The 55,448-nt window shown below is 67.8% G+C and carries 53 protein-coding genes, 1 tRNA gene and 1 pseudogene (1 of these 55 running past the window's edge); 25 read left to right on the plus strand and 30 right to left on the minus strand.

What is annotated here, in order from left to right; all coding sequences use genetic code 11:
- The 8 genes and pseudogenes from FVQ98_RS19730 to FVQ98_RS15520 form a co-directional block, all read left to right on the plus strand.
- Positions 1–235, plus strand: a pseudogene (locus FVQ98_RS19730) (DUF1566 domain-containing protein); the annotation flags it as partial.
- A 31-nt stretch (positions 236–266) separates the two neighbouring features.
- Positions 267–722 carry an Lcl C-terminal domain-containing protein gene (locus tag FVQ98_RS15495; protein WP_147914362.1) on the plus strand — a complete coding sequence of 152 codons (456 nt, stop codon included), beginning with the start codon at positions 267–269 and terminating at the stop codon, positions 720–722.
- A 30-nt stretch (positions 723–752) separates the two neighbouring features.
- Positions 753–1,115, plus strand: a complete 363-nt coding sequence (locus FVQ98_RS15500) for a four helix bundle protein (protein WP_147914363.1) — start codon at positions 753–755, stop codon at positions 1,113–1,115.
- A gap of 242 nt (positions 1,116–1,357) precedes the next feature.
- Positions 1,358–2,473, plus strand: coding sequence for an RNA-directed DNA polymerase (locus FVQ98_RS15505; RefSeq protein WP_255507809.1), 1,116 nt, complete (start codon positions 1,358–1,360; stop codon positions 2,471–2,473).
- On the plus strand, positions 2,470–2,772 hold the full coding sequence (locus FVQ98_RS19735; protein WP_187265758.1) for a hypothetical protein: 303 nt from the start codon (positions 2,470–2,472) through the stop codon (positions 2,770–2,772). The genes FVQ98_RS15505 and FVQ98_RS19735 overlap by 4 nt, the downstream gene beginning before the upstream one ends.
- Complete coding sequence (locus FVQ98_RS15510) at positions 2,769–4,874, plus strand: ParB/RepB/Spo0J family partition protein (RefSeq protein WP_187265759.1); 2,106 nt, start codon at positions 2,769–2,771, stop codon at positions 4,872–4,874. The genes FVQ98_RS19735 and FVQ98_RS15510 overlap by 4 nt, the downstream gene beginning before the upstream one ends.
- Positions 4,874–5,107 (plus strand): hypothetical protein, encoded by a 234-nt coding sequence (locus tag FVQ98_RS15515; RefSeq protein WP_147914365.1) that lies wholly within the window; start codon positions 4,874–4,876, stop codon positions 5,105–5,107. The genes FVQ98_RS15510 and FVQ98_RS15515 overlap by 1 nt, the downstream gene beginning before the upstream one ends.
- An 11-nt stretch (positions 5,108–5,118) precedes the next feature.
- Positions 5,119–5,679, plus strand: a complete 561-nt coding sequence (locus tag FVQ98_RS15520) for a DUF4406 domain-containing protein (RefSeq protein WP_147914366.1) — start codon at positions 5,119–5,121, stop codon at positions 5,677–5,679.
- 8 nt (positions 5,680–5,687) lie between these two features.
- Here FVQ98_RS15520 and FVQ98_RS15525 read toward each other — a convergent pair whose 3' ends face one another.
- The gene (locus tag FVQ98_RS15525) at positions 5,688–5,927 is read right to left on the minus strand and encodes a hypothetical protein (protein WP_147914367.1); all 240 of its coding nucleotides are present in this window, start codon (positions 5,925–5,927) and stop codon (positions 5,688–5,690) included.
- A 29-nt stretch (positions 5,928–5,956) separates the two neighbouring features.
- Between FVQ98_RS15525 and FVQ98_RS15530 the strand changes: the two genes are divergently transcribed.
- Positions 5,957–6,247, plus strand: coding sequence for a helix-turn-helix domain-containing protein (locus tag FVQ98_RS15530; RefSeq protein ID WP_147914368.1), 291 nt, complete (start codon positions 5,957–5,959; stop codon positions 6,245–6,247).
- Here FVQ98_RS15530 and FVQ98_RS15535 read toward each other — a convergent pair.
- The 6 genes from FVQ98_RS15535 to uvrC form a co-directional block, all read right to left on the minus strand.
- Positions 6,186–7,271: a site-specific integrase gene (locus FVQ98_RS15535; protein ID WP_255507810.1), complete on the minus strand. Its 1,086-nt coding sequence runs from the start codon at positions 7,269–7,271 to the stop codon at positions 6,186–6,188. The two genes, FVQ98_RS15530 and FVQ98_RS15535, sit on opposite strands and share 62 nt — an antisense overlap.
- Before the next feature lie 212 nt (positions 7,272–7,483).
- A tRNA-Val gene (locus FVQ98_RS15540) sits at positions 7,484–7,559 on the minus strand.
- A 20-nt stretch (positions 7,560–7,579) separates the two neighbouring features.
- On the minus strand, positions 7,580–7,852 hold the full coding sequence (locus tag FVQ98_RS15545; RefSeq protein ID WP_124862790.1) for an HU family DNA-binding protein: 273 nt from the start codon (positions 7,850–7,852) through the stop codon (positions 7,580–7,582).
- A 324-nt stretch (positions 7,853–8,176) separates the two neighbouring features.
- Entirely contained in the window at positions 8,177–9,046 is an 870-nt protein-coding gene (locus tag FVQ98_RS15550; protein ID WP_147914433.1) for a DMT family transporter, read from the minus strand.
- A 92-nt stretch (positions 9,047–9,138) separates the two neighbouring features.
- Positions 9,139–9,702 carry a CDP-diacylglycerol--glycerol-3-phosphate 3-phosphatidyltransferase gene (gene pgsA, locus FVQ98_RS15555; RefSeq protein WP_147914370.1) on the minus strand — a complete coding sequence of 188 codons (564 nt, stop codon included), beginning with the start codon at positions 9,700–9,702 and terminating at the stop codon, positions 9,139–9,141.
- A 170-nt stretch (positions 9,703–9,872) separates the two neighbouring features.
- Positions 9,873–11,810 carry an excinuclease ABC subunit UvrC gene (gene uvrC, locus FVQ98_RS15560; RefSeq protein WP_147914371.1) on the minus strand — a complete coding sequence of 646 codons (1,938 nt, stop codon included), beginning with the start codon at positions 11,808–11,810 and terminating at the stop codon, positions 9,873–9,875.
- A 61-nt stretch (positions 11,811–11,871) separates the two neighbouring features.
- Here uvrC and FVQ98_RS15565 point away from each other — a divergent pair, with 61 nt between their 5' ends.
- The 5 genes from FVQ98_RS15565 to FVQ98_RS15585 all read left to right on the plus strand — a co-directional run bounded on the left by FVQ98_RS15565 (position 11,872) and on the right by FVQ98_RS15585 (position 16,366).
- Entirely contained in the window at positions 11,872–12,699 is an 828-nt protein-coding gene (locus tag FVQ98_RS15565) for a hypothetical protein (protein WP_147914372.1), read from the plus strand.
- The gene (gene earP / locus FVQ98_RS15570) at positions 12,696–13,856 is read left to right on the plus strand and encodes an elongation factor P maturation arginine rhamnosyltransferase EarP (protein WP_255507811.1); all 1,161 of its coding nucleotides are present in this window, start codon (positions 12,696–12,698) and stop codon (positions 13,854–13,856) included. The genes FVQ98_RS15565 and earP overlap by 4 nt, the downstream gene beginning before the upstream one ends.
- Positions 13,857–13,992: 136 nt before the next feature.
- Entirely contained in the window at positions 13,993–14,547 is a 555-nt protein-coding gene (gene efp, locus FVQ98_RS15575; protein WP_147914374.1) for an elongation factor P, read from the plus strand.
- Positions 14,548–14,664: 117 nt separating this feature from the next.
- Positions 14,665–15,537, plus strand: coding sequence for an LOG family protein (locus FVQ98_RS15580; protein WP_147914375.1), 873 nt, complete (start codon positions 14,665–14,667; stop codon positions 15,535–15,537).
- The gene (locus FVQ98_RS15585) at positions 15,527–16,366 is read left to right on the plus strand and encodes a 2-keto-4-pentenoate hydratase (RefSeq protein ID WP_255507812.1); all 840 of its coding nucleotides are present in this window, start codon (positions 15,527–15,529) and stop codon (positions 16,364–16,366) included. Before FVQ98_RS15580 ends, FVQ98_RS15585 begins: the two co-directional genes overlap by 11 nt.
- 152 nt (positions 16,367–16,518) lie before the next feature.
- On the opposite strand, the gene FVQ98_RS15590 is transcribed toward FVQ98_RS15585, so the two are convergent.
- From FVQ98_RS15590 to FVQ98_RS15620, 5 genes are all read right to left on the minus strand, one after another.
- The gene (locus FVQ98_RS15590) at positions 16,519–18,081 is read right to left on the minus strand and encodes a serine hydrolase (RefSeq protein ID WP_147914376.1); all 1,563 of its coding nucleotides are present in this window, start codon (positions 18,079–18,081) and stop codon (positions 16,519–16,521) included.
- The gene (locus FVQ98_RS15595; protein ID WP_147914377.1) at positions 18,078–19,019 is read right to left on the minus strand and encodes a sterol desaturase family protein; all 942 of its coding nucleotides are present in this window, start codon (positions 19,017–19,019) and stop codon (positions 18,078–18,080) included. The genes FVQ98_RS15590 and FVQ98_RS15595 overlap by 4 nt, the downstream gene beginning before the upstream one ends.
- Before the next feature lie 53 nt (positions 19,020–19,072).
- The gene (locus FVQ98_RS15600) at positions 19,073–19,687 is read right to left on the minus strand and encodes a malonic semialdehyde reductase (protein ID WP_255507813.1); all 615 of its coding nucleotides are present in this window, start codon (positions 19,685–19,687) and stop codon (positions 19,073–19,075) included.
- Between the two features lie 80 nt (positions 19,688–19,767).
- Positions 19,768–21,351: an IPTL-CTERM sorting domain-containing protein gene (locus FVQ98_RS20240; protein ID WP_187265760.1), complete on the minus strand. Its 1,584-nt coding sequence runs from the start codon at positions 21,349–21,351 to the stop codon at positions 19,768–19,770.
- Positions 21,352–21,968: 617 nt separating this feature from the next.
- Positions 21,969–22,574: a putative pterin-binding protein gene (locus tag FVQ98_RS15620; protein ID WP_147914380.1), complete on the minus strand. Its 606-nt coding sequence runs from the start codon at positions 22,572–22,574 to the stop codon at positions 21,969–21,971.
- Between the two features lie 276 nt (positions 22,575–22,850).
- Between FVQ98_RS15620 and FVQ98_RS15625 the strand changes: the two genes are divergently transcribed.
- Both FVQ98_RS15625 and FVQ98_RS15630 read left to right on the plus strand, forming a co-directional pair.
- Positions 22,851–23,558 (plus strand): response regulator, encoded by a 708-nt coding sequence (locus FVQ98_RS15625; RefSeq protein WP_370512971.1) that lies wholly within the window; start codon positions 22,851–22,853, stop codon positions 23,556–23,558.
- Between the two features lie 10 nt (positions 23,559–23,568).
- Positions 23,569–25,539, plus strand: coding sequence for a sensor histidine kinase (locus tag FVQ98_RS15630; RefSeq protein WP_255507816.1), 1,971 nt, complete (start codon positions 23,569–23,571; stop codon positions 25,537–25,539).
- 84 nt (positions 25,540–25,623) lie between these two features.
- Here the strand turns inward: FVQ98_RS15630 and FVQ98_RS15635 are convergent, their stop codons facing one another.
- Positions 25,624–26,475: a TatD family hydrolase gene (locus FVQ98_RS15635; protein WP_147914382.1), complete on the minus strand. Its 852-nt coding sequence runs from the start codon at positions 26,473–26,475 to the stop codon at positions 25,624–25,626.
- Between the two features lie 104 nt (positions 26,476–26,579).
- On the opposite strand from FVQ98_RS15635, the gene FVQ98_RS15640 reads away from it, so the two are divergent.
- From FVQ98_RS15640 to FVQ98_RS15655, 4 genes are all read left to right on the plus strand, one after another.
- The gene (locus tag FVQ98_RS15640; RefSeq protein WP_147914383.1) at positions 26,580–27,539 is read left to right on the plus strand and encodes a S1C family serine protease; all 960 of its coding nucleotides are present in this window, start codon (positions 26,580–26,582) and stop codon (positions 27,537–27,539) included.
- A gap of 190 nt (positions 27,540–27,729) precedes the next feature.
- The gene (locus FVQ98_RS15645) at positions 27,730–28,749 is read left to right on the plus strand and encodes an AAA family ATPase (RefSeq protein ID WP_147914384.1); all 1,020 of its coding nucleotides are present in this window, start codon (positions 27,730–27,732) and stop codon (positions 28,747–28,749) included.
- A 160-nt stretch (positions 28,750–28,909) separates the two neighbouring features.
- Complete coding sequence (locus FVQ98_RS15650) at positions 28,910–29,956, plus strand: DUF58 domain-containing protein (RefSeq protein ID WP_147914385.1); 1,047 nt, start codon at positions 28,910–28,912, stop codon at positions 29,954–29,956.
- Between the two features lie 3 nt (positions 29,957–29,959).
- Positions 29,960–31,048 carry a VWA domain-containing protein gene (locus FVQ98_RS15655; RefSeq protein WP_147914386.1) on the plus strand — a complete coding sequence of 363 codons (1,089 nt, stop codon included), beginning with the start codon at positions 29,960–29,962 and terminating at the stop codon, positions 31,046–31,048.
- A 161-nt stretch (positions 31,049–31,209) separates the two neighbouring features.
- On the opposite strand, the gene FVQ98_RS19745 is transcribed toward FVQ98_RS15655, so the two are convergent.
- The 4 genes from FVQ98_RS19745 to FVQ98_RS15680 form a co-directional block, all read right to left on the minus strand.
- Positions 31,210–31,662, minus strand: coding sequence for a DUF6970 domain-containing protein (locus FVQ98_RS19745; RefSeq protein WP_187265761.1), 453 nt, complete (start codon positions 31,660–31,662; stop codon positions 31,210–31,212).
- Positions 31,663–31,691: 29 nt separating this feature from the next.
- Positions 31,692–31,946, minus strand: a complete 255-nt coding sequence (locus tag FVQ98_RS15670; RefSeq protein ID WP_147914389.1) for a DUF1272 domain-containing protein — start codon at positions 31,944–31,946, stop codon at positions 31,692–31,694.
- A 105-nt stretch (positions 31,947–32,051) separates the two neighbouring features.
- Positions 32,052–32,768 carry a lipoprotein-releasing ABC transporter ATP-binding protein LolD gene (lolD, locus tag FVQ98_RS15675; protein ID WP_147914390.1) on the minus strand — a complete coding sequence of 239 codons (717 nt, stop codon included), beginning with the start codon at positions 32,766–32,768 and terminating at the stop codon, positions 32,052–32,054.
- Between the two features lie 16 nt (positions 32,769–32,784).
- Positions 32,785–34,053, minus strand: coding sequence for a lipoprotein-releasing ABC transporter permease subunit (locus FVQ98_RS15680; RefSeq protein WP_147914391.1), 1,269 nt, complete (start codon positions 34,051–34,053; stop codon positions 32,785–32,787).
- 72 nt (positions 34,054–34,125) lie between these two features.
- Between FVQ98_RS15680 and FVQ98_RS15685 the strand changes: the two genes are divergently transcribed.
- The 3 genes from FVQ98_RS15685 to FVQ98_RS15695 all read left to right on the plus strand — a co-directional run bounded on the left by FVQ98_RS15685 (position 34,126) and on the right by FVQ98_RS15695 (position 37,725).
- Positions 34,126–35,109: a hypothetical protein gene (locus FVQ98_RS15685; protein WP_187265762.1), complete on the plus strand. Its 984-nt coding sequence runs from the start codon at positions 34,126–34,128 to the stop codon at positions 35,107–35,109.
- Positions 35,106–36,815 carry a single-stranded-DNA-specific exonuclease RecJ gene (gene recJ, locus FVQ98_RS15690; protein WP_147914393.1) on the plus strand — a complete coding sequence of 570 codons (1,710 nt, stop codon included), beginning with the start codon at positions 35,106–35,108 and terminating at the stop codon, positions 36,813–36,815. The genes FVQ98_RS15685 and recJ overlap by 4 nt, the downstream gene beginning before the upstream one ends.
- Before the next feature lie 136 nt (positions 36,816–36,951).
- The gene (locus FVQ98_RS15695; protein WP_147914394.1) at positions 36,952–37,725 is read left to right on the plus strand and encodes a ferredoxin--NADP reductase; all 774 of its coding nucleotides are present in this window, start codon (positions 36,952–36,954) and stop codon (positions 37,723–37,725) included.
- 94 nt (positions 37,726–37,819) lie between these two features.
- Here the strand turns inward: FVQ98_RS15695 and FVQ98_RS15700 are convergent, their stop codons facing one another.
- Genes FVQ98_RS15700 through FVQ98_RS15710 form a run of 3 tightly spaced genes read right to left on the minus strand, consistent with a single transcriptional unit; the run spans position 37,820 to position 40,414 of the window.
- Entirely contained in the window at positions 37,820–38,512 is a 693-nt protein-coding gene (locus FVQ98_RS15700; RefSeq protein ID WP_255507817.1) for a hypothetical protein, read from the minus strand.
- On the minus strand, positions 38,509–39,603 hold the full coding sequence (locus FVQ98_RS15705) for an MlaD family protein (RefSeq protein WP_147914395.1): 1,095 nt from the start codon (positions 39,601–39,603) through the stop codon (positions 38,509–38,511). The genes FVQ98_RS15700 and FVQ98_RS15705 overlap by 4 nt, the downstream gene beginning before the upstream one ends.
- A 7-nt stretch (positions 39,604–39,610) precedes the next feature.
- Positions 39,611–40,414: an MlaE family ABC transporter permease gene (locus tag FVQ98_RS15710; RefSeq protein ID WP_147914396.1), complete on the minus strand. Its 804-nt coding sequence runs from the start codon at positions 40,412–40,414 to the stop codon at positions 39,611–39,613.
- Between the two features lie 241 nt (positions 40,415–40,655).
- On the opposite strand from FVQ98_RS15710, the gene FVQ98_RS15715 reads away from it, so the two are divergent.
- Together FVQ98_RS15715 and rsxB are read left to right on the plus strand one after the other, a co-directional pair.
- Positions 40,656–42,296 carry a polyhydroxyalkanoate depolymerase gene (locus FVQ98_RS15715; RefSeq protein WP_147914397.1) on the plus strand — a complete coding sequence of 547 codons (1,641 nt, stop codon included), beginning with the start codon at positions 40,656–40,658 and terminating at the stop codon, positions 42,294–42,296.
- A 120-nt stretch (positions 42,297–42,416) separates the two neighbouring features.
- Positions 42,417–43,073: an electron transport complex subunit RsxB gene (rsxB, locus tag FVQ98_RS15720; protein ID WP_147914398.1), complete on the plus strand. Its 657-nt coding sequence runs from the start codon at positions 42,417–42,419 to the stop codon at positions 43,071–43,073.
- A gap of 19 nt (positions 43,074–43,092) precedes the next feature.
- Here the strand turns inward: rsxB and FVQ98_RS15725 are convergent, their stop codons facing one another.
- The 10 genes from FVQ98_RS15725 to FVQ98_RS15770 form a co-directional block, all read right to left on the minus strand.
- The gene (locus FVQ98_RS15725; protein ID WP_147914399.1) at positions 43,093–44,649 is read right to left on the minus strand and encodes a DHA2 family efflux MFS transporter permease subunit; all 1,557 of its coding nucleotides are present in this window, start codon (positions 44,647–44,649) and stop codon (positions 43,093–43,095) included.
- A gap of 77 nt (positions 44,650–44,726) precedes the next feature.
- Positions 44,727–46,121 carry an HlyD family secretion protein gene (locus tag FVQ98_RS15730; RefSeq protein ID WP_147914400.1) on the minus strand — a complete coding sequence of 465 codons (1,395 nt, stop codon included), beginning with the start codon at positions 46,119–46,121 and terminating at the stop codon, positions 44,727–44,729.
- Positions 46,122–46,171: 50 nt separating this feature from the next.
- Positions 46,172–47,629 carry an efflux transporter outer membrane subunit gene (locus FVQ98_RS15735; protein WP_255507818.1) on the minus strand — a complete coding sequence of 486 codons (1,458 nt, stop codon included), beginning with the start codon at positions 47,627–47,629 and terminating at the stop codon, positions 46,172–46,174.
- On the minus strand, positions 47,626–48,135 hold the full coding sequence (locus FVQ98_RS15740; protein WP_147914401.1) for a MarR family winged helix-turn-helix transcriptional regulator: 510 nt from the start codon (positions 48,133–48,135) through the stop codon (positions 47,626–47,628). Before FVQ98_RS15740 ends, FVQ98_RS15735 begins: the two co-directional genes overlap by 4 nt.
- A gap of 500 nt (positions 48,136–48,635) precedes the next feature.
- Positions 48,636–49,691, minus strand: a complete 1,056-nt coding sequence (locus FVQ98_RS15745; RefSeq protein ID WP_147914402.1) for a 2-oxoacid:ferredoxin oxidoreductase subunit beta — start codon at positions 49,689–49,691, stop codon at positions 48,636–48,638.
- A gap of 7 nt (positions 49,692–49,698) precedes the next feature.
- Positions 49,699–51,528: a 2-oxoacid:acceptor oxidoreductase subunit alpha gene (locus FVQ98_RS15750; RefSeq protein WP_147914403.1), complete on the minus strand. Its 1,830-nt coding sequence runs from the start codon at positions 51,526–51,528 to the stop codon at positions 49,699–49,701.
- Positions 51,525–53,354 (minus strand): FAD-dependent oxidoreductase, encoded by a 1,830-nt coding sequence (locus FVQ98_RS15755; RefSeq protein ID WP_147914404.1) that lies wholly within the window; start codon positions 53,352–53,354, stop codon positions 51,525–51,527. The genes FVQ98_RS15750 and FVQ98_RS15755 overlap by 4 nt, the downstream gene beginning before the upstream one ends.
- A gap of 247 nt (positions 53,355–53,601) precedes the next feature.
- Positions 53,602–53,802: a YgaP family membrane protein gene (locus FVQ98_RS15760; RefSeq protein WP_147914405.1), complete on the minus strand. Its 201-nt coding sequence runs from the start codon at positions 53,800–53,802 to the stop codon at positions 53,602–53,604.
- Between the two features lie 91 nt (positions 53,803–53,893).
- Complete coding sequence (locus FVQ98_RS15765) at positions 53,894–55,381, minus strand: TolC family protein (RefSeq protein WP_147914406.1); 1,488 nt, start codon at positions 55,379–55,381, stop codon at positions 53,894–53,896.
- A protein-coding gene (locus FVQ98_RS15770) for a carboxymuconolactone decarboxylase family protein (protein ID WP_370512970.1) crosses the window boundary here: on the minus strand, positions 55,378–55,448 show its end. 289 nt of this gene lie beyond the right edge of the window; the window shows 71 of its 360 coding nt (coding positions 290–360); the start codon falls outside the window, past its right edge — the gene reads right to left on this strand; its stop codon occupies positions 55,378–55,380. The genes FVQ98_RS15765 and FVQ98_RS15770 overlap by 4 nt, the downstream gene beginning before the upstream one ends.

The following is a 55,448-nucleotide window of genomic DNA, read 5'->3' on the forward strand; positions in this document are numbered from 1 at the left end:
CATGGACTGGGCCGCCGCGGTGGGCGGGCATCTGCCCACACGGCGCGAACAGCCCTTGGTGTTTGCCCACTGCAAACAGCACCTGAAGCCCGAGGTGCACTGGTCCAGCGAGGCACACGAAGACGACGCCTCTTACGCCTGGTACTGCCACTTCAACTACGGCAACCAGCTCAACCTCCACAAGAGCAGTGAGGCCCATGCCGTTGCCGTCCGCTTGATCCCCATCAGCGCTTAGTTCTTCAATCCTTTTTCATCACCACGCACCCATGACCACCATCACCCTCGAATCCATCGACGCCAAGCAGACCGAGCTGGCTGAAATGATCGCCGCTTTCAAGAACAGTGGCCAGACCATCGCCATCCCAGCCGCCGCCATCGCGCTGCGCCCTGGCGAGCGCTACGCCGGCCTAGCGCTGGACGACGAAGGCGCGCCCACCCACCACCTGATCCTGTTGCCACCGCGGCCTAACGGCCGCTTGAATTGGCGGGCCGCCATGGACTGGGCCGCCGCGGTGGGCGGGCATCTGCCCACACGGCGCGAACAGCCCTTGGTGTTTGCCCACTGCGAACAGCACCTGAAGCCCGAGGTGCACTGGTCCAGCGAGGCACACGAAGACGACGCCTCCTACGCCTGGTACTGCGTCTTCTACGGCGGCAGCCAGAACACCACCCACAAGAGCTATGAGGCCCATGCCGTTGCCGTCCGCAGATTGAGCGTTTAGTCCTTCAGTCCTTTTCTTTGAGCCAGATTCATGTCCCTCCATTCCGATTTGCCCATCCACCGCACCGGCGTCAAGTTGCTCGCCCTGGCGGTGGCAGCGCAGCCGCACATGCGGCGCGAGCTGAAGCGCGTGCTGGGCGACAAGCTCACCCAGCACTGCGTGGACATTCTGGAATTGATGGCCATGGCCAACGCCACCCAGCGTGACGTGCGCGCGGCACACCTGCAGGAATTGCTGGTGCGCCACCGCGCCATCACCGTATTGCTCCGCGTCGCGCACGACAGCGGCAACTTGTCGCCGCGCCTGTGGGCGCAGTCGATTGAGCTGCTGGGCAGCATTGGCAAGCAGGCCGGCGGCTGGCTCAAATCCGCGAACAAGGCGCCTGCAGCATGACGGTCAAGGCTCTCATGCCCGTGCGCACATGGGATCTGGTCGCGCCGCTGGCCCACAAGGCCACCGCCAGGCACACCACGGAAACCGCCGCGCCCGCGCGCGGCACGTCCGGTGCAGTTGCCCCGCTGATCGGCGCAAGCCTTCGGCCGGGTGACGTCGATAGCGCGATGGGGCCTCTTACGCCTGGAACTGCAACTTCAACAACGGCAACCAGAACAACAACCACAAGAGCTATGAGGCCCATGCCGTTGCCGTCCGCAGACCCCAACCTGTTCGCCCTGCTGGTGCAGGCCTACCTCGATTGCCGGCGCCACAAGCGCAACAGCGCCAGCATGCTGGCGTTCGAGGCCCGGGCCGAGCACCACCTTTATGAATTGCATGAAGCCCTGGCCAGCGGTACGTACCAGCCAGGGCAAAGCATCTGCTTTGTGGTGCGCCACCCCAGGCCGCGTGAGGTGTGGGCCGCCCAGCCGCGCGACCGCATCGTGCACCACCTGCTGTACAACCACATCGCCGCGCGCTTTCACGCCGCCTTTGTGGCCGACAGCTGCGCCTGCATCCCCGGCCGCGGCACACTGTACGGCGCCCGCCGGCTGGACCACCAGGTGCGCAGCTGCACCCACAACTGGCAGCGGCCCGCGCATTACCTGAAGCTGGACTTGGCCAACTTCTTCGTCAGCATCGACAAGCACGTCCTGCTGGCGCAGCTGCAGCGCCGCATCACCGAGCCCTGGTGGATGGCCCTGGCCGCCACCATCCTCATGCACGACCCACGCACCAACGTGCAAGTGCGCGGTCGCCCCGACGAGCTGGCGCTGGTGCCGCCGCACAAAAGCCTGTTCAACGCGCCGGCCGACCACGGCCTGCCCATCGGCAACCTCAGCAGCCAGTTCTTCGCCAACGTGCTGCTGGACGAGCTGGACCAACACATCAAGCACCGCATCCGCTCGCCGCACTACGTGCGCTACGTGGACGACATGGTGCTGCTGCACCCAAGCCCGCAGTGGCTCAACCACGCGCGCGAGCAGGTGCAAGCCAAGCTGGCCGACCTGCACCTGGCCGTCAACCCGCGCAAGACCATCCTCCAGTCCGTCGCGCGTGGCGTGGACTTCGTCGGCCAGGTCATCCGCCCATGGCGCCGCACCACGCGCCGACACACCCTGCTCACCGCCCTGCACCGTCTGATGGAAATGCCCGCAGCCAACGTCTACGCCGCCGGCAACAGCTACCTGGGCACCGTCCGCCAAGCCACCCACAGCCACGCTGAACGGGCCGCGTTGTGCAAGGCGCTGCTGCGGCGCGGGCATGCGGTGGAAGGGGCGCGGCTGGAGAAGGCGTTCAGGAGGCGCACCACATGACCACCGCCACCTTCCATGGCACGCTGGTCGCAAGGCCCGAAGTGCGCTACCTGCCCGCTGGCAAAGACGGCCTCCCCGTACCGGTGTTGTGCCTGCGACTGCGCAACGAGGGCCTGGGCAGCAACCCCATCACCGTGCAGCAGCACTTCAAGGCTGGCGCCACCCGCCAGTGCGAGGCCGCCGCACGCCGACTCAAGCCAGGCCAACAGCTGACGGTGGAGGCGCCCCTGACGGCGCTGCAGCTGACGGTGGCCGGCGCAGCGCACATCCATACCGAGAAAAAGAAAGGCAACCCATGACCACCCCCGACTTCCTCCACATCGACCCGCGCCTGGTGCTGCCCAGCGCCACCAACCCGCGCAAGCACTTCGACCCGGTCAAGCTGCAGGAGCTGGCCGACAGCATTGCGGCCAGCGGCGTGCACCAGCCGGTGTTGCTGCGCCCGCTGCCGGCGGCGCGCGTGCCGGACACGGTCGGCCTGAAGCCGCGCCCCACGCATGAGATGGTGGCCGGCGAGCGGCGCTTGCGCGCCAGCCTGAAGGCGGGCGTGGCGACCATTCCGGCGATGGTGCAGGACCTGACCGACGCGCAGGTGCTGGAGATCCAGATCGTGGAGAACCTGCAGCGCGACGACCTGAGCCCGCTGGAGGAAGCCGAAGGCTACCGGTACCTGATCGACCACACCGGGGTGAACGCGCAAGAGGTGGGCGCCAAGATCGGCAAGAGCCGCGCCTACGTGTACGGCCGCCTGAAGCTGCTGGACTTGTGCCCCGAGGGCCGCGCGGCGCTGGCCGAGGGCAAGCTGGAAGCCAGCACCGCCCTGCTGGTGGCGCGCATCCCGGATAGCAAGCTGCAGGCCGAGGCCACGGCCGTACTGACGGAAGTGGACTACACCGGCGACGCGGCGTACAGCCACCGGGCGGCGGCGGTGTACATCCAAGAGCACTACCAGCTGCGGTTGGAGAGCGCCAAATTCGACCGCGCCAGCGCCACGCTGGTCCCCGCGGCCGGCGCGTGCAGCGCTTGCCCGCACCGCACCGGGGCCAACCCCGACCTGTTCAGCGACGTGAAGAATGCAGACGTGTGCACGCTGCCATCGTGCTACCACGCGAAAGAACAGGCGCACGTTGACGCGCAGCTGCAGGCCGCACGCGACAGCGGTGCGGAGATCATCGAAGGGCGCGAAGCCAAGCTGCTGATGCCCCACCGCTGGAGCCGCAAGGTGGAAGGCCACCTGCGCCTGGACGACGCAGAAGACAGCCCGACCAAAGAGCCGCTGCGCAAGGTGCTGGCGAAGGTGATGGAGGAACAGGGCGTCAAGCCCACCCTGATCGCCAACCCGCACGTGGACGGCGAGATGATCGCGGTGATCAGCGGCGAACAGGCGACGGCCCTGTTGCACGCCGCCGGACAATTGAACGCCGCCGAAAAGGTGAAGGGCGACGCAGCGGCGGAGGCGAAGGCGGCCGAGCGCGAGGCCGCGCTGAAGGCCGAGGACAAGGTCGAACAGGGCTGGCGCAACGCCGGCCTGCAGGCGGTGATCGACAAGGCCGACGCAGCAGGCTCGCAAGACGGCCGGCCAGCGCTGGCACCCACGTTGTCCGAGCTGCTGCGGCACATCGCACGCCACTACCTGAAGCTGCTGCGGCTGGACCAATGCAAGGCCCTGGCCAGCCGCCTGAACCTGGGCAAGGTGGCGCCCCGCGACGGCATCGAGCATTGGCTGGGCGACCACGCGCAGCCCGTCGACGCGCTGATCATCCTGGTGGGCGCATCGGACGCGCAGTGGGTGCGGGCGGACGCTGACAAGGTCGGCGCCAACCACGGCCTGTACCGCGCCGCCGCCGCCATGGGCGTTGACCTGCCCAAGATCGCCATCGCCGCGCGCGATGAGGCGCGCGCCGACGCCGACGCCAAGGCCAAGGCCGCCCAAAAGCCCAAGCCCGCCGATGTGCCAAAAGGCGATCTACCCCTGGCCCCTGCTGCGCGCCGCAAGCGGGATGCGAGCGCTGACGCTGAAGGCCCCGCTACGCGGCGCGGGCGGGGTGCGAAAGCCAAGCCCGCGATCGGCGAGGCGCAGGCCCGCGAATCCATCGCCGCGGCGATGCAGGCCCAGGAGCCAGATCCAGGCGCCGCTGCCGCGGCGCAAAACGACGGTGCGCGGCCGGTGCTGCGCCCGGCCACGCCCAGTGGTGGCGCCGCGCCAGGGCTGGCGATAGGGCAACAGGTCAAGGTGCTGGCCAACGCGACAGGCGCTGGGCAGAAGCGCTGGGTGGGCAAGACCGGCCAGGTCGTCAGCCAGATGGGCGACAGCGCCTGGGACGTGGAATTCGCCGCCAAGCGCAAGGGCCTGCCAACGGTGCAGTGTGCGTTTGATGTCAGCGAGCTGGAGGTGGTGTGATGGGTGAAGCGCAACGCACCGGGTGCCCTGCGCCCATCCTTGAACAGGATCGGAGCAAGGCCATCCACGCAGCGGCACTGGAGCTTGCCTGCGCGCTGAACGCCGCATCAAGGCCGGGCCTGAGGTTTGAGGTCAGGGTCACTTCGCGGAACTATCGAAGGATCGAAGATGTCCTTGACGCCCAGGTCTACAACGTCGAGGTCGACGTCGTGCAAACGACGCGCGTCATGTGAGGGTCGACCGGATGTCGAATCAGACCAACCCGCCGGAAGGCTGCAGCCCCTTCGACCTGGAGGTCGCCCAGCGCGGCGATCGAGCCGCCCGCAACGGACCTCGCATCTACCTCAGCGGCCCCATGACCGGCCTGCCGGACCTGAACTTCCCCGCCTTCCACGCCATGTCTGCCCGCCTGCGCGCTGCGGGGCATAGCGTGGTCAACCCTGCCGAGCTGAACTCCGACCCCGCGGCCGACTGGAATCAGTGCATGCGCCGCGATATCGCCGCGCTGTGCACTTGCACCACCCTGGCCTTGATGCCGGGCTGGGAAACAAGCCAGGGCGCCCAGCTGGAGCTGCACATCGCGCACCGGATCGGGTTGGGGATTGTGATGGCGGAGGCGCTGGTCGATGGCGAAGGCGTTGCGGTGGCAGCCGCCCGCGCCGACGAGCGCGAGCAATGCGCGCGCATCTGCGACGCGCGGGAAGCCGAGGCCGACGAAAGCTACGACTCCGTTGCCGAATCGGTGACGGCCGGCGGCCTGGCAGAAGCCATCCGCGCCCGCGCTAACAAGAAGGAGCCAGGCTGATGACCGCCCTACTCGTCCAGGTCGTACCGCAGCTGCATATCGACCACGATGCGCGCGATGTCCTTGCGGTACAGGCGCCGGTCGGTCACCGACCGCACCGTCCAGTTGGGCCCGCCGTCGCCGGGGTCCATCCAGACCACCGAGCGCGGACGGTCGATATCGGTCTCCTGCCCAGCCAGGTCGGGGATCTCGCGCAGGCGGCCCATGAGCATGAGCCGCAGTTCATCAGCCGATCGGCGGGGTTTCATGGCCCGCAGTATGCACGCCAGGAGGCCCCTTGAACCGCCCCGCAAACCCATCCGTCGACCTGGCCGGCCAGCCGATCACCGTGGACCTGGCCGGCGCCGCGGCGATCATGAAGGTGCACAAAGAGACGGTGCTGAAGGACATCCGCGCCGGGCGCTTGCCAGCGGGCCAGAACGGGCGCGCCTACGTGATGCTGACACGCGACGTGGTGGCGCTGACCGAGGCGCGCATCGTGGAACAGACGGCTGCACGCATGGGCGTCACCAAAGCCGCTCCGACAAGACGGAGCCGCGCAAGTTCGCATAACGCGCCAGCATCTTGATGTCCTTGTGGCCGGTGATCTTCATGATCTCCATTTCCGACAGACGCGTGCGCTCAAACAGGCGGCTGGTGGCTTCGTGCCGCAGGTCGTGAAACTTCAGGCCGTCGCAGCCGGCCGCGTCGAAGATGTTGACCCACAGCTTGGACAGGTAGTCGGTGACCCGGTGGCGCGCGCGCGTACCGTGGTCGCCATCCCACCAGGGGAACAGTTGGTCCGCGGGAAGGCCATCGGGGATCTGGCGCAACGCCAAGTAGTCCTGCAGCGCCGCCACGGCTACGGTCGATAGCGGCACCTGGCGCTTGTCGCCATTCTTCGTGCGGTCAAGGAACACGGTGCGCCGGTCCAGCGCGACCTGGTCCACGGTCAGCGTGTACATCTCGGACAGGCGCATGGCGGTCTCGGTCGCCAGCAGGTAGAGGCAGCGCAGCGCCGGCACGTGCGCCAGCTGCAGCGGGCGCTGCTTGCGCGGCAGAACGCCGGCATCGAGCATGGCCATGATGCGCTCATGCTCGCCGCGCTCCAGGCGCCGATCGCGCGCCACGTCCACACGTTTTTCACCGGCCAGCTGGGCGTCCAGCTTGGTGTACTGGCTGTAACCGTTGGGCAGCGTGCGGAAGGGGTGGTCGGGCAGTTCGAGCTTTTTTAGCCGCATGCCCCAGTCGCAACACCTGGCCAGCGCGCCGACCTTGGCACGGATGGTGTCCGGCGCGACCCGGTCCACGCGCTTCAGAACCGAGATCCAATCATCGACCCAGGCGGCATTGATGGCCGTCAGCGGCGTGGTGCCGCGCGTTTTGTCGACCGTGCGCAGCTCCGCCAGGTCTTTGTGCGAGGGGTGCGCGTCGCGCGTGTAGTCGGCGATCAGCTGCCCCAGCGTCTGCGTGGTCGCCGTGGGCTGGTACTGCGTGGGGACGATGCCGCTGGCCAGCAGCTTGTCCAGGTTGGCAGCAAAGGCATCGCCCTCCGCCTCATCGGTGAAGGTGAAATACAGCGGCTTGTCCAGCACGCCCGCCCGCTTGAACACGTACTCAAACGTGCCATTCGCCCGCTTCCGCTTACCCGCCATGCCACACCCCCACGCCCATCCGGCGGCAGTGTAGCAGCAAGGAGTAGCACGGTTGGCAGAAGCCGTTTCTTGGTTGGCTGTGGCTTTCCTAGGCGTTGATTGCGGGTGGTCAGCGGCCAAAGAAAAAGGGCTCAGATCGCTCTAAGCCCTTGATCTATAAGAAGTTTCTGTGGTGGGTGCTGACAGTCTCGAACTGCCGACCTACTCCGTGTAAAGGAGCCGCTCTACCAACTGAGCTAAGCACCCCACCGAAAACGGTGTCTGAATCAGTTCAGCGCGTCTTTCAGCGCCTTGCCGGGACGGAACTTGGGTACCTTGGCGGCCTTGATTTTAATCGTAGCGCCGGTGCGCGGGTTGCGACCAGAGCGTGCAGCGCGTTTGCCGACCGCGAAAGTGCCAAAGCCCACCAGCGAAACGGTGCCACCCTTGCGCAGAGTGGTCTTGACCGCACCGATCGTGGCTTCCAGCGCACGGGTGGCAGCAGCCTTGGAAATGTCGGCGTTTTTGGCGATGTGTTCGATCAGCTCGGTTTTGTTCACGAAGGTGCCCCTCTTTCAAGAATTATCAAGAATCCGGATAAACGATGTCGGACCGTTGACAGCCTCGCCAGGCCCGGCTCGTTGGTCGGCAGCAGGGTGACCAAGTCAAGGCAGACCGACCTCACTTGCGGCCGCAGCGTGCTCACGTCGATCCCTGTCCGGCGAGCGTTGCATTCTAGACCCAATTGCAGGTGTCAAACCTCGTATCTACCCCGCTTGTGCGATGGCGCAACATGCCTCAGGGTTCTGCGCGGCCGGAGCGTGACGTGGCCCGCGTCTCGCCGCTATGACGTCTAACCCATTTTGAGTTGGCACACCACGTGTCTACCGCACCGGCGCCGACGCCCGCACCACCAACGCCACACCCAACGCCGTCAGCGCCATGCCGGCCAGCGTGACCACCGTGATCGGCTCGCGAAACAAGCCCCAGGCGATCAGCGCGGTGGTGGGCGGCACCAGGTACATCAGGCTGGCCACGCTGGCGGCGGCACCGCGCTGGATCAGCAGGAACAGCAGCGAGCTGCCGCCCAGCGTCAGCCCCAGCACCGACCAGGCCATGGCGCCGATGACCTGGGCGTTCCACTGGATCGATTCGGGCTCCAGCAGCGCCATCGGCCACAGCACCAGCGCGGCGGCCAGCAACTGCACGGCGCTGGCGCTGCGCACGTCACACGGCTGGACGAAGCGCTTCTGGTACAGCGTGCCCGCGGTGATCGCCACCAGCGCCAGCACGGCCCAGCTGAAGTTGGCCGCCGTGACGTGGTCGCCCGGACTGCCGTCGGTCAGCTTGCGCCACACGACCAGCACCAGGCCGGCAAAACCGAGCACCAGACCGCTCCACTGCCGGCGCGTGACCTTGCTGGCGCCGGCGCCGGTGGCCGACAGCCAGATGGCGGTCAGCACCGGCTGGATGCCGGCGATCAGCGCCGCGAGGCCTGAGCCCATGCCGCCCTTGACGGCCGCCCAGACGCCGCCCAGGTAGGCCGCGTGCATCAGCACGCCGGTCACGCCCAGGTGCAGCCACTGCGCGCCCGTCTGCGGCCAGCGCACGCGCGCCAGGGTGACCCAGACGACAAAACACACCAGCGACAGCGACATGCGCACCGCCAGAAAGGTGAAGGGCGGCGCGTACGGCATGCCGTAGCGCGCGACGATGAAGCCGGTGGCCCAGATCAGCACGAACACCGCCGGCATCAGGCGGATCAGCGTGGAGGGGTCGTTGCCGCGCTCGTTCACGTCAGATCCGGGTCAAGCGCGGCGACGAAGGCAGAAACCAGCGTGCCCACTCATTTGGCGTGCGCACGGATGTCCGGCAAGGCCTTCTGCAGGTAATACACCATCGACCACACGGTCAGCACCGCCGCCAGCCAGATCAGGATCTGTCCCCAGAAATGCGTGTCGACACCGAACACCACGCCGTCGTACAGCAGGAGGGGAATGGCCACCATCTGCACCGTGGTCTTCACCTTGCCCAGCATGTGCACGGCCACGTTCCCGCTGGCGCCGATCTTGGCCATCCATTCCCGCAGGGCCGAGATGGCGATTTCGCGCCCGATGATGATCAGCGCGACGAACACATCGGTGCGCTGCAGGTGCACCAGCACCAGCAGCGACGCGCACACCAGAAATTTATCGGCCACCGGGTCCAGGAAGGCGCCGAAGGCCGAGGTCTGGTTCAGCCGCCGGGCCAGAAAGCCGTCCAGCCAGTCGGTCCAGGCGAACACGATGAACATGACCGTGGCCACCAGATTGCGCGTGGCGGGCTCCAGCGGCAGGTAAAACACCCCCACGATGAGCGGGATCGCGACGATGCGCGTCCAGGTCATGATCGTGGGCAGGGTGAAGAACATGGCAGCGATTGTGGCACGCCCGTGCGGGCACCGCTCAGGGGCGCTGCAGTGCACCAAAAGCTATTGTTTTGGTAGCTGGTAGCGCAGGTAACTGTATGGCTACAGATGGTTTTCTTTGAATTCTTCTCTGGACACGCCGCGCACCCGCGTGGTTGCCACCGCGGCGCCGCTCAGTGCAGCGCGCGGTAGATCTCTTCGGCCAGCGCTTGCGAAATGCCTTCCACCGTCGCCAGGTCCTGCACGCTGGCCGCCTCCACGCCGCGCACGCCGCCAAAGCGCTGCAGTAAGCGCGCGCGCTTGCGCGGGCCGACGCCCGGAATTTCTTCAATGCGGCTGCCGCCCACCCGCACCTTGGCGCGCGCCGCGCGCATGCCGGTGATGGCGAAGCGGTGCGCCTCGTCGCGGATCTGGGCGATCAGCATGAGCGCGGCCGAATCCTTGCCGAGGTAGATCTTCTCGCGCCCGTCGGCAAACACCAGCTCTTCCAGGCCCACCTTGCGACCCTCGCCCTTCTCTACGCCGACGATCAGCGACAAATCCAGCCCCAGCGCCGCAAACACCTCGCGCGCCATGCTGACCTGGCCCTTGCCGCCGTCGACCAGCACCAGGTCGGGCATGCGCACCGCGGGGCCATCGCCCTCGGCCGTGGTCTGCAGCGCCTCGGCGATCTTGCTGTAGCGCCGCGTCAGCACCTGGCGCATGGCGGCGTAGTCGTCGCCGGGCGTGATGCCTTCAATCTTGTAGCGGCGGTATTCGCTGCTGGCCATGCGGTGGTTCTGGAACACCACGCAACTGGCCTGCGTGGCCTCGCCCGCGGTGTGGCTGATGTCGAAGCATTCGATGCGCAGCTCGGCCAAATCCGGCACGTCCAGCGCCAGCGCGTCGGCCAGCGCACGCGTGCGCGCCTGCTGCGAACCTTCTTCCGCCAGCAGCCGCGCCAGTTGCAGCCCCGCGTTCTGGCGCGCCATCTCCAGCCACACGCGGCGCTGGCCGCGCGGCGCATGGGTGGCGCTGATCTTCACCTCTTCTTTGTCGGCCAGCGCCTGCAGCAGCGACTGCGCCACCGGCTCGCTGGTGATCAGCTGCGGCGGCGCCGGCACCTGCAGGTAGTGCTGCGCGATGAAGGCGTCCAGCACCTGCGCCTCCAGCGTGGGCAGTTCGGTGTCGGTGTCGTCAAACGCCATCGCCGCGCCATCTTCCACATGGCTGGGGAAGTACGCGCGATCGCCCAGATGCCGCCCGCCGCGCACCATGGCCAGATTGACGCAGGCACGCCCGCCCTGCACCTTGACGGCCAGGATGTCCACATCCGCATCGCCCGCCACCTCCACCGCCTGCTGGTGCAGCACCGTGTTCAGCGACGTGATCTGGTTGCGGATGGCGGCCGCCTGTTCGAACTCCAGCGCGTCCGAATGCACCATCATGCGGCGCTCCAGCTGGTGCAGCAGGTCCTGCGTTTCGCCGCGCAAAAATTGCTCGGCGTGCGCCACGTCGGCGGCGTAATCGGCCGCGCTGATCAGCCGCACGCAGGGGCCGGTGCAGCGCTTGATCTGGTACAGCAGACACGGCCGTGTGCGGTTGGCAAATACGGTGTCCTCGCAGGTGCGCAGGCGAAACACCTTTTGCATCAGCTGGATGGTTTCCTTCACCGCCCAGGCGCCCGGGTACGGGCCAAAGTAGCGGTGGCGCTTGTCGGTCGCGCCGCGGTAGTACGCCATGCGCGGGTAGGCGCCCGGCACGGGCGGCCCGTCGGCCTTGTCCTGCTCGCGCCCGGTGCCCGTGAGCTTGAGATAGGGGTAGCTCTTGTCGTCGCGAAAAACGATGTTGTACTTGGGCGCCAGCTGCTTGATCAGGTTGTTTTCCAGGATCAGCGCCTCGGCCTCCGAGCGCACCACCGTCGTCTCCATGCGCGCGATCTTGCGCACCATGTGCCCGATGCGCGTGCCGCCGTGGTTCTTCTGGAAGTAGCTGGATACGCGCTTCTTCAGGTTGCGCGCCTTGCCCACGTAGAGCACGTTGCTCGCGTCGTCGAAGTAGCGGTACACGCCCGGCAGACCGGGCAGCGCGGCGACTTGCGCGAGCAGTTCTTCAGAATGCATCTCTGACATATCGACTATTGTTACTTCTCTCGCTCAGCTTACGGCCGCATACCCTAGATGCACGTACAACATGAAACGAAGCGTCGTACTCGACAAAAACTATCTCCAGGCCGAATCCAAGCAGTCAATCCACAGTCTCTGCGACACGTACCGCGTTGTCATGTCGGGAGCGTTGTTTTACGAACTGCTCACAACGGATGTCGAGACCCGTCGTCGCTGCTTCTCCAAGTTCCCCGTCCGGGAAAATCCCGTCATCCTCGTAGAGCACGTTGGCGAACTTCTGCGCTACGAGGTACAGCATGGCCGGCCGTGCGGCCAGCCTTCAGGGCACCGCATCAATATGAGATGGGTTTTCAACGCGCAGTTGAGAGGTACTGACTATGAATTGCCGCCCGAAGCTTTAGAAGTCCTGCGAGAAGAATCGATTGCCAACGAAGCTGAAATCACAGGATGGGCCGGCCTCGCGGAATCCATGGTTGCACTTTCCCCGAACCTCCTGACTGGTAGCGACGAAAGTCGCGCGAACGTTCGGAGCAAAGTCGAGCGCAATATCTGCAATCCGGAAAGCGCGTTGCAGTTCTTTGAAATAATGAAAAAGGCAATGCCGAACTCCCCTCTGAGAATTTGGAGTCCACTGGGGAAGTGGGCTCATTTGCGGTGGCTTCAAGTCATGCATCTGTTTGCGCTCGACTTATGTGTTCGTTACCAAGGAGCCGTCTCGCAAATGCTCGACTACAAAAAGTTTCGAATGAAGTTGGAACACGATCTCCATGACGCACAAATTCTGGCCCTAGCTGTCCTCGAGGGGAACATTGCCACCAACGAGCGAAAACTCCTGAGATGGTGGCGACTATTGCAGCCGACTATTGCCCCGATCTCCACGTTGAGAAGTCCGTGACCACAGCGCCCAACAAGTTACCGCTGCGCTGGGACCTCTTCTGCCAGGTCATCGACAACCACGGCGACCTCGGTGTGTGCTGGCGGCTGGCGCGCGAATTGGCGGCGCACGGTCAGCGCGTGCGGCTGTGGGTGGACAACGCGGCGGCGCTGGCGTGGATGGCGCCGGGTGCGACGGACGGGGTGTTTGCGGGGATCGAGGTGCGGCCGTGGACCACCCCGCTGAACCCCGCCGACCTCGCCACCCTGCCCCCCGCCGATGTGTGGGTCGAGGCGTTTGGCTGCGAAATCCCTCCTGAATTCATAGCTGCCCGCGCTGGTGGTTCTAGGGATCATTCAAATCCTCCGATCTGGATCAACCTGGAGTACCTGAGCGCCGAAGCCTACGTGGAGCGCACGCACACCCTACCCTCGCCCGTGCTGCAAGGCCCGGCGGCGGGCTGGACCAAGTGGTTCTTCTACCCCGGCTTCACGCCCGCCACCGGCGGCCTGCTGCGCGAGGTCGACCTGCCCGCGCGCCAGGCTGCGTTCGGCCGCGCCGCGTGGCTGCGCGCGCAGGGCATCGATTGGCGCGGCGAACGGCTGGTGTCGCTGTTCTGCTATGAGCCACCCGCGCTGCCGGCGCTGCTGCGCCAGTGGGCCGAAGGCGACGTGCCCACGCGCCTGCTGGTCACCACCGGGCGCGCCACCGCCGCGGTGCGGCAGGCGATTCATAACGATTCAGGCCTGCAACCCTTGATGGTTCAGCGCGGCCAGCTATCGATTTCATACCTGCCGCACGTCACGCAGACCGCCTACGACGAACTGCTGTGGGCCTGCGACTGGAACTTTGTGCGGGGCGAGGATTCGCTGGTGCGCGCCCTCTGGGCCTCTGCGCCCCTGGGGCCGCAGCGGGCTGCCCCGCCCTTCGTCTGGCACATCTACCCCCAACCCGAAGACAACGCGCACCACGCCAAGCTGGATGCTTTCCTCGACTGGCTGGGCGCACCGCCTTCGCTGCGCGCGTTTCACCACGTCTGGAACGGCATCGCGCCCGGCCCGCTGCCTGCGCCCGACCTCGCCGCGTGGGGCGCCTGCGCGGCGGCCGCGCAGGCCCGGCTGGTGGCTGCGCCCGGCTTGGCCGAGCAGCTGATCGGCTTTGTGCAGAAAAAACGTTAGAATACAAGGCTTTGCGAAATTCGACCGCAGCCGCGCGCTGCCCTGGTTTCGCCCCACGCCGCAGCGCGCCGCGCGTCAAATCTTTCGGTGCACGAGCGGCCCCACGCTCCCTTCACACACTGGAAGAACACACACCATGAAAATCGCACAGGAAATCCGCGCCGGCAACGTCATCATGCACGGCAAGGACCCGATGATCGTCCTGCGGACCGAATACGCCCGCGGTGGCCGCGGCGCTGCCACCGTGCGCATGAAGCTCAAGGCCCTGCTGAACAACATGGGCACCGAAGTCGTCTTCAAGGCCGACGACAAGATGGACCAGGTCATCCTGGACCACAAGGACTGCACCTATTCGTACTTTGCCGACCCAATGTACGTCTTCATGGACAGCGAGTACAACCAGTACGAAGTCGAAGCCGAGAACATGGGCGACGCGCTCAACTACCTGGAAGACGGCATGACCGTGGAAGTGGTGTTCTACGACGGCAAGGCCATCTCGGTCGAGCTGCCCACCACCGTGGTGCGCGAAATCACCTGGACCGAGCCGGCCGTCAAGGGCGACACCTCGGGCAAAGTGCTCAAGCCCGCCAAGATCGCCACCGGCTTCGAAGTGGCCGTGCCGCTGTTCGTCGCGCAGGAAGACAAGATCGAGATCGACACCCGCACCGGCGAATACAAGAAGCGCGTCTGATCGCAGCCAGCGGCGGTGCCGCTGCTGCCTCGCGCTGTTAAAAAAGGCTCCTGCGGGGGCCTTTTTTACTGGCCGGTGTATTCACAGCTGCCAAGCCGCATCCCCTAAACTGCCCCTATGCACACCACCGAGAACATCAAGCAAAGCACCGGCTCGCCCCTGGCCGACGCCTGGGCCGAGCTGCAGGCGCACGCCGACCGCGGCGAGCCGCTGGAGCCCGCGTCCTACCGCCTGGCCTTTGCCGACCCCGAATTCCTGCTGCGGCGCGAAACGCGCGGCGTGCGCTTTCAGCTGGAGCTGCTCAAGCCCGACCTGGCGCTGACCGAAGCCGGCATCGACCACACCATCGTCGTCTACGGCAGCGCGCGCTTTGTCTCACCCGAAGTGGCCGCCGAAAGCCTGAAGGCCGCGCAGGCATCGGGCGACGCGCACGCCATCGCGCTGGCCGAACGGGCGCGCCGCACTTCCGCCTACTACGAGCAGGCGCGCGAATTCGCCCAGCTGGTCGCCCGCTTCAGCCTGACCCAGTCGCCCAAAGACCGCCTGTACATCTGCACCGGCGGCGGCCCGGGCGTGATGGAGGCGGCCAACCGCGGCGCGCAGGAAGCGGGCGCGCCGTCCGTCGGCCTGAACATCACGCTGCCGCACGAGCAGTCGGGCAACCGCTACATCACACCGGAGCTGTCGTTCAAGTTCCACTACTTCGCGCTGCGCAAGATGCATTTCCTGATGCGGGCGCAGGCGCTGGTGGTCTTCCCCGGCGGCTTCGGCACGCTCGACGAGCTGTTCGAAGTGCTGACCCTGGTGCAGACCCGCAAGGTGCGCGCCGTGCCGATCGTGCTGGTCGGCCGCGAATTCTGGGACCGCCTGCTGAACCTCGACGTGATGATCGAAGAAGGCACGATCTCGCCCGATGACTTGAAGCTGTTCCACAAGGTCGACACGCCGCAGCAGGCCTGGGACATCGTGCGCAACTTCTATGACCTCTGAGGCGAGCACCGGCCGCGCCCCCAGCGCTGAACAGCTGCTGGCCTGGGCCGACGGCGGCACGCATTGGCCGGCCAGCGTGGCCACCCCCGCGTTCGCTGACGTGCCCGCCGCGTACCAAACCGCCCTCGCCCTGCGCGCGCTGCGCCAGGCGCGGGGCGAGCAGCCGCGCGGCTTCAAGATCGGCTTCACCAACCGCAACATCTGGCCCATCTATCAGGTCTTCGCGCCGATCTGGGGCACGGTGTGGGACAGCACGCTGCGCTTCACCGACGCGCAAGGCGCCGGCACGCTGAGCCTGCAAGCCACCTGCGAGCCGCGGCTGGAACCCGAGCTGGTCTTCGCCTTCCGCCACACGCCGCCTGCCGGCGCCAACCTGGCGCAGCTGTTCGACGCGCTGGACTGGCTGGCGCCGGGCGTCGAGATCGTGCAAAGCCACCGCCCGCATTGGCGCTTTGCCGCCGCCGCCGAAACCGTGGCCGACGGCGCCCTGCACGCCCGCCTGCTGGTCGGCCCGCGCATCGCGGTGCGCGACTTTGCCGGCTCAGCCGCCGAATTGCAGCAAAAGCTGGCCGAAGCCGAGCTGACCCTGATCGGCCCCAACGGCCAGTCCGCCGAATCCGGCCGCGGCGCCAACGTGCTGGACGACCCGCTGCAGGCCTTGCACCACTTCCTGACCGAGCTGCGCCAATGCCCCGGCGCGCCCGACGTGCAGCCCGGCGACGTGGTCACCACCGGCACCTGGACCGACGCGTGGCCAGTGGCGCCGGGCGAACGCTGGCGGGTGCGCTACAGCGCGCCGTTGGGCCAGCTGGACGTGCGCTTCAGTTGAAGCAGCGCGCTGCCCGTGCCCCCGCGGGTGGGGCACGGTGCGCATGGAAATTTACATCAAATGTGCCTGTAGCCCGCTCCTAGAAAGCGTAACCAGCTATCAAATTGATAATTGGACAAGCGGTGACGCACTGGCGCCACGTTCGCCCCCGCTCAGCGTTGCGCCCGCTGCACCAGCCCGCACCCTTCAGGGTCGTACAGTTCCAGCCACAGCGTGCCGGCCTGTAGGTCGAAGCGCGCCAGCGACAGGCTGCCTTCCATTGCGAAACCGTCGGGTGCGGCAAAGACGAAATCGTCGTCCGTCCAATGGTGCAGCTCCTGCGTGACGCGGCGCGGCCCCAGCGTCAGGTGCAGCGCCCTGCCGCCGGCGCGCACCTGCACCGGGCCCAGAAAATCGTTGGCGTAGCGCCCGGCATAGCGCGCCAGCGGCTGCGCCGGCGCCGGGTGCGTGGGCATCGGCAGGCCCACCAGCTGACCGCTGGGACCGAGCATGCTGCGCAGCGCCGCGCTGTAGCGGCCCCACCAGTCCTGCGAGACCTCGCCCATCTCAGCCAGGTCGATGAACTGGCTGCACAGCGACTCGACCACGCCGATCGGCAGCGCGTTGCTCAGCACCACCACGCCCAGGTCCAGTTGCGGCACCAAGCGGATCACCGTGCCCGCCCCGGTTTCGAAAGCGCCCGAATGGTCGAAGAAGGGCACACCACCGGCGGTCTGCCCGCCGATGTTGAAGCCGAAGCCGTAATGCCCGCCAGGCGCCTGCGGCGAAAGCGCGGCCTGCAAGGCAGCGCTTCCCACCAGCGGGCGGTCCTGCCAGCGGCCCTGGGCCAGCAGCATCGTCAGCCAGCGCGCCATGTCGTTGGCGCTGCTGCTGGCGCCGCCGGCGGCAGCCTGCACGTCGGCGTTGCGCATCGGCACCGGCCGCCACCCGCCCGGCCCCTTGATGTGGCCCTGGGCGCGGTTGGGTGTGCGCATGAATTCGGCAAAGCGCGAGGTGGTGCGCGTCATCCCCAGTGGGCCGTAGATGGCGCGCTGGCTCAGCGTCGCCCAGTCGGTGCTCGACGCCCCAGCCACGCCGATGGCCGCCGCCGTCAGGCCGAGGTTGGTGTACCCATAGGCGCTGCGCAGCGGCTTGACCGGCACGTAACGCAGGCGGGTCATGGCCTCGCGCTGGTCGTAGCCCAACAGCTCCAGGTTGTCGCCCGCGTGGTCGGGCAGACCGCTGCGGTGGGCGTACAGGTCGCCCACCGTCAGCGCCGCCGTGCTGGCCGCGTCGCTGAGCGCAAACCACGGCAGCAGCTCGCGCATCGGGGTGTCCCACGCGACGCGGCCCTCGCCCACCTCGCGCGCCACCACCGTGGCGCCCAGCGGCTTGGACACCGACGCCAGCTGGAACACCGTGTCGGCGTCGACCCGCCCCGGTCCGCCGACCCGCCGCACGCCAAAGCCATCGGCAAACACCGTGCGCCCGCCGTGCACCACCGCCATGGCGATGCCCGGCACGCTGGTCGTGCGCTGCAGCCGGCGGACCAGATCGGGCAGCGCGGCCAGCGCCGCCTGCAGCCGCGCCGGGTCGAGCGATGGGGCTGGCGCGGCGGCGCGGGCCTGGCCGCTCAGGCCGACAAGGGCCGCACCGGCCGCGCCCAAAGCGCCTGTGCGCGCCATCATCTGGCGCCGCGTCAGCGCGCTTCGTTGCAATGCAAAGTGGATCGTCATGGTGCCTCCTGCGATGAAACGGTGATCGGCGCGCCCTCGCGCGAAGTGGCCGGCGCTGCCGCCTGGCGCGCGGCCTGCGCGCGCATCTGCGGCGTGGTCAGGCTGGAGCCGTCGGCGCTCCAGCCGGGCGGCGCAAACAGCGTGCCCAGCACCTCGCGCAGGCTGCGGGCGCGGCGCAGGTCGCGGCCAATGCCCGCCCATTCGTGGAAGGCGATGCGCAGCGGGTTGTCGGTGGTCAGCGGGTGCGTCAGGCCGTAGTGGGGCGTAGCGCCTTCGGGGTAGAAGCTGCCGAACAGCTTGTCCCACACGATCAGCGTGCCGGCGTAGTTGCGGTCGAGGTACTCGAAGTCGCTGCCGTGGTGCACGCGGTGGTGCGACGGGGTGTTGAACACCGCCTCGAACCAGCGCGGCAGGCGGTCGATGGCCTCGGTGTGAATCCAGAACTGATAGATCAGGCTGACCGACTGCATGAACAGCACCATGGCCGGGTGAAAGCCCACCAGCGGCATCCACGCCCAGAACAGGAAGCTGCCCGTCGGCACGCCCGTCCAGGTCTGGCGCAGCGACACGCTGAAGTTGTACTTGTCCGACGAGTGGTGCACCGAGTGCGACGCCCAGAACCAGCGCGATTCATGGCTCACTCGGTGAAACCAGTAATAGGTGAAGTCGTCGGCAAAAAAGCACAGCACCCACACCCACCAGGCCCCCGTTGGCAGCGTGAACAGCCGGTGCTGGTACAGCCAGCTCATCACCAGCAGCACCAGCCCGCCCAGCAGTGTGGCAATCAGCATGTTGCCCAGCCCCAGCGTGACGTTGGCCAGCGCGTCGGGCGTGCGGTACAGCCCGCGCCCGCGGCGGGCACTGTAGAACGCCTCCACCACGATGAGCAGGGCGAAGGCGGGCAAGGCCGCCAGCATGATGTTGGGCAGATCCGTCATGGCAAGTCCTCGAAGTGAAGGGTGAACTGCAAGGTCAACCGGTTCGCCGCGCCCTACAGCACCCGGCAGGCGGTGGCGAACGGCAGGCGTGGGTTGCGCGGGTACACCGACGCCGGGTCGCCGTACCCCAGGTTCACCAGGAAGTTGGCACGCCAGCGGCCGTCGGGAAAGAACTCGGCGTTGACCGCGTCGGCGTCAAACCCGCTCATCGGCCCGCAGTCCAGCCCCAGCGAGCGCGCGGCCAGCATCAGGTAGGCGCCGCCCAGCGTGCTGCTGCGCGCGGCCATCGCCTCGCACAGCGCTGGGTCGGCCGCCAGGCTGTCGCGCGCGCTGGCGTCGTGCCAGATCTCCGGTATGTGCTCGTAAAAACGCGAGTCGGTCGCCACGATCACGCACACCGGCGCGGCCACCGTCTTGGCGCGGTTGCCCGGCATCAGCAGGGGCTCCAGCCGCTCGCGCGCCGCGCGCGTGGTCAGCATCACGAAGCGCGCCGGCTGGCAGTTCATCGAGGTGGGCCCCATGCACGCCAGCGCATACACCTGCTCCAGCAGCGCCTGCGGCACCGGCTCGTCCAGAAAGCCGTTGACCGTGCGCGCATCCAAGAACAGCTGCCGCAAGGCGGCGTCGGACAGCGGAAAGCGCGGCGCGGTGGGTGAGGTCATGTCCATGTCGGCGCTCCCAGGTTGATGAAGAAATTGGCTTCTTGCCCGCCTGCACATTGCGCTGGCAGCTATGGTTAAGTGAGCAATCAAACATCCCGCGCACGCCGCAGCCCGCGCCCGCCCAGGCCCGCGGCCAGCAGGCCCAGCAGCATCAGCCCCCATTGGCCCAGCGTAGGCACGGCCACGGGCATAGCGGCAAACGTGGCGGTGACGAAGCGCGGCATGTCCATAGTGACGGTGCAGGTGGGCTCCGTGTCGCTGCAATCACCGTTCCAGCCGGTGAAGGTTTGACCCGCCGGCGCGGTGGCTGTGAGGGTGACGGCTGCTGCTGCGCCGATGCTGTAGCCAGCCTGGCAGGCCACACCGCCTGCGTTGCTGCAGGCGGTGATGCCACCCGTTACCGCTGCCGGCCCTGAGGTGGCAGACACACTGCCTGTGCCCGACACCTGCGCAGTGAGTGCGAAGCTGGTGGCTGTCGTGGCGCTACTGGTCTGAAACACATCGTTTTCCGGGGTCGGAATGCTGCTGCCGCCGCCCGCCCCACCGCTGGCGCCCTGGTTGTCACGGAAGACCACGCTTGGCCCCTGGTACAGCGTGCCCGCGTTCCATAGCGCACCCACGCCTTGACCACCGTCGCCTGCGACCCCACCGCCGCCCGCACCCAGGTTGCCCAGCAGGCTGGTGCTGCTCATCAGCACCAGCGTGGCGCCACCGGCGTTGAAAATGCCGCCGCTGGCCTGGCCTCCAGAAAGACTCCATATAAAACCGCCACCGCCACCGCCACCGCTGGCGGACGGCGCGTCGTCGGCGCTGCCGGCCCATCCACCGCCACCGCCGCCTTTGGTGGGCGCGCCGGCGCCGGCGTTCACGTCGCCAGAGCCTCCACTTGACGTGCTCTGGCCCCCGCCGGCCCCGCCGTGAGATCCATTGCCAATGTGGCCGCCGCCGCCACCGCCGCCCCCGAATCCACCACCACCACCACCACCACTGAACGTGTCGTTGTCGGCACCACCCGCGCCGCCAAGAGGCCCAATTGCGTCGGGTCCACCGCGACCTCCCGCCGAGCCTCCACCTCCTGCGCTGCCCGCTTGACCACCTGCACCGCCGCCGATGAAGCCTCCTGTGCCTCCTGTGCCAGACACGAACTGGCCAGCAGTGTTTTTGCCGGCAAATGCGCCTCCGCCGCCCGACGAGTCCCCTGCGCCCCCACCCCCCGCAGTGTTGGCCGTCACACTCACGTCCTTCAAGGTCAGGTGCCCGTTGTTGTATACGCCCGCGCCGTCGGCAGCGCCGCCGACCTGGCCATAGCCACCGTTGCCCGCCACAGCCCCGCCCGTGACGGTCAGCCCTTCCAGTCGCACCTGGCTGCCTACGGCAATGCGCAGCACCCGGCTGCGGTAACCCGCGTCGATGGTCACGCCCGCGCCTTGCACGGTCAGGGCGCGGTCGACGACCAACTCGGTCCCGGCCAGTTGCACCGTGGTGACGCTTGGCGCAAAAACGATGGTGTCGCCGGCCTGGGCGCTGGCCAGCGTGGCGCGCAAGCTGCCAGCGCCGCTGTCGTTGCCGTTGGTCACCGTGCGGGTGGCTGCTTGCGCGCCTAGGGCGAGCAGGGCGACGATGAGCATGGGGCTGCGGCCCATGGCGGGTAGGCAGGCGCGAATTGACATGATCAACTCCATCGTAAAAATCTGCAGAAACATCCGGCAGCGCAGTCTGGTCATTCGCGGGCAGCTATCAAAAGTGATGTCGCCGGGCGGCACAGACGCGCGCGCGATGCGTCAAAACGCAAGCAGATTACGGAATTGGTCAAGATTTGTATGTCGCCCGTTTGGGCGACACGGGATGTTGGCCATGGCGGTCAACTCGCAAATTCAGTGACCGTCAGGTTCACCCCTGCGGCGTGGTTCAAATTGGCCGTTTTCCCATAGCTGATTTACGCAGACAGCTATCGTTTATGCAGCAAGATACCGATTTCTAGCCGGCCGGAATCAGGCCGGCGCACGCTACGACGCCGGTATTGATTTTTTTGAACAAATCCTCCAGGGCAATAGTCAAAACCCGAGAACGAGCAGGTGGGTGTGGCTTGCGCAGCGACACGGCGGCCACCGGGGGCCGAAAGTGCGGCTCAGGCTCCGCAGCCAGGGCGGCCCAGAGGGCGCGCCTCAGGAGGCGTTGGTCGGTGGCGGTTGAATCTGTGTCAATATGGCCGCCACCCCATACTCCCTATACGCTGGCAGCTCCTGAAAAATGAGCGAATCTGATGGGTGCAGAAGCACGCCGCCGCTCAACCCGGCTCGTTGACGCCGATCTGGTACAGGCCCCAGGGGCAGAGGGCGAAGCGTTCGGCCAGCGGCTTGGCAGCCAGGTCGGGCACGCGGTCGGCGTCGACCACGGCCCACAGCGGTCCGAGGCCACCGATCGCCAACGGCTGGCCGTCGAGGTGGGTGGCGACGATCATGCCCAGGCGCTGTGCCTCGGCCAGCGTCAGCGAGGGCGCATAGCCGTCGATGCCCCGCAGCAGGAGCGCGGTGTCGGGCGCGGTGGGGGCGCCGGCGGCGCCCAGCACGTCGCTGAGCAATGGCCCGCGCAGACGGTGCGGCTGGGCGTCATATTCAACCGTGGGCCGAATCTGGCGCGCGGGCAGGCGGTGCAGCGCGGCCAGGTCGAAGCTGCGTGCGCGGTCGAACTTCAGCTGGAACTTGGCCATCAGCTGGTCCAGCGCCGGGGTCAACGGGCAGCGGTTCGGCCGGCCGACCTGGCCACTGACGGTGAGCACGACCGGGCTGGTCGGCGCGGCGCCACCAGTGGTTGGCGCCGCAACGACGTCGGCCCCGAAGGCTAGGGCACCGCTGGCCAGGGCGCTTTGAAGAAAGAGTCGTTTGCTGGGCATGTCGGTCGGCACGGGGTGGGTGGCAGATGCCGACGCGCGCTGCGGTCGGCCGGTGGAAGAGCGCCTTACACGGCAGGCGCGTGCCGAATCGTGCACCGGCCGCGAGCGCCGTGCAAGCCGACCATAAACCCCACGGAGCGGCTGGCAACGCGGCTTTGTCTGAATTGCCATGGCGCGCGCCTCTTTCGCACATGGAACGCCATTTCTTCACTCTTGTCTGTCGCCCGTTTGGGCGACATGATTTCTTGCCGCGGATGTCGCAAGATAGCGGGTGTGATCGAACCCATTCCACCCCCACCCCAACCGGACCAATTGCGCGTCGCCATCGTCGAAGACGACCTGGCCTGCCGCATCGCGCTGGTCGACGCCATCAATGCCACGCCGGACATGCGCCTGTCGTGGGCAGTGGCCACGCGCGACGAAGCGCTGGCCGAGCTAGAGCGGGCGGGCGGCGCGCCGGCCGACGTGCTGCTGGTCGATTTGGGCCTGCCGGACGGATCGGGTCTGGACGTCATAAGCGCCGCGCGCCGGCTCTGGCCCGACGCAGCGGCGATGGTCAGCACGATCTTTGGCGACGAGGACCACGTGCTGCGCGCCATTCAGGCCGGCGCGATGGGCTACCTGCTCAAGGACGTGAACGCGGCCCAGGTGCTGGAGGAAATCCGCCTGGTCGCCGCGGGCGGCAGCCCGATCAGCCCGATGGTGGCGCGCAAGCTGCTGCTGCGACACGCAACGCCGCTGACGGCCGCGCCATCGCCCACCGCCGCGCGGAATTCGGAAGGCGCCGACGACACCGCCCTGTCGACGCGCGAAGTGGAGGTGCTGCGCCTGGTCTCGCGCGGCCACACACTGGAAGAGGTGGCGCGCGCGCTGTCGCTGTCGCGCCACACGGTACGCACCTTCGTGCGGCGCCTGTACGCCAAGCTGCAGGTCAACACACGCGCGCAGGCGGTGCGTGAGGGCGAGCGGCAAGGGCTGCTGTAAGAAAGCACGCGTGACGAGCGCGCACCCCGCACCCCAACGAGCGTCGCCCTGGTGGTTGGCACGACTGGCGCTGGTCGCCCTGGCGCTGCTGGGCCTGATCGCCTGCGCGAGTGAGCCGGTCGGCCCGGCGCCTGCTCACCTGACCCAGGCCGAGATCTGGCCATCGCCCTCCACCGCCTGGGCTCCGCCCGACCGGCTAAGCGACGCGGACGACGCAGTGCTGGGCGCGGCCACGCCTTGGCAGGAGGTGAAATTGCCGCACGCCCGCCCGCGCGGACTGGCACGCAGCGGCGACGCTTCGCTGGAGCCGCCGGACGTGCTCTGGTACCGCATGACGCTGCCGGCCGCCGCGCTGACGCCCACGCCGCAGGGCTCGCGCCTGTACATCCCGCGCTGGCACACGCTGGGCACAGTAGCGATCTACGTGGACGGGGTCGTGGCGTGGCAGGCGCGCGGCAGCCGGGTGTGGAACGGCTTCAACATCCCGGTGTGGATTGATCTGGCGGGCAGGTATCCGCCTGGTACCAGCCCGGTGGTGCATGTGCGCATGGCCAGTGAGCGGGGCATCGGCGGTGCGCTGTCCACGGTCTGGGCGGGCAATGCCGAAGCGCTGACACCCGGTTGGCGCATGCGCCACCTGCTGCAGCGCTACCTGATGGCGGTGGCCCGCGGCGCTTACCTGGTGCTGGGCGTCGGTGCGCTCGTGGTATGGCTGATGCTGGGCCGGCGGCGGGCCGATGCCATGTACCTGCTGTTCTTTCTGATGTCGGTCTGCCACATGCTGGGCACGCTGCAGTACCTGGTGGGCGACGAAACAACCGGCGTCGCGGACGAATGGTTCTCGTGGCTGACGCTGGCGGGCACTTTGGGGTCCACGCTGTGCTCGTTCTACTTTCTGTCGCGCATCCAGCGTCGCCCGCGCCCGCGCCTGGGCTGGGCACTGGCGGCGTACGTGAGCGTGATCTGCCTGGTCGCGCTGCCGATATGGGGCCTCAGCCAGGAAGGCATCTTTCCGCTGGTGCGCATGGGGTTGATCCCGCCGTCGATGCTGGTGCTGTTCGTGGCGGTGCAGGGCGCGTGGCGCCAGCGCGACTGGCCGAGCATGCTGCTGGCCATCTGGATCGTGCTGTCCTTCCCGATCGGCTTTCACGACCTGGGGATGCAGCGCTACGAAAACCTTGAGCACATCTACCTCTCGCCCTACGTGTACCTCGGCCTTTTCACGATGTTCCTGTGGATCGCGATGACCCGCTACCACACCGCGCTGAACGTGGCCGAGCGCGCCAACACCACGCTGATCGACCGCCTGGCCGAGCAGGAAGAGATCCTGGCCGAAACCCACGCGCGCCTGCGCAGCGTGGAGCGCGAGCAGACCTTGCTGCAGGAGCGCCAGCGCCTGATGCGCGACATGCACGACGGCGTGGGTTCGTCCCTGATGAGCGCGCTGCGCGTGGTCGAACACGGCGATACCGACCGGGTTGACCTGGCGCAGGTGCTCAAGGAATGCATTGACGATCTGAAGATCTCGATCGATTCACTGGAGCCCGTGGACGCCGATCTGCTGACCCTGCTGGCCAACCTGCGCTTTCGCATGGGTCCGCGGCTGGAAGGCGCCGGCCTGGCGCTGGACTGGCAGGTGAACGAGCTGCCCCTGCTGCCTTGGCTGGATTCGGCCAGCGCGCTGCACATTCTGCGCATCATTCAGGAGGTGCTGACCAACGTGATCAAACACAGCGGCGCCACGCGCATCACCGTCGCCACCGCCGAAGCGGAGGACGCCGGCACGCCGGGCGTGGAAGTGGCGATCACCGACAACGGCCGCCCCTTCCAGCCGCCCTCACCTGCCGAGACGCCGCCCGCGCGGCGCGGCCTGTCCAACGTGCGCAGCCGCGCGCACGCGCTGGGCGCGCACATCGACTGGGTGCACACGCCCGAGGGCGGCACACGCTTTCGCATGTGGTTGCCGCTGGTGCACGGCTGACGCGGCGCTCTGGGTGCGCAGGTATTCGCTACCTTTTTGCTAGCTGTCTGCGCAAGTGGCTGTAGGGCCAGCGTCCGATTTCTTCTAAATATCGGGCTTCACCGCCGGCAGCGCCCGCAAACGCGGCAGCGCCGCCAGCGCGTTGGCCGTGGTCGTCGCCAGCCAGTCGGCCAGCGGCACACCGCGCAGCTCGGCGATGCCTTGCGCGATGCGCGGCAGCTCGCCCGGCTCGTTACGGCCCTGGGCCTGACCGGCGGCGCGCGCCTCGGCCGTGGCGTACAGCCAGTGCGGCGGGATGTCGGGCGCGTCGGTTTCCATGACGATGGCTTCGGGCGGCAGCTCGGCCGCCAGCGCGCGCAGGCGCGTGGCGCGCTCGTAGGTGCTGGCGCCGCCAAAGCCGAGCTTGAAGCCCATGCCGACCAGGATGTCCGCCTGCTGCCGGCTGCCGTTGAAGGCGTGGGCGATGCCGCCGGGCACTTCGATCTCGCGCAGGCCCTTCAGGATCTGGTCGACCGAGCGGCGCACGTGCAGGATCACCGGCAAGCCGTGCTTTCGCGCCAGGCGCAGCTGTGCGCGGTAGAAGGCGTCCTGCCGTTCGCGCAGCGGCCCCTGCGTCAGCTCCGGCACGAAGTAGTCCAGGCCGATCTCGCCCACCGCGACCAGGTGCGGGTCGCCGGCATGGTCGGTCAAGGCCTGGTCGAGCTGGTCGATGGCGTCGTCGGGCGCCCGCGCCACGTACAGCGGGTGGGTGCCCAGCGCGTAGGCGTCGCCCAGGCGCTGCGCCAGGGCCCGCGCGCCGTCAAACGCCGACACTTCCACCGCCGGAATGACGCACAGGCCCACGCCTTCGCGCGCGGCGCGGGCACGCACCGCGTCGACGTCCGTGGCGAATTCGGGTGCGTCGAGGTGGCAATGGGTGTCGATCCAGCCGGACATGGCCCCATCATGCCCGAGCCATGTCGAAGGGTTTTACGGGCGCGCAATGGGCGCAAGCGTGCTACTGTGTGGCTGTCCACGTTTCCCGAAGTCAGGGTGTGCCCATGCGTCGACCTGCGCTCTACAGCCGCTCCCCCACCCGTCCGGCCGCCGATGAAGCGGCCAGTCAGCCAGTGGCCGACGCAGCCGGTGCAGCGCCCGGACCAGCGCCGCAGGTCAGTGACGCCCCTGCGCTTGCCGCGCCGACCCGCCGCGCCCGCCTCATCCGTGCGCTGGCCCATCCGTCGCTGCTGTGGGCGGCCATCGCGCTGCTGGGCGCGGCGTTGCTGTGGCAGGTCATGCCCTGGGGCAAGACCGCGCCGCGCAAGCTGACGCAGGACGACATCAACGCCGCCGTGATGCACACCTTGACCCACAAGGTGCTGCCTTCGCAGGCCGCGCGCGCGGCCGCTTCGGTGGGTCCGTCCCTGGTGCGCGTTGAGGGCATGCTGCCCGGCCGCAAGGACCGCAAGGGCCATACCGAGATGGGCCGGGGCATCGGCACCGGCGTGGTCATCATCGACAACGGCACGATCCTGACCAACCTGCACGTGGTGCAGGGCGCAGAGAACATCACCGTCACCTTCGCCGACGGGCTGGAAAGCCCGGCCGGCATCGTCAACATCCAGCCCGAGAACGATCTGGCCGTGCTGCGCGCGCAGAAGCTGCCGGACGACCTGCAGGCCGCGACCATGCGTTCCACGTCCGATCTGGTGCCGGGCGACGAGGTGGTGGCGATCGGCTTTCCGTTCGGCATCGGGCCGTCGGTGTCGGCGGGCGTGGTGTCGGGCCTGAAGCGCGCCTTCCGCTCGCCCGAAGGCGGCCAGCAGATGAGCAACCTGATCCAGTTCGACGCCGCAGCGAACCCCGGCAATTCCGGTGGCCCGCTGGTCACCATGGATGGCCAGGTCGTCGGCATCGTGACCGCCATCCTCAATCCCACGTCGGCGCGGACGTTTCTGGGGATCGGTTTTGCCGTGCCCATTGAAAACGCGGCCGCGGCCGCGGGCCAACCGCCTTTTTAAAAATGCACCCCTCTGAGTCGCTGCGCGCCTTTTCCCCTCTCCTGCGGGAGGGAAGACAACGCCGACGCCCGGCACAGGTCCGGACGTGGCGTTTGCTGGGCGGTGCGCACATGCAAGCGCAGGGTTTGGATTGGACGACGGAAGCATCGCTCACCTCTCTATTCACTCCTTTTTTCGGAGCTGCCTGCGCATGACCAGCAACGATGACAGCCGCTTTTCTCTCAACCCCGGCACGGCCGAGCTGATGGAGCAGATCCTCTACGAAGTCAAGCGCGTGGTGGTCGGGCAAGACCGGTTCCTTGAACGCGTGATGGTCGCGCTGCTGGCGGGCGGGCACCTGCTGGTCGAAGGCGTGCCGGGCCTAGCCAAGACGCTGACGGTGAAAACGCTGGCGCAGGTGCTGCAGGGGCAGTTCCGGCGTGTGCAGTTCACGCCCGATCTGGTGCCGGCCGACCTGGTGGGCACGCGCATCTACAACCAGAAGACGGGCGACTTCAGCACCGCGCTCGGCCCGGTGTTCACCCACCTGCTGCTGGCCGACGAAATCAACCGCGCGCCGGCCAAGGTGCAAAGTGCGTTGCTGGAAGTGATGCAGGAGCGCCAGGTGACCATTGCCGGGCAGACGCATTTCGTGCCCGAACCCTTCCTGGTGATGGCCACACAGAACCCGATCGAGACCGAAGGCACCTACCCGCTGCCCGAGGCGCAGGTCGACCGCTTCATGATGAAGGTGCTGGTCGATTACCCCACGGACGAAGAGGAGTTTGTCATCGCCCAGCGCGTGACCGGCCCGCGCATCGACGTGGGCGCGGTGGCCAGCATGGACCAGTTGGCCAGCCTGCAGCGCCAGTGCGAGCAGGTGTATGTCGACCCGTCGCTGGTGCAGTACGCGGTGAAGTTGGTGTCTGCCACGCGCTCCCCGGCCAGCATCGGTCTGAAGGAGCTGGCACCGTTGCTCAGCTACGGCGCCAGCCCGCGCGCCACGATCGGCCTGATCCAGGGTGCGAAGGCGCTCGCCATGATGCGCGGACGCACCTACGCCCTGCCCGAAGACATGAGCGACCTGGTGCCCGACGTGCTGCGCCATCGCCTGGTGCTGTCGTACGAGGCGTTGTCCGAAGGCCTGTCGGCCGACCACGCCGTGCTGCGCATCATGGCCAAGGTGCCGCCACCGCCCAAACCGCTGGCGCACGAGAAGATGGCGGCGTGAACAGGAAGCTCCCCCTGTGGCGCCTGCGGCGCCTTCCCCCTCTCCGATGGGAGGGGGACAAGGCCAGTGGCCGGCGCAGGTCCGGCCACGGCCTTTGCTGGCGGGGGTTGCGCGCCTCACGGCCGTCCTGTGGGTGCCCAGGCGCGGGGGAGCGCTGACCATGGCCTGGTTCCGCCGCCATCCTCCAGCCCCGGCGCCACACGCGGTGCCTAACCCGTCGCGCGAGGGCGCCGTCGCCGCGCCGGTGCACGGTCAGGCCGAGCGCGTGCTGCGGCGGCTGGAATGGACGGTGCTCAAGCGGCTGGACGGCCTGCTGATGGGCGACTACCGCACGCTGATGCGCGGCGCGGGCTTGGACCTGGCCGACCTGCGCGAGTACCAGTTGCACGACGACGTGCGCCACATCGACTGGAACGTGACGGCGCGCATGCAGTCGCCCCACGTGCGCGTCTTCACGGAAGACCGCGAGATGGCGGCGTGGTTCTTGCTGGATTTGAGCCCTTCGGTCGATTTCGGCTCTGGCCAGCAGCGCAAGCGCCATGTGTCGGCCGAGTTCGTGGCGGTGCTGGCGCGCCTGTTCACGCGCCGGGGCAACCGGGTCGGCGCGCTGCTGTACGGCGCGGGCGTGGACCGCCTGCTGCCCGCACGCAGCGGGCGCCAGCACGTGCTGCACCTGCTGCACAGCATCCAGAACCGCCCTGCCACCGCCGAGGGCGCCGGGTCCACGCGCCTGGCCGATTTGCTGCTGGCGGGGGCCAACAGCATCCGGCGTCGCTCGACCGTGTTCGTGGTGTCCGATTTCATCAGCGAACCCGGCTGGGAAAAGCCGCTGGCGCAGCTGGCGCTGCGGCACGAGGTGGTCGCCGTGCGCCTGACCGACCCGCTGGAGCTGGCGCTGCCCGACCTGGGTCTCATCACCCTGCGCGACGCTGAAACCGGCGAAGCCATGCTGGTGGACACGCACGACCCGGCCTTCCGACGCCGCTTTGCCGCCATCGCCGCCGAGCGCGAGGACGCGCTGCGCGCCGCACTGGCGCAGGCGGGCGTCGACACGCTCGAGCTGTCCACCGAAGACGACCTGACCAACGCCGTGATGCGCTTTGCCGAACTGCGCCGCCAGCGCACCCGATCATCGGCCGGGGGCGGCCTGCCGCAGCACCTGCACACGGCGCGGCGAACGCGCGACAATGCGGCCACGAGGCATTGACCCATGAAGTTGACGTGGCCCGCCCAACTCACCTGGCCTGCCGGTCTGCCGCAGCCCAACTTCCTGTGGCCGCAATTTCTGTGGCTGCTGCTGTTGCTGCCGCTGCTGGTGCTGCTGTATGTGTGGCTGCAGCGGCGTAAGAAGAAGCTGGCGGTGCGATACGCCAGCCTGGCCATCGTCAAGGAAGCCGCCGGGCGCCCGGGCTGGCGCCGCCATGTGCCGCCCTTGCTGATGCTGGCCGCGCTCACCGCGCTGATCCTCGCCAGCGCGCGGCCCGTGGCCGTGGTGGCCCTGCCCTCCAACCAGCAGACCATCATCCTGGCCATGGACGTGTCCGGCAGCATGCGCGCCACCGACGTGGAGCCCAACCGTCTGGTCGCTGCACAAAACGCCGCGAAGGCGTTTCTGAAAGACCTGCCGCGCGACGTGAAGGTGGGCGTGGTCGCCTTCGCGGGCTCGGCCCAGGTGGCCCAGTTGCCCACGCTGAACCGCGACGACCTGGTCACCGCCATCGACCGCTTTCAGCTGCAGCGCGCCACGGCCACGGGCAACGCCATCGTCATCTCGCTGGCCACGCTGTTCCCCAACGCGGGGATCGAGCTGCAGCAGCTCAGCTTCGACCGCGCACGCGCGATGGGCCGCTCGCTCGACCAGGCACCGCCCACAGCCAAGGAATTCATCCCGGTGCCGCCCGGCTCCTTCACGTCCGCCGCGATCATCATGCTGACCGACGGACAGCGCACCACCGGCGTCGACCCCGTCGAAGCCGCCAAGATGGCGGCGGACCGCGGCGTGAAGGTCTACACGGTGGGCATCGGCACGGTGGACGGAGAAACCATCGGCTTTGAAGGCTGGTCGATGCGTGTGCGGCTGGACGAGGAAACGCTCAAGGCCATCGCCCAGAAAACCGCCGCCGAGTACTACTACGCGGGCACGGCGCAGGACCTGCAGAAGGTCTACCAGAACCTGTCGAGCCGGCTGACGCTCGAGAAGAAGGAAACCGAGGTTTCGGCGCTGTTCGCCCTGGCGGGCGCTTTGCTGGCGCTGCTGGCGGGCGGGCTGTCGATGTGGTGGTTCAACCGGGTGCTGTGAAGCGGCGATGGCCGCGTACCCGGCGGTGTGTGGCACCGTGGGTGGTTTGACGTCTTATCTGGCTTCAGCCCTACAACCACCTGCGCAGACAGCTATCAACTTCGCAGCGACTGAATCGACCAGCGCGAGCACAGCGCCCGTCACCGCCGCTCAGCCGCGCGCTACTTCGCCCGCTCCCACACCAGCTGCATCTGATCGCGCGGCGGCAGCGGCGCGGGGCAGCGACGGTCGCCCTTGCCGGTGATGCCGCCCGAAGGCGCGCACTGGGCATAGCCCGCGGCGTCGTGCAAGGTGTTCATGCGGTCGCAGCAGCCTTCAACCACGTAGAAGGCGCGCTTGCCCTCGTAGTTCAGCGTGTAGATCTGCTGCGGCTGCAGGCGCAGCGCCGACTGCGTGCGCTTGTGCAGCAAGGGCGGCAGCGGCACGGGGACCAGGATGGGCGCAGGCTGGGCCACGGGCGGCGGCGCTGGCGCCAGGATGACCGGTGCGGGCGGCGCGGGCGCGGGCGAGGCGGGTGGTGCGCTGGGCGGCTTGGACGGGCCGGTCGTGCATGCCGCCAGTGTCAGCGCGAACAACAGCGCGATAGCGGTGTGGAAAGTTGGGCGTGGTGCCATCTGGGCTTCCTTGATAGGGACCGGGTGAGTCACCCGGCGGTGCTGACGGCGCAGCCTTGCGGCTTGAACACGCGCTCGGTCGACGCCGGAAAGCGCGCCAGTTTGTCCGCCGGGCGGCGCGGGCGCGCCACCAGCTCGCCGCCGCAGTTGGGACAACGGCCGTTCAGCCGGCTTCCCGCGCAGTCGGCGCAGAACGTGCATTCAAACGAGCAGATGCGCGCGTCGGCCGATTCGGGCGGCAGGTCGCGGTTGCAGCATTCGCAGTTGGGGCGCAGTTGAAGCATGGGTGTCCTCGCGGGCAGGTCACGGGGGCCGTCAGGCGGTCCTGGCATTGTCACCAAGTTTCACCGCAGCGTGGTCACCTCGGTGCAGCGACCGGCGGGCGGCGCCTAAGCCTCGGCGGCCAGCCGCCCGCGCTCCAGCCGCAGGGTGCGGCCGCAGCGCGCGGCCAGGGCTTCATCGTGGGTGACCAGCACAAAGGCGGTGCCGTGGCTGCGCGCGAGGTGCAGGATCAGCTCGAACACGCTGTCGGCGGTGCTGCGGTCGAGGTTGCCCGTGGGCTCGTCGGCCAGCACGCAGGCCGGTTGGGTGACCAGGGCGCGCGCGATGGCGACGCGCTGGCGCTCGCCGCCCGACAGCTCGGCCGGGCGGTGGTGGATGCGGTCCTTCAGGCCGACCTGGCTCAGCATGCGTTCGGCCGTGCGCGCGGCTTCGTCGCGCGGGCCGCGGCGGATCCACAGCGGCATGGCGACGTTGTCGAGCGCACTGAATTCCGGCAGCAGGTGGTGGAACTGGTAGACAAAGCCCAGGTGCTGGTTGCGCAACCGGCCCTGCGCGGCGGCCGACAAGGTGCTGAAGTCCTGCCCCATCAGCCGCACGCTGCCGGTGGTCGGGCTGTCCAGCCCGCCCAACAGATGCAGCAAGGTGCTTTTGCCCGAACCCGACTGACCGACGATGGCCAGGGTTTCGCCCGCGTTCACCTGCAGGTCCAGCCCGTGCAGCACGGTTACGTCCAGCGGACCCTCGTGAAAGCGCTTGGTCAGGCCTTTGGCGTCCAACACGGCTCCACCCCTAGAACCATCTGCGCGAGCAGCTGCAGAATGCATAGCAATTTCAAAAGGGCTACTCATAACGCAGTGCCTCGGCGGGGTTCACCCGGCTGGCGCGCCAGCTCGGGTACAGCGTGGCGACGAAGGACAGCAGCAGCGAGATGATGGCGATCGGCACGATGTCGCCGGCCTGCGGGTCGCTGGGCATCTTGTTGATCAGATAGACCTCTTTGGGCAGGAAGCTGGCGTGGAACAGCTTTTCCAGCGCGGGCACGATCACGTCGATGTTGAAGGCGATCAACAGGCCCAGCGCCAGCCCGCCCAGCGTGCCGATCACGCCGACCAGCGCGCCCTGCACCACGAAGATCTTCATGATGCTGCCCGGGCTGGCGCCCAGCGTGCGCAGGATGGCGATGTCGGCGCGCTTGTCCTGCACCGTCATCACCAGCGTGCTGACCAGGTTAAAGGCCGCCACCGCCACGATCAGCGTGAGGATGATGAACATCATGCGTTTTTCCAGCTGCACGGCGGCGAACCAGGTGCGGTTCTGGCGCGTCCAGTCCAGCAGCAGCAGGTGCCCGCTCAGGCTGCCGGCCAGCTGTTGGGCCACCTCGCGCGCCTGGTTCAGATCGCGCAGCTTGATGCGGATGCCGGTCGGCCCTTCCAGGCGGAAGATGCGCGCCGCATCTTGAACGTGCAGCATGGCCAGGGCCGAGTCGTATTCGTAGTGCCCGCTGCTGAAGGTGCCGACCACCGTCATCTGCTTGAGGCGCGGCACCACCCCGGCTGGCGTGACCTGGCCGCTGGGCGCAATCAGCGTGACCTGATCGCCCGTCATCACGCCCAGCTTGCGCGCCAGATCGCTGCCCAGCAGGATGCCGAACTGCCCCGGCACCAATGCTTTAAGCGCCGTGTCCTTCAGCTGCGCGGCCACGTCGGTCACGGCGGGCTCCAGCGCCGGGTCGATGCCGCGCACGATCGCGCCCTGCATGTTTTCACCGCGCGCCAGCAGGCCCTGCGCACCGATGAAGGGGGCGGCGCCCACCACCTCGGAGTTGGCGCGCACCTCGTTCAGCGTGCGCTGCGGGTCGGGCAGCGCGCCGCCGTCGGGCGAAAACACTTCGACGTGCGAAATCACGCTCAGCATGCGGCCGGTGACGTCCTTGCGAAAGCCGTTCATCACGCTCAGCACGACGATCAGCGCGGCCACGCCCAGCGCAATGCCCAGCATGGACGCGGCAGAGATGAAGGAGATGAAACCGTTGCGCCGGGTGGCGCGACCGGCGCGGGTGTAGCGCCAGCCAAGGCGCATTTCGTAGGGCAGGCCTGAGGATGAAGACATCAGGGGCGCAGTGGATTCGACAGCTGCCCCTCGGGGCGAAGCACGCATTGTGGCATCTTGGACAATACGCTCGTGATGTCTGCTTACTCACCCGACTCCCAGGCGGCACCCGCCCCGCTGCGGCATCTGCTGATCGCCGATGCGGCGCCGCTGCCCCAGCTTGCGGACGCCGACGCGCCGCCCCTGCCACCGCTGCCCAACCTGGACGCGCTGCTGGCGCGCCTGCGCCCGACCCACACCCTGACCTGCGACGAAGGCAGCCCGGAAACGCCGCACGCCCTGGCGGTCGCCCGCGCCAACGGCCTGCCCGGCGAGCCCGGCCGCCTGCCCTGGGCCGCGTTTGAAAGCGGCACGGTGGGCACGCCCTGCGCCTGGTTGCGCCCGGCCCACCTGCAGATGGGCATGGACGACGTGCAGCTGATCGGGCTGGACCAGCTGGAGCTGAGCGCCGAAGAATCCGAGCAGTTGATGGCCGCGGTCGCGCCGCTGCTGACCGACGACGGCCTGACGCTGCGCCACGCCTTCCCCGGCGCCTGGCTGGCCCAAGGCGAACTGCTGCGCCACCTGTTCGCCCCCGCCCCCGAACGCGCCGCCGGCCGCCTGCTGACCCGCACCGAACTGGCGCGCGCCGACGACCCGGCGCAGCAACGCCAGCTGGCCCGGCTGCTGAGCGAGCTTGAAATGGTGCTGGCCACCCACCCCGTCAGCCAGGTGCGCGAAGCGGCACGGCGCTGGCCGATCAACGCCGTCTGGGTGCACGGCGCGGGCGCGCTGGACGCGCCGCTGCCACCCGCGCCCGGCGTGCGCGTGGCACCGCAGCTGTCGCAAGGCGCTGCCGCGCAGGACCCCGCCACCCAAGCCGCCGCCTGGCAGGCGATCGACCGGGGCGAGGCGGCCGAGCTGCTGGCCTCGCTGCGCGCCGGGGTGCCGGTGCAGCTGACGCTGAGCGGGCCCGAACGCGCCGTGACGCTCGCCCCGTCCGGCAGCGGCCTCTGGTCCAGAGTTTCAAGCCTTTTCGGCCGCCCGACCTTGATGGAATTGCGCAAGCAGCTATGAAAATTGAAGTACGTGAAGTACCGCCACGCGCCGCCTGGGCGCTGGAGCAGGCGGGCGTGCACCCGCTGCTGGCGCGCCTGTTCGCCGCGCGCGGCGTGAGCACGCAGGACGATCTGGACGAGGGCCTGGCGCGCCTGCTGCCGCCCACCGGCCTGAAGGGCGCACACGAAGCCGCCGTGCTGCTGGCCGACGCCATCGCCGCGGGCGAGCGCATCTGCATCGTGGCCGACTACGACTGCGACGGCGCCACCGCCTGCGCCGTGGGCCTGCGCGGGCTGGCGCTGCTGGGCGCTGACAACGTCGGCTATCTGGTGCCCGACCGCGTGGTGGATGGCTACGGCCTCACGCCGCCGATCGCCGAGCGCGTGGCCGCCACCGGCGCGCAGGTGCTGGTCACCGTCGACAACGGCATCGCCAGCGTGGCCGGCGTGGCGCGCGCGCAGGCGCTGGGCCTGAAAGTGCTGGTGACCGACCACCACCTGCCGGGCGAAGAACTGCCCAGCGCCGACGTCATCGTCAACCCCAACCAGCCGGGTTGCGGTTTCGACAGCAAGTCGCTGGCCGGTGTGGGCGTGATGTTCTACGTGCTCATGGCGCTGCGGGCCGAGCTGCGGGCGCGGGGCGTATGGCCAGACGGTCAGCAACCGAAGCTTGATACCTTGCTGCCCCTGGTCGCCCTGGGCACCGTCGCCGACGTCGTGCGGCTGGACGCCAACAACCGCCGCCTGGTCGCGCAAGGGCTGAAGCGCATCCGCGGCGGGCAGCTGCCGGCGGGCATGAATGCTCTGTTTTCGGTAGCTGGCCGCGCTTATCCCAAGGCCACCACCTTCGATTTTGGCTTTGCACTGGGCCCGCGCATCAACGCCGCCGGGCGCCTGGCCGACATGACGCTGGGCATCGAGCTGCTGCGCACCGACGACGCCGCGCGCGCTGACGAACTGGCGCGCCAGCTGGACGCCATCAACCGCGAACGCCGCGAGATCGAAGGCGGCATGCGCGACCAGGCGATGGAGATCGCCGAAGGCCTGTTCGACGACAGCGAAGCACCGCCGTCCGCCCTGGCGGTCTACGACCCGGACTTCCACGAAGGCGTCGTCGGCATCGTGGCCGCGCGCCTGAAGGACAAGCTGCACCGCCCGACCTTCGTGTTCGCCGCCAGTGCCGCGCCGGGGCACGAGCATGAACTGAAGGGCTCGGGCCGCTCGATCGCCGGCTTTCATCTGCGCGACGCGCTGGACCTGGTGGCCAAGCGCCACCCCGGCGTGCTGCTGAAGTTTGGCGGCCATGCCATGGCGGCCGGCTGCACCATCGCCGAAGAGCACTTCGACACCTTCGATCAGGCCCTGCAGCAGGTCGCCGCCGAATGGCTGGACGAAGCGACGCTGACGCGCCGCATCGAAACCGATGGGCCACTGCCGCCCGAATACCGCCGCGCCGACGTGGTGGATACGCTGCACCAGGCCGTCTGGGGCCAGGGCTTTGCGCCGCCGGTGTTCAGCGAGGAAGTCGAGATCATTAGCCAACGCCTTGTGGGCGAGCGCCACCTGGCGCTGAAGCTGCGCCACCAGGGCCAGCCCGTCGACGGCATCTGGTTTGGTCACACCGAGCCGCTGCCACCGCGCGCGCACCTAGCCTTTCGGCTGGAGACGGATGAATGGCAGGGCGTGCGGCGGGTGAGGCTGCTGGTGGAAGGCGCCGCGGGCTGAACCGCTGCCCCGGCGGCGCGACGCCGCTTATCGCGACAGCGCATATGCATAGAGCGCAAGCATCTATGTTGCAGTGCGACAATAGCTGTTTCCCCCTGGATGAACCCGCCCGCCGCCGCGCGGGCATGCAACGACCATGGCCGCTTTCGACGAAGAAGAAGTCCTCACCGTCCACCACTGGACCGACCGCCTGTTCTCGTTCACGACGACACGCAGCACCAGCCTGCGCTTTTCGAACGGCCACTTCACCATGATCGGCCTGCGGGTGGACGGCAAGCCGCTGCTGCGGGCGTACTCCATTGCCAGCGCCAACTACGAAGAAACGCTGGAATTCCTCAGCATCAAGGTGCCCGATGGCCCGCTGACCAGCCGCCTGCAGAGCATCCAGCCGGGCGACAAGGTGATCGTGGGCCACAAGCCGACGGGCACACTGCTGATCGACTACCTGCTGCCAGGCAAGCGCCTGTACATGTTCGGCACCGGCACGGGTCTGGCGCCTTTCATGAGCATCATCCGCGACCCGGACACCTACGAGAAATTCGAGGAAGTGATCCTGGTGCACGGCTGCCGCCTGGTGAGCGAGCTGGCCTACCGCGACTACATCACGCAGGAATTGCCCGAGCACGAATTCCTGGGCGAGATGGTCAGGCAGCAGCTGAAGTACTACCCCACGGTGACGCGCCAGCAGTTTCCGACGCAGGGCCGCATTCCCGACCTGATCGAAAACGGCCAGATGGCGCGCGACCTCGGTCTGCCGGAACTGAACCCGACGACCGACCGCGTCATGCTGTGCGGCAGCCCGCAGATGCTCAAGTCGATCAAGGAAGTGCTGGAAAAGCGCGGCTTCAACGAAGGCAACACCACGACGCCGGGCGACTATGTGGTCGAACGCGCCTTCGTCGACCAGTAAGCCGGGCGCTGGTGCGTGCAGCCTGTTTTTTAAGAGAAACGGTTTGTAGCCTTACAGCCACTTGCGCCGCAAGCTACTCAAACCATAGCAAAATTCAGCGCTTCGGCGCTGGCGGCTGCACCAGATCCATGCGGCGCTTGACGCGCTCGGCCTCCTGGAGGTCGCCGCGCGCCTCGGCCAGACGCGCCTGCACCCCCAGCCAAGCCAGCAATGGACGGCGCCAGCCCTGCGCCGATGCGGTGTCGACCGCCGCGGCCACCACGTCGGGCGTGGCCTGGCTGCGGCGCATCAGCACGCCGGCGGCAATCAAGCGGCCGAACGGGTCGTCCTCAGGCGGAAGCGCGGCTGTATTCGCGCCGGCCACCCCGCGGTGCTGTTCGGGCAGCAGCGCGACCTGTGCGGCGCTGAGCGGCTGGCCGTCCAGGTAGGCGGCGTAGGCCAGTTCCGGCGCAGCCGCGTCGGCACGCAGCGGCTCGAAGCCGGAGCAAGGGTCGAAGTCCAGGCTGGCCACGTGCGCGGCGCAGCGGTTCAACTCGATGCGCGCCACCAGCTCCGGCCGACCCGTGCGCGCGGTCTCGCTGCGCGCCAGCTCGAATTCACGCGCCTCGACGCGCGCGTCGCCCTTCAGATAGGCTTCGGTGAAGCGTTCGACATGGCCGATGGAGTTGACCTTCCAGTCAGGCACTTTCGGGCCGCTGGCGCAGGCTGCAACTGCGCAGGCAGCTGCGATAACCATAGCAATCGACCACCGCGTCGGCGGTACCAGCGAAGCGGCATTGCGGCTCATGGCAGCTTCACCTCCTTGTCCTTGGGCGCAAACGGCCATTTGCGGTTCAGGTCGGTGATCAGCGCGTCGATCTTGCGCAGGCTGGCTTCGACATCGCTGCGCAAGTCGCCCAGGTTGTCGGTGGCCTCCCGCGCGTTGCCGGCCACGCCCTGCACTTCCTTGAGCACCGCGTCGACCTTGACCACGGTCTGGCGCGCGTCCTGCAGCAGCTTGTTCAATTCGCGCACGGCGACCTGCGCGTCGGTGACCAGCCCGTCCTTGCCCAGCACCTGCTGGTCGGCCTTGCGCACCACGCCATCGACGCGAACGGCCACGCCGTCGAGGTTCTTGACCAGCTGGTTGGTGCGCGACAGCAGCTCGGCGACCTGCTTCGCGTCGGCCTCGTTGCCGGTCATGGCAGCAACCAGTCCGCCCTTGTTGCTGTTCAGGCGCTGGGTGAAGGTGCGCAACTCGTTGAGCGAGCCGTACAGCGCCGATTCGGCCGAGGTGAGCTGGTTGACGTTCTGCAGCACATCGCGCGCATCGGCCACCATCTTGGGGATTTCGGCCGACACGTCGCCGCGCAGCACCACGCGCTCGGCGTCCACGGGCAGGGGCGGGTCGTCCAGGATGCCGGTAAAGGCGCGCAGCCGCGCCGCACCGACGATGCCTTTTTCGAGCGTGTAGACACTGGAAACGCGCAACCAGTGCGCCGACTTGACCGGCACTTCCACGTGGATGCGTACCTGGCCCTGGTCGGCCAGCTCTATCCGGCTGACGCGCCCGACCGGGAAGCCCGAGAACGTCATGTCCATGCCGACGACCACGCCCTCCGAATCGTCGGTGGTCAGGTACAGCTTCTGGGTGGCCTCGAACGCGCCGCGCACCCAGAGCAGGTAGAACACCGAGCCGGCCACCAGCAGCACCATCAAAAGCAGCAGCAGGCCAGCGCGCACTTCCAGCCGGCGCACCGACCAGCGGCTGGCCGGCGGCACCGGGGCGGCGTGGGCCAGTTCCTCAGCGGCGGCGGACAGGCGCGGCGCCTTCGGCTCAGGCAGGCTGGGCGGATTGGCGGGCTCGTCCGGTGGCGGGGGTCGGGGGGTATCGATCATCGCGCGCTCAATAGTAGTTGCCCACGAGCGAGGCGATCTCGATCACCAGCATCAGCACGAACATCTGCACCAGGCCCTGCAGCTCCACGCTGGTGCGGGACGGGCGGCGCGGCATGTCGCGCAGGGCGTTGGCGACCGGCAGCAGAGACACGGCCACGGCGAAAGCCAGCGTCTTCATCGTAAAGATCATCGACACCACCGGGTTGAAGATGTTGCCCACCGCGTGGTTGTAGGAAGCCACGCCTGCGCTGGTGAAGCCATGCACCGCCACGTAGGCCAGCAGCAGCGACAGCAGGCAGCTGAGCAGCGCCAGCAGCAGCACCGCGAAGATGCCCGCCAGCACGCGCGGCAGCACTTCGCGGCTGAGCGGGTCGATGCCCCGCGTGCGCATGGCCTCCAGCTCGCCGCTGCGGCGCAGCTTGTACAGCTCGGAGCCGCCGGGAATGGTGTATTCGACGGCCACGAACAGCGCGGCGATCAGCGGGATCAGCTCGAGAATCAGCACGCGCACCACGGCATCCAGCGCGTACTGCGTGAGGCCGTAGGCAAACGCCGTGACGACCAGAATGCGGATCAGCACCACGTTGAACAGCGCCATCAGCGTGGTGAAACCGGGCAAACCCGGTCCGGCTGCGTAGTAAAGCTGGCGCATCACCACGCCGCGCGACTCGCGCCGGTAGCTGGACGGCGAAAACGCCAGCACCGCCAGTTGCGCGCCGATGAACACCACGATCCACCAGCCCAGCACCCAGCGCAACAGCCCGCGCCCGAGGCCCATCAGCCAGTCGTACAGCGAGAAGCCGGAGGTCATGGGCGGGCATGATACCCGTGAGGGCGTGAGGCAACGCGTGCCGACCGCGGCCAGACAACCGCTGTCCTGTGCCCAGAAAGCCACGCGTTCGCGAGCCTTTGTCCCCCGAACCTGTGAACTTTTCACTCCATCTGTGCGCGATCGCTCCTACGCGCAATTAGTGGTTACAACCAACTGCATTTCTACCGAAGCTGAGCTATATTGCGTTGCAACAAATTGCCTTGCGTTTTCTCAATTGCCCATGCTCTATCAAATCTACGAAGCGCAACGCTCGCTGCTCGAGCCGTTCGCGGGAATGGCGGAAGCCGCCTCCAAGCTGTTCGGCAACTCGCACTCCATGGTCGGCCAGACGCCTCTGGCCCAGCGCATATCGGCAGCCTATTCGCTGTTTTACCGGCTGGCCAAGGACTACGAAAAGCCCGAGTTCGGCATTCGCAAGGTTCCGGTCGATGGTGTGGAAGTCGCCATTGACGAGCGCGTCGAGATCGACAAGCCGTTCTGCGAACTGCGCCGCTTCAAGCGCTTTTCGGACGATCCGCCGACGCTGGAAAAGCTCAAGGGCCAGCCGCCCGTGCTGGTGGTGGCGCCCTTGTCGGGCCACTACGCCACGCTGCTGCGCGACACCGTGCGCACCATGCTGGAAGGCCACAAGGTCTACATCACCGACTGGAAGAACGCCTGCATGGTGCCGATGTCCGAAGGGGAATTCCACCTGGACGACTACGTGAACTACGTGCAGGAATTCATCCGCCACCTGCAGAGCAAATACGGCAACTGCCATGTGATCAGCGTGTGCCAACCCACGGTACCGGTGCTGGCCGCCGTATCGCTGATGGCCTCGCGCGGCGAAAAAACCCCGATCACGATGACCATGATGGGCGGCCCGATCGACGCGCGCAAGTCGCCCACCGCGGTGAACGATCTGGCCGTACAGCGCAGCTTCGAATGGTTCGAGAACAACGTGATCTACCGCGTGCCGCCGAACTACCCCGGCGCCGGCCGCCGCGTTTACCCGGGCTTCCTGCAGCACGCGGGCTTCATCGCGATGAACCCCGACCGCCACACCAGCAGCCACTACGACTACTTCCGCGACCTGATCAAGGGCGACCAGTCGAGCGCCGAGACGCACCGCAAGTTCTACGATGAGTACAACGCCGTGCTCGACATGGACGCCGACTATTACCTGGAGACCATCAAGACGGTGTTTCAGGACTTCAACCTTGTGCACGGCACCTGGGACGTTCGCTCCCCTGCGGGTGAGGTCGAACGCGTGCGCCCGCAGGACATCACGACGACCGCCCTGCTGACGGTCGAAGGCGAACTGGACGACATCTCCGGCGCTGGCCAGACGCGCGCGGCGCACAACCTGTGCAAGAAGATCGAGCGCCGCGAGGGTGATCACCTCGAGGTCAAGGGCGCAGGCCACTACGGCATCTTCAGCGGCCGGCGCTGGCGCACCGTGGTCTACCCACAGATCAAGGCTTTCATCGCCGACTTCCACGCCCGCGCTGCCGCCGAAGAAGACATTGCCACGCCCGAGCGGGTCGCTGCGCAGCGCGCAGTGGTGGCCGAGCGCGAATCGGATGACCGCCACTTGCACGTCGATCCGGTGGAAGGACCGCCGGAAGCCGAATCGGCAGATGCGCTGGTGCTGGCAGCTCCGTTGCTGGCACCGGTGGTGGTCGACATCGACCTGGTGCCCCCCGCGCCTCGCGCGGCGCGTCCCCGCCGCGCCGCGCCGAAGGCCACGGTGACCGCCAACGCCACCCGCCAGTTGGCACGCGCGACCCGCGATACCCGCGCCGCACGCCCCGCCGCCAAGGTGGAGGCCAAGGCCGCCCCCAAGCCTGCCGCCAAGCGCAGTCGCACTACCGCCCGCTGACAGCGGCGCTTGGGTGAACGCCTGCCCGGTGCGCACCCAAGCCGAACATGACAATCAACGCCCGCTCAAGCGGGCGTTGCCTTTGCCTCGCGCGTACCGATGACTTCCGCACCCGATGACATGCCCGCGTTGGCAAAGCGCGTACTGGCCGTGCTGCCGCAAACGCAATGCACGCGCTGCGGCTACCCGGATTGCGCGGCCTACGCCGAGGCCATCGCTTCGGGCGGCGCGGGCATCAACCAATGCCCGCCTGGCGGCGCCGAAGGCGTGCGGCGCCTAGCCGAAATCACCGGGCAGCCAGAACGCCCGATCGACCCGGCATGCGGCGCCGAAGGGCCGCGACACGTCGCCTGGATCGACGAGGCCTGGTGTATCGGTTGCACGCTGTGCATCAAGGCCTGCCCGGTCGATTGCATCGTTGGCGGCAACAAGCGCATGCACACGGTCATCGAGGCGCAATGCACCGGCTGCGAGTTGTGCCTGCCGGTCTGCCCCGTGGATTGCATCGCGCTGGAGAACGTCACTGGCGAGCGTACCGGCTGGCAGGCCTGGCGCCAGGACCAGGCCGACGACGCACGCCGTCGCTATGAAATGACGAGCAGCCGCCGCTTGCGCAGTGAGCGTGAGCAGTCAGAAAGACTTGAAGCCAAGGCCAAGGACAAGCTGGCCCGTCTGCCCGAACTGGTCAAGGGTACCCCTGCCGAACTCGACCGCAAGCGCGCCACCATCGAAGCCGCGCTCGCTCGGGCGCGGGCCAAGCGGCCGCCTGCAGGCTGACGGCGACCAGCCGAGCCCCTCAGTGCGCGCCTGCCGCATCGGCCGAGGCACCGCCCTTGGGGCGACCCGCCAGCCACACCACGGCGACCAGGCCGAGGAACAGCACGGCCGAGCCGTAGAACACTTCCTGCGTTGACAGCATGAAGGCCTGCTGCGTCAGCAGGTTGTTGACGACGCCCAGCGCCTGCTGGTGGCTCATGCCACCGGCTTCCAGCTGACGCAGCGTTTCCACGGCCACCGGGCTGCCGTTGTTGATGGCCTCCGCCAGCTGTGCATGGTGCATGGCGGCGCGGTCTTCCCACACGGTGGTGGCGATCGACGTCCCCATGGCACCGGCGGTGATGCGGGTGAAGTTGGACAAGCCTGAGGCCGCCGGGATGCGCGAGGGCTCAATCCCCGACAGCGTGATCGTCACCAGCGGGATAAAGAAGCCTGCCATGGCGATACCCTGGATGATGGTGGGCACCATGATGGTGGCGAAGTCGGTCTGGGTCGTGAAATGAGAGCGCATCCACAGCACCAGAGCAAACACAACGAACGACAGGCTGGCGTAGATGCGCGGGTCGACCCGGCTGATGGTTAGGCCGATGATCGGCGACAGCACGATGGCCAGCAAGCCCACCGGCGCCATCACCATGCCCGCCTGCGTCGCCGTGTACCCCATGAACTGCTGCAGCCACAGCGGCAGCAGCACCACGTTGCCAAAGAACAGCCCGTAGCCCACCGACAAGGCGAGCGAGCCCGCCCAGAAATTGCGCCGTTTGAAGAGCGACAGGTCCACCACCGGGTGTTCGTCGGTCAGCTCCCACACCAGGAAAAAGGCCAAGCCGACGACGGCGACCACGGCGAAACCGATGATCAGCGGCGAGTGGAACCAGTCCAGCTCCTTGCCCTTGTCCAGCATCAGCTGGAGCGAGCCGACCCAGATCACCAGCAGTGCCAGGCCCACGGTGTCGATCGGCAGCTTGCGCGTGGCGGTCTCGCGTTCGCGGTAGATCATCCAAGTGGCGCCCGCGGCGATGATGCCCACCGGCACGTTGATGTAGAAGATCCAGGGCCAGCTGATGTTGTCGGTGATCCAGCCGCCCAGTAGCGGCCCCATGATCGGCGCGACCAGGGTGGTGATCGACCACATCGCCATCGCCAGCCCGGCTTTGGCCGGCGGGTAGCTCGACAGCAGCAGCGTCTGCGACAGCGGAATCATCGGACCGGCGACAAAGCCCTGCAGCGCGCGGAAGGCGATCAGCAGGGTCATGTTGGGCGCCATCCCGCACAGCCAGGACGCCAGCACGAACAGCAGCACGCTGCCGATGAACAGCCGCACCTGGCCCAGGCGCTGGGTCAGCCAGCCCGTGAGGGGCACCGAGATCGCGTTGGCCACGGCAAAACTGGTGATGACCCAGGTGCCCTGCACCGTGCTGACGCCCAGGTCGCCCGAGATCGCGGGCAGCGACACGTTGGCGATGGACGAATCCAGCACGTTCATGAACGTGGCCGCCGACAGCGCCAACGTACCGAGCACGCGCGTGCTGCCCGTCAGCGGCGGATGGGCCATCGGAGCCTGAGGAGCGGCCATGGGACTAAATCCGTTTCAAACGCAGACCTGATCAGCGCAGGCAGCTATCAAATTAGAAGCGTGTTCGCAGACAACTCTCAGCCATCGCGACCAGTGCGCGCCTGACCCGCGTGGCGCTCGGCCGCTGCACGGTGGGCGCTGACCGGGCCCGCGGGCGCAGCAGCCGACGCAGCGCCGCTGGCCGCTGTGGGCTGCTCTGGTGACAGCGTGCGGCCCATGTTCTGCGCAATGATGGTGTGCACGCGCTCGTCTGCACCCCTGTCGGCTTCAGCAAAGACTTGCGTGCGGGCGGCGTCGCCCGTGCGCGCTGCAGACGCCAGATCGGCCCCGCTCTGGTCGGCGATGTCGACCTTGGCTTCCATCGACAGGCCGACGCGCAGCGGGTGCGACTTCAGCTGAGCCGGGTCCAGCGTGACGCGCACCGGCACGCGCTGCACCACCTTGATCCAGTTGCCGGTGGCGTTCTGCGCCGGCAGCAGCGCCGACGCTGCGCCGGTCGCGATACCCAAGCCCGCGACCTTGCCGTCGTACACGACCTTGCTGCCATAGGCGTCGGCCACCAGCTTGACGGGCTGGCCCACGCGCAGGTTGCGCAGCTGGTTTTCCTTGAAGTTGGCATCGACCCACAGCGCGTCCAGCGGTACCACCGCCATCAGCGGCGCGCCCGGCGCCACGCGCTGGCCCAGCTGCACGTTGCGCTTGCTGACGTAGCCGGACACGGGCGCCGGCAGCGTCATGCGGTGCGCGGCGATCCAGGCTTCGCGCACCTTGGCAGCGGCGGCCTGCACGCTGGGGTGCTGCTCGATCGGTGTGCCATCGGTGAGCGCGCGGTTGCTGCTGAGTTGTTCGCGCGCGGCCACCACGGCGGCCTGAGCGGCCTCCACCGCCGTCTGGGCGCTGGTGACCTGCGCACGCGCATGCGCTAGTTCTTCGCCCGACACAGCGCCGCCCTGCGTCAACGCCTGGCGCCGGCCCAGGTCCTGCTGCGCGGTCGCCAGCTGGCTGCGGGCCTTGGCAACGTCGGCCTCGCGCAGGCGCACCTGCGCGGCCAGACCCGCGTTGTTGACGTACAGCGTGCGCACCTGGCGCACCGCCTGGCCCAGCGCGGCCTCGGCCTGCGACAAGGCGACGTTGGCGTCGGCCGCGTCCAGCTTGACCAGCGGTTGGCCGGCTTCAACGCGGTCGGTCTCGTCGGCCATGATCGCCGTCACCGTGCCGCCGACCTGCGGCGTGATCTGAATGACGTTGCCCTGCACGTAGGCGTTGTCGGTGTCCTCGAAATGGCTGAGCACCAGCCAGTCGTACACGCCCCAGGCCAGACCGCCCAGCACGACCACCGTGGTCAGCAGCAGCAACGCGCGCTTGCGCTTGGGGTTCATACCGCGCGAGCGGGGGGTTTCGTCGACCTGAACTGCTGCGCTTTCAGGAGCTGGTTGCGCAGGTGTGACAGGCGTTTGGTCGATGTTTGACATGGTTTTTGGAGGAGACGAATTCGGTTCGGAACGGCGGCGCATGCGTTGCGTCAGGGTTGCGCGCTGGCCGTCTGCGCCATCGGCGGCGTCAGCTCGGGCGACGGCTGCCAGCCCCCACCCATGGCCTGCGCCAGGCCGATCTGCGCGTCGAACGCGCGGGCTTCCAGGTCGACGCGGGCGCGGCGCTGGGCCAGCACAGCGGTTTCGGCCGTCAGCACGTCCAGGTACGTGCCGAGGCCGCCCTTGTAACGGCGCAGTGCGATGTCGTAGGCGCCTTCGGCCGAGCGCAGCGCCACGGCCTGTTCGCTGCGCTGGCGATCGACGGCGCGCACGGCCTGCGACTGGTCGGCGGCGTCGCGCATGGCGTCGATCACGGTGGCGTTGTAGGTTTCGATGGCGGCATCGACGTCGGCAGTCTTGGCGCTCAGGTTGGCGCGCAGCCGGCCAGCCTCGAAGATCGGCAGGCGGATCGCCGGACCCACGCCCCACTGGAAGCTGTCGCCCTTGAGCAGGTTGCCCAGGCCGATGCTTTGAAAGCCGATGAAGGCCGCCAGGTTGATGTTGGGATAGAACTGCGACTTGGCCACCTGCACTTCACCGCGCGCCGCCTCCACGCGCCAGCGCGCGGCGACGATGTCCGCGCGGCGCGCCAGCCAGTTGGCATCCATCTGCTGCGGCACGGCCAGGGTCTTGAATTGCGACAGGCGCGGCGGCTGCACGGCCGCGTCCAGGTACGGCTGGCCCAGCAGCGCGGCCAGCGCGTTGCGGGCGGCGTCTTGCTGCTGCTCGTACGCGCTCATCTGGGTGCGCGAATCGGCGCGCCCGGTCTCGTTCTGGCGCATCTGCAGCTGGTTGTCCAGACCGGCGCGCACGCGGTCTTCGACCAGCTTGAGCATTTCCTGCCGTTGGGACAACGCCCGCCCGGCCACCGTGTACTGGTCGTTCAGCGCCGCCCATTTGACGTAGGCGCGCACCACGTTGGTCGCCAGCAGCACACGCGCGGCATCGGCCTCGGCCTCGGCCGCGTGCAACTGGCCGATGGCCGAGTTCAGGCTGCCCTCGTGCTTGCCGAAGAAGTCGATCTCCCAACCGCCGTTGATCTGCAGGTTGCCCAGCGTCTGGGTCGACCCGCCCAGCGGCGGCGGGTAGATGTAGTTGCTGGAAAAGCTCTGGCGGTTGATGTCGACGGCGCCGTTGACTTGCGGCGCGTAGGCCGATTCGGCGATCGCCTGCGCTGCGCGCGCCTTGGTCACACGCGCCGCGGCCACACGCAAGTTGGGGTTGCCGGCCAGCGCCTCGCCCACCACGCGGTCCAGCTGCGGGTCGCCCAGCGCGGTCCACCAATCCGGCGCGGGGCTGAGCGCTTCGACCGGCGCGGCCAGGCCGAGCGTGGATGCGTCGCGCAGTTGCGCCGTGGTGTCGATGCCCTGCATGTTGGCGCAACCGGCCAGCAGCAGCGCCGCCAGTGCGGCCGCTGTCGAGAGGTGCATTGCTGGACGAGAATTCATGGCGTCTCCTGGTTCGGCGCCTGCTCGGCGTTGGTGCGCAGCCGGCGCAGGAAGTCCTGCAATTGGTGCCATTCGTCATGGGTAAAGTCGCGCAGCGCGGCGTTGTAGACGCGGCTCAACACCGCCGGCACGCTGCGCGCGACTTCTTCGCCCTCAGGCGTCAGCTCGATGTGGACAACACGCCGGTCGGTTTCGGACCGCACGCGGCGGCACAACCCCTTGTTTTCCAGCCGGTCGAGCAAGCGGGTCATCGACCCCGCATCGACGGTGCACTTGCGCGCCAAATCCGCCACCGTATTGGCCTGGCCGCAGTGGACCTTGTGCAGCGGTAACCACTGCGGAATGGTGGAGCCGCCCAGCGCCGTTTCGTCCGCCACGCGCTGGGCGATGGCCAGTTGCGCATGGCGCAGCAACAGCAGCAAACCGTCTTCCGGTCGGCATTCGCCGGCAACGTAGTAGGTTTTGGCCACGGGTGATGACCCGTCTTTGGGAACACGCGAATCCATGGTGGCAGGAATACCAGAACTGGAGTGGGCAATTGAGGGGCGCGATTTTATTTGCCTAGGCAAACATTGACCAAGCGAAATCTGCGTAGGCACGCTGAAATCAGGGTTTTCAGCTATGTGACAACCGACCGATAGCGTGCGCCCCAGACCGCGCCGCGTTCCCACGACGCGCGGACATGCAGTCACACAGAGGTGCGCTTGGCCCGCGGATCGTCCGGCGCAGCGTGGTGGCGGAGGCCGTCCGGGCTGACGGCCTGGCCGTGTTCGCCGGCGTTTGCTCTCAATAAAGGAGCGCCTCGCATTGACTAATGTAGGGCTATCGCCTCATTTGCTTCAAATCCAGGCCACCGCGAGCCAAGCTGGTGGCCGCCAGCGCCTCAGCGCGAGCGCGGTGAGCGCAGACAGGTCGGCATGCGCCTCCCGCAGCGGCAAGCCGTGCGCTCGCCCGTCAGCGCACGGGTTTAAGCCGGTCGGTCCGCGCCGCCGGCGGTCGGCGAAGCTCAGCGAAAGCTGGCGTTCAACTGGTCCAGCGCGGCGGTGCCAGGGCACAGGTCGGTGCGACCCAGGCTGTTCAGGGGCCGGCTGCTGGTGTTTTGCGCCGTGTGCAGGTCGCCCGCCTCGTCTTCGACGTACAGCAGGCCGGTGACGAGCTCACCCTCGGCCGCGCGAGCGTGCATGTAGCTCATGGCCGCGACGCGGTCGGTCGGGTCGTAGTCGGTGTGCAGCTTGCGCAGGCGCAGTACGGTGCCATCGTGTTGTTCGACATCCACCACGGCGCCCGGGGCGATGGTGGCCGTGATTTCATCGCGCGGGCTGATGAAGTCGATGCCGCTGACGGCCTCGTTGTGCTCGCGCACCCAGTCGTAGCTGCGGGTGGAACCTGCGTGGTTGTTGAAGGTCACGCAGGGACTGATGATGTCGATGAAGGCCGCGCCGCCGTGGCCCATGGCCGCCTTGATCAGCGGCACCATCTGCTCCTTGTCGCCCGAGAAGCTGCGCGCGACGAAGCTGGCGCCCAGCTGCATCGCCAGCCCCACCAGATCAACCGGGCTGTCGGCGTTGACCACGCCTTTCTTGCTTTGGCTCCCCTTGTCGGCGGTGGCCGAGAACTGGCCCTTGGTCAGGCCGTACACACCGTTGTTCTCGACGATGTAGACCATGTTGACGTTGCGCCGCATGGCGTGCGCGAACTGGCCCAGGCCAATGGAAGCCGAATCGCCGTCGCCCGACACACCCAGGTACAGCAGGTCGCGGTTGGCCAGGTTGGCGCCCGTCAGCACGCTGGGCATGCGCCCGTGCACGGTGTTGAAGCCGTGGCTGGCGCCCAAAAAGTAGTCGGGCGTCTTGGACGAGCAGCCGATGCCCGAGAGCTTGGCCACGCGGTGCGGCTCGATGTCCATCTCCCAGCAGGCCTGGATGATGGCGGCCGAGATCGAGTCGTGCCCGCAGCCGGCGCACAGCGTGGACACCTTGCCTTCGTAGTCGCGCCGCGTGTAGCCGACCTTGTTCTTGCCCAGCGACGGGTGGTGCAGGCGGGGTTTGGCGATGTAGGTCATGACGGCCTCAGAACTTGCTGTCGACCGGCGCCACGACGGCTTCGTGCACGTGGTCGGTGATGAATTGCGTGATGAAGCGCGCGGTGATCGGCGTGCCATCGTAATGCAGCACCTTGCACAGCTTGGCGGGGTTGATTTCCAACTCGTTCACCAGCAGGCTGCGCAATTGCGCGTCGCGATTCTGCTCGACCACGAACACGGTTTCGTGCGCGTCGATGAACTCCTTGACGCTGTCGGGGAACGGAAACGCGCACAGGCGCAATGCATCGACATGAATGCCGTGGCCCGACAGTACATCCAGCGCCTCGTGCATGGCTGGGCTGGTGGAGCCATAAAAAATCACGCCCAACCGCGTGCGCTTGGCCGCCGGGCGCGGCACCGGCTGCGGCACCAGCGCGGCGGCGGTGGCGAACTTGGCCAACAGGCGCTGCACGTTGTAGACGTAATCCGGCCCGCGCTCGGAATAGCGGGCATAGGCATCGCGCGTGGTGCCGCGCGTGAAGTAGCTGCCGCGCGTGGGGTGCGTGCCGGGCAGCGTGCGCCAGGGAATGCCGTCGCCGTCCACGTCCTTGTAGCGGCCGAAGTCCTTGTGCTCCAGGTCTTCGGCGGTCATGACCTTGCCGCGGTCGTAGTCGCGCGCGTCGTCCCACGTGAAAGGCTCGCACAGGCGCTGGTTCATGCCGATGTCGAGGTCGGTCATGACGAACACGGGCGTCTGCAGGCGGTCGGCCAGGTCCAACGCGGTGGCCGTGTGCTCGAAGCATTCGCGCGGGTCTTCAGGGAACAGCAAGACGTGCTTGGTGTCACCGTGCGACGCGTAGGCGCAGGCCAGCACGTCGGCCTGCTGGGTGCGCGTCGGCATGCCGGTGGACGGGCCGCCGCGCTGCACGTTCACCAGCGTGATGGGGATCTCGGCAAAGTAGGCCAGCCCGATGAATTCGGTCATCAGCGAGATGCCGGGGCCGGACGTCGCCGTGAAAGCGCGCGAGCCGTTCCAGCCCGCGCCAACGACGATGCCAATCGAAGCGAGCTCATCCTCGCCCTGCACGATGGCGTAGTTGTGGCGCCCCTCGGCGTCGACGCGGAACTCGGCGCAGTACTCCATGAACGCCTCGGCCACCGACGTGGACGGCGTGATCGGGTACCACGCGCATACCGTGGCACCGCCGTACACGGCGCCCAAGCCCGCCGCGGTATTGCCATCCACGAAGATGCGTTGACCCACCCGATGGGCGCGCTGTACGCGGATCGGCAGGGGAAAGCTCAGGTGCTCGGTGGCGAAGTCCCGGCCAAGCTTGAGCGCCTGCACGTTCGAGGCAATCAGCTTTTCCTTGCCCTTGAACTGCTCGGCCAGCAGCGCTTCGACGACCTGCGCGTCCATGTCGAGCAGCACCGACAGCGCGCCCACATACACGATGTTCTTGAACAGCTGGCGCTGGCGCGGGTCGGAATAGACGGCGTTGCAGATTTCGGTCAGTGGCATGCCGATGACGGTGATGTCGTCGCGCAACTCCGACGGCAGACGCGGGCGCGTGCTGTCGTAGAACAGGTAGCCGCCGGGTTCAATCTCCTCCAGGTCGGCCGCCCAGGTCTGCGGGTTCATCGCCACCATCAGGTCGATGCCGCCGCGCCGGCCCAGGTAGCCCTTCTCGCTGACGCGCACTTCGTACCAGGTGGGCAGCCCCTGGATGTTGCTCGGGAAGATGTTGCGCGGGCTGACCGGCACGCCCATGCGCAGGATCGCCTTGGCGAACAGTTCGTTGGCACTGGCCGAGCCCGAACCGTTGACGTTGGCAAACTTGACAACGAAGTCGTTGATGCCTTCAATCTGCTTCATATCGGCGTCCTATCAGCGCAACCAGCTACCGAATTGGTAGCGCCCCCGGCCTTTGCCGTCCACAGCAGAAACTTCTGCATGTCCCACGCGCCGGTCGGGCAGCGCTCGGCGCACAGGCCGCAGTGCAGACACACGTCTTCGTCCTTGACCAGCACGCGTCCGGTCTTCAATTCGGGCGACACGTACAGCGCCTGCTCGGTGTTTTCGGCGGGCGCATTCAGCTCTTTGCGCAGGGTGGCCTCGTCCGCATTGGCGGTGAAGGTGATGCAATCCATCGGGCAGATGTCCACGCAGCCATCGCACTCGATGCACAGCTTGGGCGCGAACACGGTCTGCACGTCGCAGTTCAGGCAGCGGCCGGCCTCCTTGAGTGCGGTGCGCGCGTCAAAGCCCAGTTCCACCTCCACTTTGATGCTGGCCAGTGCCTTCTCGGCGTTGGCCCACGGCACGGCGTAGCGCAGGTCGTTCGAGGGGTCGTTGTCGTAGGCCCATTCGTGGATGCCCATCTTTTCCGACACCAGGTTGGTGCGCGGCCCGGGCCGCTCGGCGACGTTCTGGCCGGTGAGGAAGAGGTCGATGGACACCGCCGCCTCGTGGCCGTGCGCCACGGCGGTGATGATGTTCTTGGGGCCAAAGGCCGCGTCGCCACCGAAGAAGACGTTGGGCAGCGACGACTGGAAGGTGTCGGCGCCCAGCACGGGCAGCCCCCAATCGTCGAACTCGATACCGGCATCGCGCTCGATCCAGGGGAAGGCGTTTTCCTGGCCAACGGCGACCAGCACGTCGTCGCACGGGAAGAAGGCGTCCGGCTCACCGGTGGGCACCAGCTTGCGCTTGCCCTTGGCGTCGTACTCGGCGCGCACCACTTCAAACATCATGCCCGTCAGGCGATCGCCCTCGTGGACGAACGCCTTGGGCACATGCATGTTGATGATGGGGATGCCTTCGTGCTGGGCGTCTTCTTTTTCCCAGGGCGAGGCCTTCATCTCGTCAAAGCCCGAGCGCACGATGACCTTGACGTCTTCGCCGCCCAGACGGCGCGCCGAACGGCAGCAGTCCATCGCCGTGTTGCCGCCGCCCAGCACGATGACGCGCTTGCCGATCGACGTGACGTGGCCGAACGAGACCGACGCCAGCCAGTCGATGCCGATGTGGATGTGGCTGGCCGCCTCCTGCCGGCCGGGCAGATCCAGGTCGCGCCCGCGCGGCGCGCCGCAGCCGACAAACACGGCGTCGTAGCCTTCAGCGAGCAATGCCTTCATCGACCCGATGCGCTCGCCCGCCCGGAACTGCGGGCCCAGTGCGAAGACGTAGCCGGTTTCTTCGTCGATCACGCTTTCGGGCAGGCGAAAGCGCGGAATCTGCTGGTGCATGAACCCACCGGCCTTGCGCTCGCCATCGAACACCGTGACCTCGTAGCCCAGCGGCGCCAGATCGCGCGCAACCGTCAACGCCGAGGGGCCCGCGCCCACGCACGCGATGCGCTTGCCGTTGGACGGCGCCGACCGCGGCATGCGCGGAACGACGTCCTCCTTGAAATCGGCCGCCACACGCTTGAGACGGCAGATTGCCACCGGTTCGGGCTTGGCGGCGTTCTCTTCCTCCACGCGCCCGCGTCGGCAGGCGGGCTCGCACGGGCGGTCGCACGTACGGCCCAGGATGCCGGGAAAGACGTTGGACACCCAGTTGACCATGTACGCATCGCCGTAACGGCCTTGCGCGATCAAGCGGATGTATTCGGGAACGGGGGTGTGGGCGGGGCACGCCCATTGGCAATCCACGACCTTGTGGAAATAGGTCGGATCAGCAGTATTCGTCGGCTGCAATGCGTGTCTCCTAGCGCCCCGCCGCGCCCGGGCTGTGGTCTTCTGGCTGGGGCGACCGCTAGTCTACGCCCAGCAGAAGCGCCGCGGCCTGCACCTGCGACGCGCGAGCGACACGTTCCGCGACCAAGCCTATCGACTCGGCGCGCGCGCAGGCTTGCCCTTTCTGGCTTCACCGATGCGTACGCCAGCCTTCGCCCGGAGGCGCGTCACCGTCACGCCGCCGTCTGGCGCGGCGCCGCGCCCCGGTTCAGTGCTTCGGGCCGTGCAACGGACAGCTGTTGAGGCCCAGCAGCGAATACGCCGGGCAGACACGGAACAGCCCGGTCGCCAGCGGGATCACGCCCAGCCAACCCCACCAGCCCACGGTGCCGGTGGCGGCCAGTCCGATCAGCACGAGGCCGACGACGATGCGAAGAATGCGGTCGATACCACCTACGTTCAATTTCATGGTGCTTCCTTTCGTGAAAAACTCTGCTGGCAAATGGGCTGCATTCGCTCGACATGGCGACACACACCCGTGGAAAAAAGTGCCGCGCTGCTCATTGAGCACCTCTGCGCGTTCGAGAAGCCGTTGGCGACACCAAGTCCCGGGATCGCGTGGCTCCACGATCTTCGGCGGCACCGCTCGCGATGGATTTGTCTGACATCAGACTCGCGTTGGCTTCGGCCATCACGCCGTCGTCAAGGCGATCGGCGAGCGCAGCCAGTCTCAACCGGTTCAACACCTGGCCCACGCGCGCCTCGGCCAGCACCAAGGCGGCGGCGGCGTGATCGTTCTCGGCCTGGAACACGTCCATCAGCGTGCGATCGCCCACCGCGCGCCCGACACGCGTGGCGTCCAGGCGGGCGGCACTCGCCTTCAAGCCGTCCTGAAGCGCCAACAAGCGGGCCTCGCCTGCCTGCCAGCCCAGCCAGGACGCGCGCACCTGCTCTGCAACCTGCTCGCGCGCCAGCTCCAGCTGTGCGTGCGCCTTTTCAATACGGCGCGCGCTCTCGCTCGCCTGCGCACCGGCCATGCCACCGTCGTAGATGGGGATGTTGACCTGCACGCCGACCATCGCACCGTGGCTGCGGCTGGTCGCGGCGTGGCCGCCCGTGCCGCCGACGCGGTCGAACGACGCCTGTCCGACAAGATCCACCGTCACGCCGCTGGCGGCTCGGCGTTTTCGTGCTTCGTGCTCGGCCAGCGCGACGCCCTGCTCAGCCAGCCTGACCCGCAGGTTCTGCGCCATCGCCGCGTCAAGCCAGTCTTGCAACGAGCCCGCCGCGGCGGCTATCTGCCCCGGCAGCTGCGCGCGCGGCGTTGCCAGGCCCGTGCCGTCGGCCAACGCCTGGCGAGCCAACGCCTGTTGCAGCCGGGCTGCCTCCAACTGCGCACGCACACTGGCAAGCGCCGCGTCGGCCTCATGCGTATCGGTGACGGGCACATCGCCCAACTCGAAGCGCTCATGCGCCTCGGTACGCGAACGGGCGACCGCTTCGGCCTGCCGTTCGCCCAAACGTACACGTTCGTCCGCCAGCGCCAGGTTGAAATAGCCGTCGGCCGTGCGCAGCACCTGCTGTTGACGGGCCTCGCGCCAGGTGCTGTTGGCCACCTCGGCACCCAGCTCCAGCTGCGCACGGGCCGCGTCGCGGCTGCGGTTGAAGATGGGCTGGCGCGCCTCCAGCGCAGCGCGCGTGGCCAGACCCGAATGCATGTCCAGGCCAAAATCGACCCCGTTGGCCGCGCCCATGCCCGGCGCCGAGAAATGCGCGCCCTCCATGCGCGTGTGCTGTGCCCCAGCGCCCGCGCCCAAGCCGAGCGATACGGTGGGGCGCCACAGCGCCGCGGCCTGCTCGCGCAAGGTCTGCCCGGCTGTGTGCTCGGCGCGCGCCACGTTCAGCGCCCGGTCATGCTGCGCAGCCGCCTGCCAGACCGTGAGCAGGTTTTCGGCCATGGCCACTGCGGGCAACGCCGCCAGGGCGAGCAGCATGGCGCGGACCAGCGGGCGCGCGGAACGGCACCGCGCCGAGGCGTCGAACGTCATGCCGGTTTCTCGCCCCCGAATTCTTCGTAGGCGCCCAGCGCAGCGGCGGCGTACATCAGCGATGGGC

Source organism: Ottowia flava (assembly GCF_008017535.1).
Taxonomy (GTDB): Bacteria; Pseudomonadota; Gammaproteobacteria; order Burkholderiales; family Burkholderiaceae_C; genus Ottowia; species Ottowia flava.

Excerpts from the sequence above, each read along its gene's own strand:
- FVQ98_RS15495 (WP_147914362.1), top strand. The coding sequence starts at position 267 with ATGACCACCATCACCCTCGAATCCATCGACGCCAAGCAGACCGAGCTG.
- FVQ98_RS15500 (WP_147914363.1), top strand. The coding sequence starts at position 753 with ATGTCCCTCCATTCCGATTTGCCCATCCACCGCACCGGCGTCAAGTTG.
- FVQ98_RS15505 (WP_255507809.1), top strand. The coding sequence starts at position 1,358 with ATGCCGTTGCCGTCCGCAGACCCCAACCTGTTCGCCCTGCTGGTGCAG.
- FVQ98_RS19735 (WP_187265758.1), top strand. The coding sequence starts at position 2,470 with ATGACCACCGCCACCTTCCATGGCACGCTGGTCGCAAGGCCCGAAGTG.
- FVQ98_RS15510 (WP_187265759.1), top strand. The coding sequence starts at position 2,769 with ATGACCACCCCCGACTTCCTCCACATCGACCCGCGCCTGGTGCTGCCC.
- FVQ98_RS15515 (WP_147914365.1), top strand. The coding sequence starts at position 4,874 with ATGGGTGAAGCGCAACGCACCGGGTGCCCTGCGCCCATCCTTGAACAG.
- FVQ98_RS15520 (WP_147914366.1), top strand. The coding sequence starts at position 5,119 with ATGTCGAATCAGACCAACCCGCCGGAAGGCTGCAGCCCCTTCGACCTG.
- FVQ98_RS15525 (WP_147914367.1), bottom strand. The coding sequence starts at position 5,927 with ATGAAACCCCGCCGATCGGCTGATGAACTGCGGCTCATGCTCATGGGC.
- FVQ98_RS15550 (WP_147914433.1), bottom strand. The coding sequence starts at position 9,046 with ATGCCGGCGGTGTTCGTGCTGATCTGGGCCACCGGCTTCATCGTCGCG.
- pgsA (WP_147914370.1), bottom strand. The coding sequence starts at position 9,702 with ATGTTCTTCACCCTGCCCACGATCATGACCTGGACGCGCATCGTCGCG.
- uvrC (WP_147914371.1), bottom strand. The coding sequence starts at position 11,810 with ATGTCAGAGATGCATTCTGAAGAACTGCTCGCGCAAGTCGCCGCGCTG.
- FVQ98_RS15565 (WP_147914372.1), top strand. The coding sequence starts at position 11,872 with ATGAAACGAAGCGTCGTACTCGACAAAAACTATCTCCAGGCCGAATCC.
- efp (WP_147914374.1), top strand. The coding sequence starts at position 13,993 with ATGAAAATCGCACAGGAAATCCGCGCCGGCAACGTCATCATGCACGGC.
- FVQ98_RS15580 (WP_147914375.1), top strand. The coding sequence starts at position 14,665 with ATGCACACCACCGAGAACATCAAGCAAAGCACCGGCTCGCCCCTGGCC.
- FVQ98_RS15585 (WP_255507812.1), top strand. The coding sequence starts at position 15,527 with ATGACCTCTGAGGCGAGCACCGGCCGCGCCCCCAGCGCTGAACAGCTG.
- FVQ98_RS15590 (WP_147914376.1), bottom strand. The coding sequence starts at position 18,081 with ATGACGATCCACTTTGCATTGCAACGAAGCGCGCTGACGCGGCGCCAG.
- FVQ98_RS15595 (WP_147914377.1), bottom strand. The coding sequence starts at position 19,019 with ATGACGGATCTGCCCAACATCATGCTGGCGGCCTTGCCCGCCTTCGCC.
- FVQ98_RS15600 (WP_255507813.1), bottom strand. The coding sequence starts at position 19,687 with ATGGACATGACCTCACCCACCGCGCCGCGCTTTCCGCTGTCCGACGCC.
- FVQ98_RS20240 (WP_187265760.1), bottom strand. The coding sequence starts at position 21,351 with ATGTCAATTCGCGCCTGCCTACCCGCCATGGGCCGCAGCCCCATGCTC.
- FVQ98_RS15620 (WP_147914380.1), bottom strand. The coding sequence starts at position 22,574 with ATGCCCAGCAAACGACTCTTTCTTCAAAGCGCCCTGGCCAGCGGTGCC.
- FVQ98_RS15635 (WP_147914382.1), bottom strand. The coding sequence starts at position 26,475 with ATGTCCGGCTGGATCGACACCCATTGCCACCTCGACGCACCCGAATTC.
- FVQ98_RS15640 (WP_147914383.1), top strand. The coding sequence starts at position 26,580 with ATGCGTCGACCTGCGCTCTACAGCCGCTCCCCCACCCGTCCGGCCGCC.
- FVQ98_RS15645 (WP_147914384.1), top strand. The coding sequence starts at position 27,730 with ATGACCAGCAACGATGACAGCCGCTTTTCTCTCAACCCCGGCACGGCC.
- FVQ98_RS15650 (WP_147914385.1), top strand. The coding sequence starts at position 28,910 with ATGGCCTGGTTCCGCCGCCATCCTCCAGCCCCGGCGCCACACGCGGTG.
- FVQ98_RS15655 (WP_147914386.1), top strand. The coding sequence starts at position 29,960 with ATGAAGTTGACGTGGCCCGCCCAACTCACCTGGCCTGCCGGTCTGCCG.
- FVQ98_RS19745 (WP_187265761.1), bottom strand. The coding sequence starts at position 31,662 with ATGGCACCACGCCCAACTTTCCACACCGCTATCGCGCTGTTGTTCGCG.
- FVQ98_RS15670 (WP_147914389.1), bottom strand. The coding sequence starts at position 31,946 with ATGCTTCAACTGCGCCCCAACTGCGAATGCTGCAACCGCGACCTGCCG.
- lolD (WP_147914390.1), bottom strand. The coding sequence starts at position 32,768 with ATGCATTCTGCAGCTGCTCGCGCAGATGGTTCTAGGGGTGGAGCCGTG.
- FVQ98_RS15680 (WP_147914391.1), bottom strand. The coding sequence starts at position 34,053 with ATGTCTTCATCCTCAGGCCTGCCCTACGAAATGCGCCTTGGCTGGCGC.
- recJ (WP_147914393.1), top strand. The coding sequence starts at position 35,106 with ATGAAAATTGAAGTACGTGAAGTACCGCCACGCGCCGCCTGGGCGCTG.
- FVQ98_RS15695 (WP_147914394.1), top strand. The coding sequence starts at position 36,952 with ATGGCCGCTTTCGACGAAGAAGAAGTCCTCACCGTCCACCACTGGACC.
- FVQ98_RS15700 (WP_255507817.1), bottom strand. The coding sequence starts at position 38,512 with ATGAGCCGCAATGCCGCTTCGCTGGTACCGCCGACGCGGTGGTCGATT.
- FVQ98_RS15705 (WP_147914395.1), bottom strand. The coding sequence starts at position 39,603 with ATGATCGATACCCCCCGACCCCCGCCACCGGACGAGCCCGCCAATCCG.
- FVQ98_RS15710 (WP_147914396.1), bottom strand. The coding sequence starts at position 40,414 with ATGACCTCCGGCTTCTCGCTGTACGACTGGCTGATGGGCCTCGGGCGC.
- FVQ98_RS15715 (WP_147914397.1), top strand. The coding sequence starts at position 40,656 with ATGCTCTATCAAATCTACGAAGCGCAACGCTCGCTGCTCGAGCCGTTC.
- rsxB (WP_147914398.1), top strand. The coding sequence starts at position 42,417 with ATGCCCGCGTTGGCAAAGCGCGTACTGGCCGTGCTGCCGCAAACGCAA.
- FVQ98_RS15725 (WP_147914399.1), bottom strand. The coding sequence starts at position 44,649 with ATGGCCGCTCCTCAGGCTCCGATGGCCCATCCGCCGCTGACGGGCAGC.
- FVQ98_RS15730 (WP_147914400.1), bottom strand. The coding sequence starts at position 46,121 with ATGTCAAACATCGACCAAACGCCTGTCACACCTGCGCAACCAGCTCCT.
- FVQ98_RS15735 (WP_255507818.1), bottom strand. The coding sequence starts at position 47,629 with ATGAATTCTCGTCCAGCAATGCACCTCTCGACAGCGGCCGCACTGGCG.
- FVQ98_RS15740 (WP_147914401.1), bottom strand. The coding sequence starts at position 48,135 with ATGGATTCGCGTGTTCCCAAAGACGGGTCATCACCCGTGGCCAAAACC.
- FVQ98_RS15745 (WP_147914402.1), bottom strand. The coding sequence starts at position 49,691 with ATGACCTACATCGCCAAACCCCGCCTGCACCACCCGTCGCTGGGCAAG.
- FVQ98_RS15750 (WP_147914403.1), bottom strand. The coding sequence starts at position 51,528 with ATGAAGCAGATTGAAGGCATCAACGACTTCGTTGTCAAGTTTGCCAAC.
- FVQ98_RS15760 (WP_147914405.1), bottom strand. The coding sequence starts at position 53,802 with ATGAAATTGAACGTAGGTGGTATCGACCGCATTCTTCGCATCGTCGTC.
- FVQ98_RS15765 (WP_147914406.1), bottom strand. The coding sequence starts at position 55,381 with ATGACGTTCGACGCCTCGGCGCGGTGCCGTTCCGCGCGCCCGCTGGTC.